Annotated in this window: 54 protein-coding genes and 1 pseudogene (1 of these 55 running past the window's edge); 32 read left to right on the top strand and 23 right to left on the bottom strand. The window is 75.2% G+C overall.

The genetic code is table 11. From position 1 onward, the window contains the following. Together FMM08_RS24195 and FMM08_RS21665 are read left to right on the top strand one after the other, a co-directional pair. Positions 1 to 140 (top strand): annotated as a pseudogene (locus FMM08_RS24195) (IS110 family transposase); the annotation flags it as partial. A gap of 111 nt (positions 141 to 251) precedes the next feature. Continuing rightward, positions 252 to 1001, top strand: coding sequence for an SAM-dependent methyltransferase (locus FMM08_RS21665; protein WP_147928435.1), 750 nt, complete (start codon positions 252 to 254; stop codon positions 999 to 1001). Positions 1002 to 1041: 40 nt separating this feature from the next. Here FMM08_RS21665 and FMM08_RS21670 read toward each other — a convergent pair whose 3' ends face one another. Then, complete coding sequence (locus tag FMM08_RS21670) at positions 1042 to 1569, bottom strand: MarR family winged helix-turn-helix transcriptional regulator (RefSeq protein WP_147928436.1); 528 nt, start codon at positions 1567 to 1569, stop codon at positions 1042 to 1044. 108 nt (positions 1570 to 1677) lie between these two features. Between FMM08_RS21670 and FMM08_RS21675 the strand changes: the two genes are divergently transcribed. Next, a complete protein-coding gene (locus FMM08_RS21675) occupies positions 1678 to 2670 on the top strand; it encodes an NADP-dependent oxidoreductase (RefSeq protein WP_147928437.1) in 993 nt (330 codons plus the stop codon). 47 nt (positions 2671 to 2717) lie between these two features. Here the strand turns inward: FMM08_RS21675 and FMM08_RS21680 are convergent, their stop codons facing one another. Then, positions 2718 to 3725 carry a zinc-dependent alcohol dehydrogenase gene (locus FMM08_RS21680; RefSeq protein WP_222711069.1) on the bottom strand — a complete coding sequence of 336 codons (1008 nt, stop codon included), beginning with the start codon at positions 3723 to 3725 and terminating at the stop codon, positions 2718 to 2720. 73 nt (positions 3726 to 3798) lie between these two features. Here FMM08_RS21680 and FMM08_RS21685 point away from each other — a divergent pair, with 73 nt between their 5' ends. From FMM08_RS21685 to FMM08_RS21695, 3 genes are all read left to right on the top strand, one after another. After that, positions 3799 to 5511 carry an IlvD/Edd family dehydratase gene (locus FMM08_RS21685; protein WP_147928439.1) on the top strand — a complete coding sequence of 571 codons (1713 nt, stop codon included), beginning with the start codon at positions 3799 to 3801 and terminating at the stop codon, positions 5509 to 5511. Between the two features lie 86 nt (positions 5512 to 5597). Further along, positions 5598 to 6086, top strand: coding sequence for a hypothetical protein (locus FMM08_RS21690; protein WP_222711070.1), 489 nt, complete (start codon positions 5598 to 5600; stop codon positions 6084 to 6086). Between the two features lie 124 nt (positions 6087 to 6210). Further along, a complete protein-coding gene (locus tag FMM08_RS21695; RefSeq protein ID WP_147928441.1) occupies positions 6211 to 6843 on the top strand; it encodes a hypothetical protein in 633 nt (210 codons plus the stop codon). Between the two features lie 34 nt (positions 6844 to 6877). Here the strand turns inward: FMM08_RS21695 and FMM08_RS21700 are convergent, their stop codons facing one another. Further along, entirely contained in the window at positions 6878 to 7828 is a 951-nt protein-coding gene (locus FMM08_RS21700) for an aminoglycoside phosphotransferase family protein (protein ID WP_147928442.1), read from the bottom strand. Positions 7829 to 8325: 497 nt separating this feature from the next. On the opposite strand from FMM08_RS21700, the gene FMM08_RS21705 reads away from it, so the two are divergent. After that, positions 8326 to 9072: a GH25 family lysozyme gene (locus FMM08_RS21705; RefSeq protein ID WP_147928443.1), complete on the top strand. Its 747-nt coding sequence runs from the start codon at positions 8326 to 8328 to the stop codon at positions 9070 to 9072. A gap of 53 nt (positions 9073 to 9125) precedes the next feature. Continuing rightward, positions 9126 to 9686, top strand: a complete 561-nt coding sequence (locus FMM08_RS21710; protein WP_147928444.1) for a dihydrofolate reductase family protein — start codon at positions 9126 to 9128, stop codon at positions 9684 to 9686. On the opposite strand, the gene FMM08_RS21715 is transcribed toward FMM08_RS21710, so the two are convergent. After that, complete coding sequence (locus tag FMM08_RS21715; protein WP_147928445.1) at positions 9668 to 9937, bottom strand: hypothetical protein; 270 nt, start codon at positions 9935 to 9937, stop codon at positions 9668 to 9670. The genes FMM08_RS21710 and FMM08_RS21715 overlap by 19 nt on opposite strands. Positions 9938 to 10069: 132 nt before the next feature. Between FMM08_RS21715 and FMM08_RS21720 the strand changes: the two genes are divergently transcribed. Next, a complete protein-coding gene (locus FMM08_RS21720) occupies positions 10070 to 11980 on the top strand; it encodes an HNH endonuclease signature motif containing protein (RefSeq protein ID WP_147928446.1) in 1911 nt (636 codons plus the stop codon). Positions 11981 to 12104: 124 nt separating this feature from the next. Continuing rightward, the gene (gene lepB / locus FMM08_RS21725) at positions 12105 to 12944 is read left to right on the top strand and encodes a signal peptidase I (RefSeq protein WP_255472682.1); all 840 of its coding nucleotides are present in this window, start codon (positions 12105 to 12107) and stop codon (positions 12942 to 12944) included. A 26-nt stretch (positions 12945 to 12970) separates the two neighbouring features. Here the strand turns inward: lepB and FMM08_RS21730 are convergent, their stop codons facing one another. Together FMM08_RS21730 and FMM08_RS21735 are read right to left on the bottom strand one after the other, a co-directional pair. After that, the gene (locus FMM08_RS21730; protein ID WP_147928447.1) at positions 12971 to 14200 is read right to left on the bottom strand and encodes an aromatic amino acid transaminase; all 1230 of its coding nucleotides are present in this window, start codon (positions 14198 to 14200) and stop codon (positions 12971 to 12973) included. After that, positions 14130 to 15155 carry a DMT family transporter gene (locus tag FMM08_RS21735; RefSeq protein ID WP_147928448.1) on the bottom strand — a complete coding sequence of 342 codons (1026 nt, stop codon included), beginning with the start codon at positions 15153 to 15155 and terminating at the stop codon, positions 14130 to 14132. Before FMM08_RS21735 ends, FMM08_RS21730 begins: the two co-directional genes overlap by 71 nt. A 74-nt stretch (positions 15156 to 15229) precedes the next feature. Between FMM08_RS21735 and FMM08_RS21740 the strand changes: the two genes are divergently transcribed. Further along, complete coding sequence (locus FMM08_RS21740; protein ID WP_147928487.1) at positions 15230 to 15694, top strand: Lrp/AsnC family transcriptional regulator; 465 nt, start codon at positions 15230 to 15232, stop codon at positions 15692 to 15694. 44 nt (positions 15695 to 15738) lie between these two features. Further along, positions 15739 to 16281, top strand: coding sequence for a hypothetical protein (locus FMM08_RS21745; RefSeq protein ID WP_147928449.1), 543 nt, complete (start codon positions 15739 to 15741; stop codon positions 16279 to 16281). Here the strand turns inward: FMM08_RS21745 and FMM08_RS21750 are convergent. After that, complete coding sequence (locus tag FMM08_RS21750; RefSeq protein WP_147928450.1) at positions 16267 to 16479, bottom strand: hypothetical protein; 213 nt, start codon at positions 16477 to 16479, stop codon at positions 16267 to 16269. The genes FMM08_RS21745 and FMM08_RS21750 overlap by 15 nt on opposite strands. A 101-nt stretch (positions 16480 to 16580) precedes the next feature. On the opposite strand from FMM08_RS21750, the gene FMM08_RS21755 reads away from it, so the two are divergent. Both FMM08_RS21755 and FMM08_RS21760 read left to right on the top strand, forming a co-directional pair. Next, complete coding sequence (locus tag FMM08_RS21755) at positions 16581 to 17651, top strand: hypothetical protein (RefSeq protein ID WP_147928451.1); 1071 nt, start codon at positions 16581 to 16583, stop codon at positions 17649 to 17651. 32 nt (positions 17652 to 17683) lie between these two features. Beyond that, complete coding sequence (locus tag FMM08_RS21760) at positions 17684 to 18361, top strand: M15 family metallopeptidase (RefSeq protein WP_147928452.1); 678 nt, start codon at positions 17684 to 17686, stop codon at positions 18359 to 18361. Here the strand turns inward: FMM08_RS21760 and FMM08_RS21765 are convergent. From FMM08_RS21765 to FMM08_RS21780, 4 genes are all read right to left on the bottom strand, one after another. Beyond that, positions 18330 to 19379 (bottom strand): GNAT family N-acetyltransferase, encoded by a 1050-nt coding sequence (locus FMM08_RS21765; protein ID WP_147928453.1) that lies wholly within the window; start codon positions 19377 to 19379, stop codon positions 18330 to 18332. The two genes, FMM08_RS21760 and FMM08_RS21765, sit on opposite strands and share 32 nt — an antisense overlap. Positions 19380 to 19459: 80 nt before the next feature. After that, positions 19460 to 21025 (bottom strand): GGDEF domain-containing protein, encoded by a 1566-nt coding sequence (locus FMM08_RS21770; RefSeq protein WP_147928454.1) that lies wholly within the window; start codon positions 21023 to 21025, stop codon positions 19460 to 19462. 109 nt (positions 21026 to 21134) lie between these two features. After that, positions 21135 to 22022: a HEAT repeat domain-containing protein gene (locus tag FMM08_RS21775; protein WP_147928455.1), complete on the bottom strand. Its 888-nt coding sequence runs from the start codon at positions 22020 to 22022 to the stop codon at positions 21135 to 21137. Positions 22023 to 22254: 232 nt separating this feature from the next. Further along, positions 22255 to 23010 carry a TetR/AcrR family transcriptional regulator gene (locus FMM08_RS21780; protein ID WP_147928456.1) on the bottom strand — a complete coding sequence of 252 codons (756 nt, stop codon included), beginning with the start codon at positions 23008 to 23010 and terminating at the stop codon, positions 22255 to 22257. A gap of 105 nt (positions 23011 to 23115) precedes the next feature. On the opposite strand from FMM08_RS21780, the gene FMM08_RS21785 reads away from it, so the two are divergent. After that, positions 23116 to 24654 carry an MFS transporter gene (locus FMM08_RS21785; protein ID WP_147928457.1) on the top strand — a complete coding sequence of 513 codons (1539 nt, stop codon included), beginning with the start codon at positions 23116 to 23118 and terminating at the stop codon, positions 24652 to 24654. Here the strand turns inward: FMM08_RS21785 and FMM08_RS21790 are convergent. Beyond that, entirely contained in the window at positions 24638 to 25486 is an 849-nt protein-coding gene (locus FMM08_RS21790) for a TIGR03620 family F420-dependent LLM class oxidoreductase (protein WP_147928458.1), read from the bottom strand. The genes FMM08_RS21785 and FMM08_RS21790 overlap by 17 nt on opposite strands. Before the next feature lie 107 nt (positions 25487 to 25593). On the opposite strand from FMM08_RS21790, the gene FMM08_RS21795 reads away from it, so the two are divergent. Further along, on the top strand, positions 25594 to 25818 hold the full coding sequence (locus FMM08_RS21795) for a hypothetical protein (RefSeq protein ID WP_147928459.1): 225 nt from the start codon (positions 25594 to 25596) through the stop codon (positions 25816 to 25818). Here FMM08_RS21795 and FMM08_RS23900 read toward each other — a convergent pair. Both FMM08_RS23900 and trpS read right to left on the bottom strand, forming a co-directional pair. Beyond that, positions 25808 to 26959, bottom strand: a complete 1152-nt coding sequence (locus FMM08_RS23900) for a GNAT family N-acetyltransferase (protein WP_147928460.1) — start codon at positions 26957 to 26959, stop codon at positions 25808 to 25810. The genes FMM08_RS21795 and FMM08_RS23900 overlap by 11 nt on opposite strands. Positions 26960 to 27016: 57 nt before the next feature. Then, complete coding sequence (gene trpS, locus FMM08_RS21805; RefSeq protein WP_147928461.1) at positions 27017 to 28117, bottom strand: tryptophan--tRNA ligase; 1101 nt, start codon at positions 28115 to 28117, stop codon at positions 27017 to 27019. A gap of 186 nt (positions 28118 to 28303) precedes the next feature. Here trpS and FMM08_RS21810 point away from each other — a divergent pair, with 186 nt between their 5' ends. Continuing rightward, positions 28304 to 28816 carry a DinB family protein gene (locus FMM08_RS21810; protein WP_222711072.1) on the top strand — a complete coding sequence of 171 codons (513 nt, stop codon included), beginning with the start codon at positions 28304 to 28306 and terminating at the stop codon, positions 28814 to 28816. Positions 28817 to 28881: 65 nt separating this feature from the next. Here the strand turns inward: FMM08_RS21810 and FMM08_RS21815 are convergent, their stop codons facing one another. Next, positions 28882 to 30348, bottom strand: coding sequence for an MFS transporter (locus tag FMM08_RS21815; RefSeq protein WP_147928462.1), 1467 nt, complete (start codon positions 30346 to 30348; stop codon positions 28882 to 28884). A 119-nt stretch (positions 30349 to 30467) separates the two neighbouring features. On the opposite strand from FMM08_RS21815, the gene FMM08_RS21820 reads away from it, so the two are divergent. Both FMM08_RS21820 and FMM08_RS21825 read left to right on the top strand, forming a co-directional pair. Then, positions 30468 to 31112 (top strand): TetR/AcrR family transcriptional regulator, encoded by a 645-nt coding sequence (locus FMM08_RS21820; protein WP_222711073.1) that lies wholly within the window; start codon positions 30468 to 30470, stop codon positions 31110 to 31112. A gap of 88 nt (positions 31113 to 31200) precedes the next feature. Then, a complete protein-coding gene (locus FMM08_RS21825) occupies positions 31201 to 33012 on the top strand; it encodes a putative bifunctional diguanylate cyclase/phosphodiesterase (RefSeq protein ID WP_147928463.1) in 1812 nt (603 codons plus the stop codon). A 50-nt stretch (positions 33013 to 33062) separates the two neighbouring features. On the opposite strand, the gene FMM08_RS21830 is transcribed toward FMM08_RS21825, so the two are convergent. From FMM08_RS21830 to FMM08_RS21840, 3 genes are all read right to left on the bottom strand, one after another. Beyond that, positions 33063 to 33572: a hypothetical protein gene (locus FMM08_RS21830; RefSeq protein WP_147928464.1), complete on the bottom strand. Its 510-nt coding sequence runs from the start codon at positions 33570 to 33572 to the stop codon at positions 33063 to 33065. A 112-nt stretch (positions 33573 to 33684) separates the two neighbouring features. Further along, positions 33685 to 34410 carry an HD domain-containing protein gene (locus FMM08_RS21835; protein ID WP_147928465.1) on the bottom strand — a complete coding sequence of 242 codons (726 nt, stop codon included), beginning with the start codon at positions 34408 to 34410 and terminating at the stop codon, positions 33685 to 33687. 144 nt (positions 34411 to 34554) lie between these two features. Continuing rightward, positions 34555 to 36051: a helix-turn-helix transcriptional regulator gene (locus tag FMM08_RS21840; RefSeq protein ID WP_255472684.1), complete on the bottom strand. Its 1497-nt coding sequence runs from the start codon at positions 36049 to 36051 to the stop codon at positions 34555 to 34557. 230 nt (positions 36052 to 36281) lie between these two features. Between FMM08_RS21840 and aceA the strand changes: the two genes are divergently transcribed. From aceA to FMM08_RS21860, 4 genes are all read left to right on the top strand, one after another. Then, positions 36282 to 37664 carry an isocitrate lyase gene (gene aceA / locus FMM08_RS21845; protein ID WP_147928466.1) on the top strand — a complete coding sequence of 461 codons (1383 nt, stop codon included), beginning with the start codon at positions 36282 to 36284 and terminating at the stop codon, positions 37662 to 37664. 179 nt (positions 37665 to 37843) lie between these two features. Next, positions 37844 to 39472 (top strand): malate synthase A, encoded by a 1629-nt coding sequence (gene aceB / locus FMM08_RS21850; protein WP_439653579.1) that lies wholly within the window; start codon positions 37844 to 37846, stop codon positions 39470 to 39472. A gap of 102 nt (positions 39473 to 39574) precedes the next feature. Then, positions 39575 to 40105, top strand: coding sequence for a GAF domain-containing protein (locus tag FMM08_RS21855; protein ID WP_187279925.1), 531 nt, complete (start codon positions 39575 to 39577; stop codon positions 40103 to 40105). Positions 40106 to 40298: 193 nt separating this feature from the next. Next, positions 40299 to 40706, top strand: a complete 408-nt coding sequence (locus tag FMM08_RS21860) for a pyridoxamine 5'-phosphate oxidase family protein (RefSeq protein WP_187279926.1) — start codon at positions 40299 to 40301, stop codon at positions 40704 to 40706. Positions 40707 to 40713: 7 nt separating this feature from the next. Here the strand turns inward: FMM08_RS21860 and FMM08_RS21865 are convergent, their stop codons facing one another. Continuing rightward, the gene (locus FMM08_RS21865; protein WP_255472686.1) at positions 40714 to 41385 is read right to left on the bottom strand and encodes a response regulator; all 672 of its coding nucleotides are present in this window, start codon (positions 41383 to 41385) and stop codon (positions 40714 to 40716) included. A gap of 91 nt (positions 41386 to 41476) precedes the next feature. Here FMM08_RS21865 and FMM08_RS21870 point away from each other — a divergent pair, with 91 nt between their 5' ends. The 7 genes from FMM08_RS21870 to FMM08_RS21900 all read left to right on the top strand — a co-directional run bounded on the left by FMM08_RS21870 (position 41477) and on the right by FMM08_RS21900 (position 50883). After that, positions 41477 to 42625: a GAF domain-containing sensor histidine kinase gene (locus FMM08_RS21870; RefSeq protein ID WP_187279927.1), complete on the top strand. Its 1149-nt coding sequence runs from the start codon at positions 41477 to 41479 to the stop codon at positions 42623 to 42625. A gap of 431 nt (positions 42626 to 43056) precedes the next feature. Then, positions 43057 to 44448, top strand: a complete 1392-nt coding sequence (locus tag FMM08_RS21875) for a nucleotide sugar dehydrogenase (RefSeq protein WP_147928472.1) — start codon at positions 43057 to 43059, stop codon at positions 44446 to 44448. Positions 44449 to 44492: 44 nt separating this feature from the next. Next, positions 44493 to 45482: an NAD-dependent epimerase/dehydratase family protein gene (locus FMM08_RS21880; RefSeq protein WP_147928473.1), complete on the top strand. Its 990-nt coding sequence runs from the start codon at positions 44493 to 44495 to the stop codon at positions 45480 to 45482. Positions 45483 to 45570: 88 nt separating this feature from the next. After that, positions 45571 to 46845: a glycosyl hydrolase family 18 protein gene (locus tag FMM08_RS21885; protein ID WP_147928474.1), complete on the top strand. Its 1275-nt coding sequence runs from the start codon at positions 45571 to 45573 to the stop codon at positions 46843 to 46845. After that, the gene (locus FMM08_RS21890; RefSeq protein ID WP_222711074.1) at positions 46842 to 48281 is read left to right on the top strand and encodes a glycosyltransferase family 2 protein; all 1440 of its coding nucleotides are present in this window, start codon (positions 46842 to 46844) and stop codon (positions 48279 to 48281) included. Before FMM08_RS21885 ends, FMM08_RS21890 begins: the two co-directional genes overlap by 4 nt. Further along, a complete protein-coding gene (locus FMM08_RS21895) occupies positions 48278 to 49984 on the top strand; it encodes a polysaccharide deacetylase family protein (RefSeq protein WP_147928475.1) in 1707 nt (568 codons plus the stop codon). Before FMM08_RS21890 ends, FMM08_RS21895 begins: the two co-directional genes overlap by 4 nt. Then, complete coding sequence (locus FMM08_RS21900; RefSeq protein ID WP_147928476.1) at positions 49981 to 50883, top strand: hypothetical protein; 903 nt, start codon at positions 49981 to 49983, stop codon at positions 50881 to 50883. The genes FMM08_RS21895 and FMM08_RS21900 overlap by 4 nt, the downstream gene beginning before the upstream one ends. A 9-nt stretch (positions 50884 to 50892) precedes the next feature. On the opposite strand, the gene FMM08_RS21905 is transcribed toward FMM08_RS21900, so the two are convergent. After that, on the bottom strand, positions 50893 to 51156 hold the full coding sequence (locus FMM08_RS21905; protein WP_147928477.1) for a hypothetical protein: 264 nt from the start codon (positions 51154 to 51156) through the stop codon (positions 50893 to 50895). A gap of 111 nt (positions 51157 to 51267) precedes the next feature. On the opposite strand from FMM08_RS21905, the gene FMM08_RS21910 reads away from it, so the two are divergent. After that, entirely contained in the window at positions 51268 to 52029 is a 762-nt protein-coding gene (locus tag FMM08_RS21910) for an ABC transporter permease (RefSeq protein WP_147928478.1), read from the top strand. A 183-nt stretch (positions 52030 to 52212) separates the two neighbouring features. Further along, positions 52213 to 53244 (top strand): undecaprenyl-diphosphate phosphatase, encoded by a 1032-nt coding sequence (locus tag FMM08_RS21915; RefSeq protein WP_222711075.1) that lies wholly within the window; start codon positions 52213 to 52215, stop codon positions 53242 to 53244. 92 nt (positions 53245 to 53336) lie between these two features. Here the strand turns inward: FMM08_RS21915 and katG are convergent, their stop codons facing one another. The 3 genes from katG to FMM08_RS21930 form a co-directional block, all read right to left on the bottom strand. Next, positions 53337 to 55685: a catalase/peroxidase HPI gene (gene katG / locus FMM08_RS21920; RefSeq protein WP_147928479.1), complete on the bottom strand. Its 2349-nt coding sequence runs from the start codon at positions 55683 to 55685 to the stop codon at positions 53337 to 53339. Positions 55686 to 55939: 254 nt separating this feature from the next. Continuing rightward, positions 55940 to 56662 (bottom strand): VIT1/CCC1 transporter family protein, encoded by a 723-nt coding sequence (locus FMM08_RS21925; protein ID WP_187279928.1) that lies wholly within the window; start codon positions 56660 to 56662, stop codon positions 55940 to 55942. Between the two features lie 141 nt (positions 56663 to 56803). Continuing rightward, positions 56804 to 56987, bottom strand: partial view of a heavy metal translocating P-type ATPase gene (locus FMM08_RS21930; protein ID WP_304654003.1) — the end only. 1793 nt of this gene lie beyond the right edge of the window; 184 of the gene's 1977 nt are visible here — the last part of the coding sequence; its start codon lies off the right edge, out of view; its stop codon occupies positions 56804 to 56806.

A 56987-nucleotide genomic window follows, 5' to 3' on the forward strand; every position in this document is an offset into this window, starting at 1 on the left:
CCGAGGGACGCCGCCACAACGCCGCCCTGATCTGCCTGTCCCGCCGTCGCATCGACGTCATGTTCGCGATGCTGCGCGACCGCCAGCCCTACCGCCCGCGGCCCTTCAGCACGAGCGGCGAGGTAACCCTGGCGGCTTGACAACGACATAGGGACACCCCCCGCTCCGGCCGACCGGTGGTCATCCTGGGGCACGTGACGGGTCCGGCGGCGAGCACCCACCGGATCGTTGGGCTGGAGGGCTGACGCGCTGTGGACCGGAACCTCATCGGCGACCTCGCGCACGCCGACCACCCCGTCGCGGCCCCGCTGGCCGACGACACCGTCGACGCCCTGCTGCGCCACGCGCTCGACGGGCAGCGCTCCGTGCTCGACCTGGGCTGCGGTGACGGGACCTGGCTGCTGCGGGCGCTCCGCCTGCAGCCGGGGCTGCACGCGGTCGGCGTCGACCTCTCGGGGGCGGGCTTCGAGCGCACGCGGACCGCCGCTGACGCGGAGGGCCTGGGCGACCGGCTGGCGCTGCACGTCGCCGACGCCGCGACGTGGTCCTCGGACGAGCGCTTCGACGTCGTCCTGAGCATCGGGGCCACCCACGCGTTCGGCGGGCTCGTCCCGACGGTGGAGGCTGCCGCGTCGCACCTGGGCCCGAGTGGGCGCCTGCTCGTGGGTGGGTGCTTCTGGGAGCAGCCACCCGGCGCCCGGGCGCTGGAGGCGCTGGGCGCCGCGGCTGGCGACTACCGCGACCTCGCCAGCACCGTCGAGGCCGTCCGCGCGGTCGGGTGGGAGCCTCTGGACGGCCACGTGAGCAGCCTGGCGGAGTGGGACGCCTACGAGTGGTCGTGGACCGGGTCGCTGACGCGCTGGGCGGTCGAGCACCCCGAGCACCCGTCGAGCGCCGAGGTGCTGGAGGTCGCGGCGCAGCACCGCACCGCGTGGCTCGGCGGCTACCGCGGGACGCTGGGCTTCGTCACCCTCCTCCTGGTTCAGCGCCCCGTGCACTGACCCCGCGCCCTGACGCCGGGGCGGTCTCGCCGCCGAGCGGTCAGCGGGCGGCCCTGCGGCGGCGGGCCGCCGAGCGCGGCGGGGCGGTCCGGATGTGCTCGCGCACCGGGCCGAGCAGCTCGGCGAGCGCGCGCACACCGTCTCGCCCGCCACCGTCGTCGTCAGGACCACCAGCCAGCGGCGCGAGCAGCAGCTGCTGCACCACCTCGACGTGCCCGGGGAAGACGGCCGCGAGTCGTTCGCGCCCCGCGTCGGTGAGGGTGACGGTGGTGCCGCGGTCGTCCTCGGGAGACGGGGCGCGCGTGACGAGACCGGCCTTCTCGAGCAGGTCCGCCTGGTAGGTGAGGCCGCTGCGGCTGTAGACGACGCCGTCGGCCAGCTCGGTCATGCGATGACTGCCGGTGGGTGAGTCACCGAGGCGCGCGAGCAGCTGGAACTGCACGTAGCTGAGGTCACCGGCGTCCTTGAGCTGCTGCTCCACGGCGTGCCGCAGCAGGCTCGCGACGTCCATGAGCGCGAAGTAGGCCCCGAGCTGCTGGGCGTCGAGCGAGGGCGGCTTCTCGGACACGACTCGATCCTACTTGCTTCAGATTCGAAGCACGTCTACTGTCGTCGACAGATGCTTCGAATCCGAAGCACATGGTCCTGCTCCACCACCTGAGACGAGGGTCGACCCATGAAGGCTGTCCGCTACTCCCAGTTCGGCAGCGCCGACGTCCTGCACCTCGAGGACGTCGCCGTCCCCGTCCCCACTGACGGCCAGGTGCGCGTGCGCGTCGCCGCCACCTCCTTCAACCCCGTCGACGCGAGCATCCGCGCCGGCGGCATGCAGGGCCCCGTCCCCGTGACGCTCCCCCACACCCCGGGCATCGACGTGGCCGGCACGGTCGACGCCCTCGCTCCCGGCGCCGACCACGCCGACCACGCCGACCACGCCGACGACGGCGAGGGTCGCGGCCGGCTGGCGGTCGGAGAGGCCGTCATCGGGTTCCTCCCCCTGACGGCGCCCGGCGCATCGGCCGAGTTCGCGCTGGCTCCCGCCGACGCGCTCGTCGCGGCTCCCACCAGCGTGGACCTGGCCGACGCGGCCGCCCTGCCGATCGTCGGACTGACGGCGTGGCAGGCGCTCTTCGAGCACGGCGCCCTGCAGGCCGGGCAGCGCGTGCTCGTCAACGGCGCCGGCGGTGCGGTGGGGCTGTACGCGGTGCAGCTGGCCGTGGCGGCGGGCGCTCACGTCGTCGGCGTCGCCGGGCCGCGCAGCGCCGAGCGGGTGCGGGACGCCGGGGCGCACGTGGTGGTCGACAGGAGCTCGCTGGGCTCCTCCGACGAGCTGGCCGAGGCGGTCGGGGGCCCCGTCGACCTGGCGCTCAACCTCGCCCCGGTCGAGGCCGGGCAGCTGGACGCCCTCGTGGCCCTCGTGGTCGACGGCGGCACGCTCGTCAACACCACCGTCTGGATGCCCGCACCCAGCGACGAAGCCCGCGGGGTGCGGGGCGTGGACGTGTTCGTGCGGAGCGACGCCGGCCAGCTGACCGAGCTGGTGCGCCGGGTCGACGCCGGCGAGCTGCGCATCAGCGTGGGCGAGCGCATCGGGCTCGCCGACCTGCCGGCACTGCACGCGCGCGCAGCGGCGGGCGAGGTGTCGGGGAAGGTCGTCGTCGTCCTCTGATGCCGCGGGGTGGCCGTTCGTCCGTGATCACGGACAGAGGAGCGGGATCAGGGGCGGACGTGCACCTTCGGGCCGGGGCCGGCCCCGGGCGGGCGGCGGCCGGCCAGGACGTCGAGGACGTCCTCCAGGTTGACCGTCGCCGCCACGAGCGGGCGCGGGTCCACCGCACCCGAGGCGTACGCCGCGATGGTCTCCCCCAGCCCCGGGGAGGCCGACAGCACGCCGACCGCGGTGAGGTCGGCCAGCAGCAGGTCGCGGGTGTCCAGCGGCGTGGGCTCGTGCGCGATGCCGATGAACACGAGCCTGCCCCCCGGCTCCACCAGCGACAGGGCGAGCGCCGGCGCCGTCGTCCCCGTGGAGCAGTCGACGACGGCGTCGAAGGGCAGCGGCGGCAGCTGGTCCTGCGTCCACGCGTCCTCGAAGCCGAGAGAACGCGCGAACTCCAGCGCAGCCCCAGGCAGCCCGAGCAGGTGCACCTCCGCGCCGGCCGCCCGCAGGAACATCGCGACGAGGCAGCCGATGGTGCCGGGACCGATGACGAGCGCGCGGTCACCGGCCCCGGCACCAGCCGCCTGAGCGGCGCGCAGGGCGTTCCCGCCGGGCTCGACGAGGGCTCCGAGCACCGGGTCGACGGCGTCGGGCAGGGCGTGCAGGGACGTCACCGGCACCGCGAGCTGCTCCGCGAGGGCACCGTTCCGCCCGCCGCGGATGCCGACCTCCTGGCGCTGACCGCACACGTGCTGGTGGCCGCGGCGGCAGCGGCGGCAGGTGCCGCAGCCGAGCATGGTGTCGCCCATGACGCGGCGTCCCACCCATGCCTCGTCGACACCAGCGCCGACCGCCGCGACGGTCCCGCACCACTCGTGGCCGAGCACCACGGGGTAGCTGGCGTGCCCGGAGTGCAGGTACGTCATGGCGCCGGTGAAGAACTCCGCGTCGGTGCCGCACACCCCGGCGCGCTCGACGTCGACCACCACCTCCCCAGGGCCCGCATCCGGCGCGGGGAGGTCCTGCACGCCGCCCTCGCCAGGACCGGTCAGCACGAACGCCCGCACGAGCACACCCCCGTCGTCGTCGACACGACGAGCAGTAGAGCATCGTGGGCAGCGGAAGAAGGAGGGGCTCGGCGTGGAGCTCAGGAGTTCGCACTGGTACGCGGGCACGGACCGCAACGCCTCCATCCACCGGGCGTGGATGCGCCGCGGGGTGCCCGGCTCGGCGTTCGAGGGGCGGCCGCAGATCGCCATCGCCAACACCGCCTCCGACCTCACGCCGTGCAACCGGCACCTGAGCGAGGTGGCGCAGTCGGTGCGCGACGGGGTCTACGAGGCCGGTGGCATCCCGCTGGAGATGCCCGTGGTCTCCCTCGGGGAGACCAACGTCCGGCCCACCGCCATGCTCTGGCGCAACATGGCCGCGATGGCCACCGAGGAGCTGCTCCGGGCCAACCCCGTCGACGGCGTGGTGCTGCTCGGGGGCTGCGACAAGACCATCCCGGCCTTGCTCATGGCCGCGGCCAGCGTGGACCTGCCCGCCGTCGTCGTCCCCGGAGGGCCCATGCTCACCGGCACCTTCCGCGGGCAGCCGCTCGGCTGCGGCACCGACACGTGGCGCCTGAGCGAGGAGGTCCGCGCGGGCACCATGAGCCAGGCCGCCTTCCTCGACTCCGAGCGGGCGATGATCCGCAGCCGCGGGCACTGCAACACCATGGGCACCGCCTCGACCATGGGGCTGCTCGCCGAGGCCCTCGGGACGACCGTCCCCGGCGTCGCCGGCACCCCCGCCCCTGACAGCCGCCTGCTGGAGGCCGCGCACACCACCGGGATGCTCGCGGTGGAGCTGGTCGAGACCGACCGCCGGCCCAGCACGCTGCTGACCCGGGCGTCCTTCCACAACGCGGTGGTGGCGCTCGCGGCGATCGGCGGGTCGACCAACGCCGTGGTGCACCTGCTGGCCATCGCCGGGCGGCTCGGCGTGGAGCTGACGCTGGACGACGTCGACGCCATCGGGTCGAGGGTCCCGGCGCTGGTGGACCTGCAGCCCGCGGGGCGGTTCCTCATGGAGGACCTGCACCGCGCGGGCGGGTTCCTCGCGGTGCTGCGCGAGGTGGAGGACCTGCTCGACCCGACGGCGCGCACCGTGCTGGGCACGCGCCTCGTCGAGCACCTGCGCGGTGCCGAGGTCCACGACCGCGAGGTCATCCGCACGCGCTCGGCGCCGCTGCTGGCCGAGGGCGGCATCGCGGTGCTGAGGGGCAACCTCGCCCCCGACGGCGCGATCATCAAGCCCGCCGCCGCCTCACCCCACCTGCTGCGCCACCGCGGGAAGGCGGTGGTGTTCGAGTCCATCGAGGACTTCCGCGCCCGCGTCGACGACCCGGACCTGGAGGTGGACGCCGACTCGGTGATGGTGCTGCGCGGCTGCGGGCCGAAGGGCTACCCGGGCATGCCCGAGGTGGCGAACATGCCGCTGCCGACGAAGCTGCTGGAGCAGGGGGTGCGCGACGTGGTCCGCATCTGCGACGGGCGCATGAGCGGCACCGCGTACGGGACGGTGGTGCTGCACGTGGCGCCGGAGGCCGCCGCGGGCGGCCCGCTGGCCCGGGTGCGCACCGGTGACTGGGTCGAGCTGGACGTCCCCGGCCGCCGCCTGCACCTGGACGTCGACGACGACGAGCTGGCGCAGCGCGCCCCGAGCCCGGCCAGCGCGGCGGCCTACGCGGCGCCGCGGCGCGGGTGGGAGCGGCTCTACGTCGACCACGTGCAGCAGGCCGACACCGGGGCGGACCTCGACTTCCTCGTCGGGTCCAGCGGACCGGAGGTCAGCCGGGAGTCGCACTGAGCCGGTGCGACGCGCAACGCCGCCGCCGTCGACGGCATCACGGTCGACGAGGGCCCCGGCACGAGGCCGTGGCACGAGGAGAGCGCGTGGGTCGTCGCAGGTCTGGTGCGGGTGGGGCTGCGCTCCTGGTCGCCGTCGCGTCCCTCGTGCTCGCCGGGTGCACCGCGGCAGGCGCGTCGCACGGTGCCGCCCAGGACGGTGAGCCCGTGGCGCCCTGGGGAGGCTCGACCACGCAGTTCCTCACCGCGGTGCCCTTCGGCGACGACGGCCTCTTCATCATGCGCCCGCGGCCCCCGCGCAACAGCACCTCGGGCTCGGGGTCAGCGCTGGTGTCCGGCGGGCTCGGCATGCTGAGCGGCGGGTGCTTCGGCCTCCTGCCCGACACGGTCGTGGTCTGGCCGGCGGGCACCACCGCCCTGCCCGACGGCACTGGCGTCCGGCTGGCCGGCGGTGAGGAGCTGCGGCGGGGCGACTCCCTCGAGACGGGCGGCAGCTACGGCGGCGTGGCGTTCTCCGGCCCGGCCAGCTCGTGCCCCGGGACCGGCGTCGCCTACGTCAGCGCGCCGTCGTCCTGACACTGCAGCCGGCAGGGCGCTGGGCGCGGCCGACGAGGTCGTCCCGACGTCCTACCGGTGGGACGCCGGCGGTGATCGTCCCGTTGCAGCCCCGAGCGCGCCACCGGCTGGCAGGGTGCCTCCCGTGGCCGGCCTCCTCCGCAGGACTCCCCCGTCGCTCGACTTGGGGACCGTGCCGCCGGACGTGCGCGCCGCCCTTGAGGCCGCCCTGGCCGGCGCGGAGGTGCCGGTGCGCCGCGGCGGGCGCGACCTCGGCGTGCTCACCGTGCGCCCAGCCGTGCTGGAGGGCGAGGTGCTCGAGGCACCGCGGCTGCCCCCGCCGGAGGTCGAGGTGCCCGAGGGCGTGCAGGTCGTGGCGACGGCGATGCGCCTGTCCCGCGAGGTGCAGCGGAGGCTGGCGGACTCCTTCGGGCCCGGATACCTCGTGCTGGACCTGCACGACGCTCCCGCCAGCACCGACGTGCTGGTGGTCAACCCCGTCAGCGTGCAGCTGCTGGAGGTGCTGCAGGCCCGCTTCCCGCGGGCGCGGGTGGTGGTGACCGAGATCGAGGACGACGTCCTCGGCGTCGACTACGCGGGGCCTGTCGGACGGATGCTGCGCGCCGGCGTGTCGGCGTACCTGCCGCCGCGGCCGGTCGCCGCCGTCGCCGAAGGAATCCGAGCCCACTTGGAAGGCACTGGCGCGCCCGCGCTGGTCGCCGCGGCAGAGCCGCTGCAGGAGGCGCTGCCGTCCGTGGCCGACGCACCCCGTTCCTGAGGGCGTCGACCGCGTCCGACGGTCCCGCTGCGACTCAGGCGGGACCTCCCAAGACCTGCTCCGCGGTCTCGAGCAGCGGCAGGCCCGACTCGGGCGCGCCGAGGCTGGTGGCGTACAGGCCGGTCGCGACCCGCTCGAGCAGGGCCCAGTCCCAGACCGCGTCGACGGGCCGGTCGGCTGCTCCGGCCAGCGCCGTGCACCAGCTGCGCATCGTGGCCGCCGGGTCCGCACTGGCGCGCAGCGGCGCCACCCAGTCCCGCACCGCGACCCCGAGGTCGTAGGCGGGGTCGCCGACGAACGGCTGGGGGTCGCACAGCACGTACCCGTCGGGCGCGCCCTCGCGCGGCGCCAGCACGCGCAGCACGTTCGCGGCGGCGGGATCGCCGTGCAGCGCGCGACACGCACCGGGGTCGAAGGCGGCCGACCGGCGGGCCGCGCAGGCGAGCGCGGCGTCGACGACCCGCGTCGACGCGGTGCCGGGCAGCGCCCCGTCCAGGGAGGCGACGAAGGCCCCCAGGGACGCCGCCTTGTCGACCGGCGACCCGAGCGACGCCGGCGGCGGCACCCGCCACAGCCGCGCCAGCAGACGGGCGACCACCGGCAGGGTCCGCAGCGGGTCGCGTCCCTCTGCTGCGAGGTCTGCGCCGAGCGCTTCGAGGAGCAGCGCCTGGTGCCGCTCGTCCACCGCGAGGAGCCGCACGGCGCCGTCGCCAGCGGCGAGGCGCAACAGGTCAGCGCGTGCGCTGAAGTCGTCGCCGGGCACGCAGACCTTCAGGACGACGACGCGCCCCTGCGACGTCCGTGCGCGCACGACGTACGACTCGCTCGCCCCGGGCAGCGCCTCGTCGAGCGTCAGCGACCACCGGTCGCACAGCTCGCCCAGGACCCCGGGCAGTGCCGCGGCCCAGGCGCTGCCGCCGTCGCCGTCCAGGTCGGCCTTCTGCCGGACGATCTCGGGCAGGTGGATCTCGTCGTCGGCGACCACCGGCGCAGTCTCGCCCCGGGCCCTGCCGGTGGCGAAGGCTCCTCCGCCCCCGCCTCACCGCGCTGGTGCGGCCTCGTCCTGCGGGTGCCGCACCCGCGCGAGGCAGGGCGCAGGGCCCAGGGGCCTGCGCGGCTCCCGGTCCCCCGCAGGGTCGCCGCCCGCGCCCGGCGGTGGCGAGGGCGGCGGGGTGAACCCCCCGTGGTGCCACATCCACACGTGGGCGCACATGTCGACCAGCGGGACCCGGCGCCACACCTCGACCCACCACGGCAGGTTCGCCCCGCTCACACCCAGCCCGCCCGGCGGCAGCCAGTCCCACCCCGGTCTCACCCCCGGAGGCGCGGTGATACCTCCGGGCGTGACGTGGAGGTCCCTGCCGCGGTCCTCCGCGGGTGGCCACGGCTTCCGACGGGAGCGCACGGCGCCATGGTGGCGCGAGCCGGTGGCGGTGGTCGACGTCCCCGACAGGTGGCTCGTCGTTCCGTAGCCTGCTCCGTGTGGATCTCCAGCGGGACGAGGAGACGCCGAGGGCGCAGCGCCGGTACCGGTCACGTTGGGCCGCGCTCGCCGTCGTCGTCCTGGTCGTGGCGATCGGGGTGGTGGCGTTCGTCGCAGTGCCGCACCACCGGCCGTCCCTGCGCGCTGGGGAGGTGCACGGCGTGGACGTGAGCAACCACCAGGGCGCGATCGACTGGCCCGCGGTGGCGGCTGACGGCATCGACTTCGCCTACGTCAAGGCCAGCGAGGGCGGCGACTTCACCGACGACCGGTTCTCCGAGAACTGGCGAGGGGCGCAGCAGGCCGGGCTGGAGCGTGGCGCCTACCACTTCTTCACCCTGTGCCGACCCGGCGCTGACCAGGCGGAGCACTTCCTGCGGACCGTCGCGCCGGAGGCGTCGGCGCTGCCGCCCGCGGTGGACCTGGAGCTGGCCGGCAACTGCGCCGCGCGGCCAGCGCGCGAGGCGGTCTACGCCGAACTCGACACCTTCCTGGCGGCCGTGGAGGCGGAGTGGGGACGCCCCGCGGTGCTGTACGTCGGCGAGGACTGGGGGGGCCAGTACCCGGTGCTCGACCGCTCCGAGCGGCCCCGGTGGCTGGTGAGCTTCATCGGGCGGCCCGACCAGCGCTGGACGGTCTGGCAGTACGCCTGGTGGGGCCGGGTCGACGGCATGGACGGGCGGGTGGACCTCGACGTCGCCCGGCTCGCCGAGCTCACCGCCCCCGCAGGGATCCCTGCCGGATGAGGGGCGCGTGCATCCACCGATGACTCCGGGCGCCGCGCGTGGTCTGCTCTGACATGGCCCGGCTCCGCTACTGGATCAACACCTCGCTCGACGGCTTCATCGCCGACGCCGAGGGCCGCTTCGACTGGACCGAGCCCGACGCCGACCTCCACGCGTTCTTCAACGACCAGGAGCGCCAGCTCGGAACGCACCTCTACGGCCGCCGGTTGTTCGAGATGATGCGGTACTGGGAGACAGCGCTGGACATTCCCGACCGCCCCGAGGTCGAGGCCGAGTACGCGCACATCTGGCAGGCCGCCGACAAGGTCGTCTACTCCCGCACCCTCACCGAGGTGGACACCGCACGCACCGAGCTGGCCGGCGGGTTCGACGTCGACGACGTGCGACGGCGCAAGGAGGAGGCGGAGCGCGACCTCAGCATCGGCGGTGCCGACCTCGCCGCCCAGGCGCTGCGGGCCGGGGTGGTCGACGAGGTCGGGCTGGTGGTGCACCCCGTGGTGGTGGGCGGCGGCACCCCCGCCCTGCCGGCGGGGCTGCGCCTGGACCTGGCGCTCCTGGAAGAGCGGCGACTGTCCGCGGGGGTCGTGCACCTGCGCTACCGGGTGCGCCGGTAGCGCGCCCTGCTCCCCCAGTGGCGTCCTGCGAGCAGCGCCGCCAGCAGGAGGGCGAGCACCACCGCTGCGGCGCCGGTCGTCTGCTGCGCCGACAGGACCAGCGCGAACGGCGACGCGACCGGCGCCCCGACGGGCACGGGGTCGTAGGAGCCGGAGTAGACCACCACCGTCTGCACCGGAGCGCCGGTGAGCAGCAGGAGGGCTCCTGCCAGGACGAGACCCAGGGCGGCCCAGCCGACGATCCTCTGCACCCGCAGAGCATGCCGGAGGCGTCGGCGCGCACTGCTCCGATCGGGTGAACTTCGAGATGCGATGAACCGGGTCTTGTGCTGGTGCTCTGCACGCCCGTTCGACTGTCAGTGGTCGCGCCTAGCGTGATCACCATGACCTGGACGGCCACCGAGACGCCCCACGAGGGCGACCTCGACGCCGCGGGTCTGGGCGGTGGCCCCGGGCCGGGCCGCGAGTGGGTGGCTGAGCCGCTGGCCCCCGGCGCGCTCGGCGCCACCCCCGCTTCCCGCAGCGGTGGGGGCGACGACGACGAACTGCGCGCGGACCTGCCACCGCTGCCGCTCACGGGCCCGCTCGCCGAGGCATTGACCGCCGCGCGGGCCGCCGCGGACGCCGCTGCTGCAGCCGCCTGCTACCTCGCCTCCGTGGGTGCCCAGCAGCGCGTGCAGGCGCTGCGCCAGGCCGCCCGCGCCAGGGACGTGCTCGACGCGACCCTGCTGCGCCTGACAGCCAGCTTCACCCCCGAGGACCTCGACGCGGTCGGGGCGACCTCGCCGACAGACCTCCTGCTGACCCACACCGGTGCCGACGAGCGCCGCGCCTCCAGCGAGGCCCGTCTCGCCACGGCGCTCACCGCTCCCGTCGGTCCGCTGCCGGGGCCGCCCGACCCGGCCGTCGACGACGCCGTCCCTGCCTGCGGGGACGACGCCCCTGGGCGTTCCGCGGAGGAGGGCAGCGTGGCGCAGCTGGTCCGCGGCGAGGGCCTGGGCCGCGTCGGCGAGCAGCACGCCGCCGGGAACATGTCTACCGACATCGCGTCCCTGGCCCGCCGCACGCTCGAGTCCCTGCCACGGCGCATCCAGCGTGCCTTCGCCGCCGAGGCCGACCACCTGCTCGCCACCACGCTGCCCGGGCTGACGCACCCCCAGGCCAAGATCGCCTGCGAGGTGCTCGCGCACAAGCTCGACCCGTCCCGCGCGGACCGCGGCTTCGACCCCGATGCCATCGACAAGCGCTACCTCCACTACACGGTCCACGACGACGGCACCGTCGACGTGCGCGCTCACCTCGACGCCGTCACCGGCGCGGAGCTCAAGGCGGCGATCGACCACTACGCCAGGCCCGAGCCCACCGTCCGCGCACCGATCGCCGACCAGCCCCTACCCGGCCTCAGCCAGCCCGACGGCAGAGACAGCGGTGACAGCGGTGACAGCGGCCGCAGCGAGCAGGGCGCTGGTCGCGAGCGTCCGGGCGTCCCGGTGCGCGACGAGCGCACCGCCGCCCAGCGCCGCGCCGACGCGCTGGGCCTGCTCGCCCGCCTCGGACGCACCTCGGACGAGACGCGCGGCGGGGAGCCGCCGCGGATCATCATCACCGCCACCACCGACCAGGTCATGGGCGTTCCCGGCGCAGGACGGGCCACCTGCGAGACGACCCGCCGGTCCCTCAGCACCACCCAGCTGCAGCACCTGGCCTGCTCCGCGCTGCTGCACACGGTGACGCTCTCCTGCCAGGGGCCGGATGCTGCTGCGCTCGCGCTGGGTCGCACCGTCCGCCTCTTCAGTCCCGCCCAGCGCCGCGCGATGCTCGCTCGTGACGGCGGGTGCGTCATCCCCGGCTGCACCGCCCCACCCGGGTGGCTGGAGGCCCACCACACGCACGAGTGGTCCGCCGGCGGTCCCACCGACGTGGAGGTCGGGGTGCTGCTGTGCGGTCGCCACCACGTGCTCGTCACGCTGGGGATCTGGGACGTGCGGATGGTCGACGGCGCACCTCGGGTGCGGCCGCCGGCCTCCATCGACCCCCTGCAGCGCTGGCTCCTCAACCCCCGCAGAGCCCTGGAGCACTCGACCGCCCAGCGCGCCGAACAACTGCTGCTGCCCGGCACCACCGCAGACGTCGGGAGCCTCCCCAGCGCACCGATGGGTCGAGGAGCACCTCCACCGACAGCCCCACCAGTGGACACCGGGCCTGATGACGTTCATGACGGAGGTCCAGACGCCGGGCCCGATGACCGTCCGATCCCTGACATCGACTCATCGCGCGGCACGTGCGGCTGCTGACGCGAGGACGCCCCCGTCCTCGCGCTGCTGAGCCACGCGTGTCTCGTGCACGCCCACCAGCGGGGTGATGCCGCAGACCGCACACTGACCGAAAGCGCCCACCGACGGCCCGACGAGACCTAGCGTGATCTGCCTGGGCCCCATCCCGCCCGGCGTGGAGCGCGGAGGTCCGGTGGCTGGTCAGGTGTCCGAGGAGTCCGAGCGGTCCGAGCGCACCGCGGCGACCCAGGCCGCTGCCACCGAGCGCCGCGCGGGCCGTCCGCGCCGGCGCAACCGCCGCATCCGGCGACTGGTCACCGCGGTGAAGGAGGGGTTCGTGGTGGTGGCGTCAGCGCTGGCGCTGGCGCTGCTGGTGAAGACGCTGCTCCTGCAGGCCTTCTCCATCCCCTCCGAGTCGATGGAGGCCGCGCTGGTGGAGGGTGACCGCATCCTCGTCAGCAAGCTCACCCCCGAGGTCGTTCACGTCCAGCGGGGCGACGTCGTCGTCTTCGCCGACCCGGGCGGGTGGCTGGACGACGAGCCCGCACCCGAACGGGGTCCGGTCAGCGGAGCCGCCGCGCAGGCGCTGACGTTCGTCGGGCTGCTCCCCCAGGGGTCGGGGCACCTCGTGAAGCGGGTGATCGGGCTCCCCGGCGACACCGTGGCCTGCTGCGACCAGCTGGGCCGCACCACCGTCAACGGCGCCCCGCTCGACGAGGACTTCCTCGCTCCGGGCGCGGTCCCCAGCGAGTTCCCGTTCTCCGTCACGGTGCCGGCCGGATCCCTGTGGGTCGAGGGCGACAACCGGCAGCACTCGAAGGACTCCCGCCGGCACCAGGACGCACCCGGTGGAGGGGTGGTGCCGGTCGACGACGTCGTGGGGCGAGCGGTGGTCATCGCGTGGCCCCTCGACCGCGCCACCTGGCTGTCACGGCACAGCGAGGCCTTCGCCGGTGTGCCGCAGCCACCTGCCTCGGCACCGTGAGGGCGGCCTGCGCACGGCGTTCATGATCACGGACGGGTGAGGACGACGTCGTCGACGGCGACCTCGGCGACAGCAGCGGCCAGCCGGTCGACCGCCTGAGCGGGCACCCCGGCGAGGTTGATGCGCCCACCCGGCATGCCGTGCACACCGTGCTCGACGCGCAGCAGCTCCATCTGCGACGGTGCCAGCGGCAGCTGGAGGAACATGCCGCGCTGCCCGCTGACCACCTCCGCGACGCACCCGGCTCCGCGCGAGCGCAGCCCGGCCACCAGCACCTCCCGCAGCCGGGTCAGCCGGGTCTGCGCGCCGTCGAGCTCGGCGCGCCACAGGGCGCGCAGGTCGTCGTCGTCGAGGACCTCGACCACCAGCTCGGCGCCGTGCCCGGGCGGCTGGGAGTACAGCGACCGCGCGCTCGACTCCAGCACGGACCGCGCCGCAGCCGCGCCCGCTGCGCCACCGGCACCACCGGCACCGGGACCGCCGACGACGACGGCGCAGCCCGTCCGCTCGCTGTACAGCCCGAACGCCTTCGAGGCGCTGACGGCCACCAGCACCTCCGGCAGGCGGTCGACCAGCAGCCGCAGGCCGGCGAGGTCGGCGTCGAGGCCGTCACCCAGGCCGTAGTAGGCCATGTCGACGAAGGGCGTCACGCCCGCCTCCAGGCACGCCGTGGCGAGCGCGTCCCACAGGTCCAGCGACATCGACGTGCCGGTCGGGTTGTGGCAGCAGCCCTGCACCAGGTAGACGTCGCCCGGGTGCGAGGCGCGCACGGCCGCGAGCAGACCCGCCTCGTCGAGGGCGCCGTCCGGCGTGGTCCACGGGTGCGTCACCACGTCGAGCCCCGCACCGCGCAGCAGCGGCACGTGGTTGACGTAGGCGGGCACGCCGAGCACCACGCGTCGGGTCGGACTGGCAGCCGCCACGAGCTCGGCGAGGAGCCGCAGCGCCCCGGTGCCCGCGACCGTCTGCACGGTGGTGGCGCGCGCCACGCGCTCCGGAGCGCCGAGCAGCAGCGAGGTCATCGCGGCGTTGAAGCGGCCGTTCCCGGCCAGTCCCTGGTAGGCCTTGGAGCTGCGCCTGGCGGCGAGACGGTCGGTGGCGCGGGCGACGGCCTCCATGACGGGGACGCGGCCGTCGTCGTCCCGGTAGACGCCGACCGTGAGGTCGAGCGCTCCGGGGCGCCGGTCAGCGGCGGCCCGCGCGACCAGCGACCAGACCGGGTCGGGCGGGGACGGGCGCAGCTGGGAGAGGAGCATCGACGACCTCCGGTGGCTCGGGGTTGACATGGCTGGCGGGGCGTGCCGGGGTGGCTGGGCGAGCAGGACGGGCGTGGAAGGCCAGGACCCCGGCGACCACCAGCACCCCACCGACCAGCACGAGGGCGTCGACGCGCTCCCCCAGCAGCGGCGCGGCGCTCACAGCGACGAGGACGGGGCTGAGGGCGCCGAGCGTCGCCGCGCGCGGGGCGCCGAGCTCGCGGATCGCGACGGCGTAGGCCAGTCCGGCGAGGACGCCGACCCCCAGGCCCTGCACCAGCGCGAAGACCAGCAGCGTGCCGTCCACCGGAGCGCCGCGGTGGAGCTGCGACGGCAGCAGGCCGGTGGTGACGGCCAGCAGGGTGAGCGCGAACGACGGCAGGCACACCGCCACGGCCGCTGCGACCGGGTCGACCCGGGTGGCGCGCAGCCCCAGCGTGTACACGCTCCACACGAGCCCCGCGGCGAGGAGCACCGCCGTCCCCACCGCGTGCCCGCCGGCGCCCGGCGCCAGCAGGTCCGTCCCCGCGATGACGGCGATGCCGACGACGACGCCCGCGAGCGCGAGCAGCTGCCGGCGGCTCGGGCGCGTCTGCCACAGGAGGGCGGCGAGCGCGGTGACGAACAGCGGGACGGACCCGGGCACCACGAGACCGGTGAGCGTCGCCGACGACAGCGCTCCACCAGCTGCGCAGAGGAGGAAGAAGGGCAGCCCGGCGCCGACGGCGAGGGCGGCGAGCACGGCGGGGCGCTCGCCGCGCAGACGCCGCAGCGACCTCGGCAGCCACGGCGCGAGGACGAGCAGGGGCACCCCGAAGCGGAGCAGGGCGACGTCGGCGGGGGTCCAGGCGGAGGTGGCGATGGCGCGGACGCTGAGCGCGAAGGAGGCCCAGACGAGCACGGTGAGCGCCATCGCGAGGAGACCGGTGCCCAGCCGCGTCGGGAGGGAGCGCATGCCACGACGCTAGCCAGAACGGGTCAGCAGCCGATTGCGTCTTCTGCCGCGTGTCTGCAGGTCCGTGGCAGGATCTGCCAGCTGTGGACGACATCGACAAGCACATCCTCCACGAGCTGCAGGTGGACGGCAGGCTGTCCAACCAGGAGCTCGCCGACCGCGTGGGCCTGTCGCCGTCGCCCTGCCTGCGACGGGTGCGCCTGCTGGAGCAGCGCGGGCTCATCACCGGGTACACCGCCGTGGTGTCCGGGCGTGAGGTCGGGCTCCCGATCACCGCGTTCGTGAGGCTGCGGCTGGTCTCGCACGCCCCGGAGGGCGTGACGGTGTTCGAGGAGCGGGTGCGGGGGCTGGCGCACGTCATCGAGGCGTACCTGCTGGCCGGAGACCACGACTACCTGCTCAAGGTGGCGGTGGCCAGCTTCGAGGCCTACGAGCAGTTCGTGCGCACCCAGCTGCGGGCGATCCCCGGCGTGGAGTCCATCGAGACGACCTTCGCCTACGGCACGACCAAGCCTCCGAGCCCGCTGCCGCTCGGCTGACGCGGCGGGCCCGGCCGGCTCCCCGGACGCGCCAGGATCGGGGGGTGACCCGTCCCACCCGTTCCTCCACCTCCGCCAGCCGGGCCTCCGGCGTCGACCTCGAGCGCGTGCGCAGCCGCGTCAGCGCGTACGTCTACGGCAACGTGCTGGTGCTCGCCGCCGTGGTGGGCTGCTCCCCGGAGTACGTGCACGACGGGTCCGCCGTCGTCGTCGTCCTGGCGACGACGGTCACCACGTACCTCGCGCACGTGGTCGCGCACCGGACCGGTGGGGGCGTCGGCCGCCATCGCGAGGAGGCTGAGCTGCACCTGCGGGCGGAGCTGCGCGACGCCACACCGATCGTGACCTCGGGGGTGCTGCCGGCGCTGGTGCTGCTGGTCTCAGCCCTGGCGGGGTGGAGGGAGACGCCGGCGGCGCTCGCCCAGCTGGTGGCGGCCCTGGTGCCCGTGGTGCGGCTCGCGGCGACAGGGTCCGTGACCAGCAGGCACGTGCCCGGCGGCTCCTCGCGCGGGGCGTTCTGGAGCGCGGTCGGGCTGGCGGCGGCGGGGACGGTCATCGCCGCCGTCAAGGTGTCACTGACCCACTGACCCGCTGGCCGCGCAGGCGGGGGTCGCGTCCGGGGTCGTCGGTGGGGGTGCGTCCGCCCGTGGCGGCTCGTGCGCCGGACGAGCCACCGGAGGGCGCAGGAGCGCCTGCTCCGCCACCACCAGCAGCGCGATGAGCAGCGCCATGCCCACCACGGCCGCGGCGACGAGCTCGAGCGCCGTCTCGACGTCCGTGGTCACCGGCCACCTCCTACGTCCTGTGTCGTAGCCGGTAGCGACTCTCCGGGGGCGCGCCGGTGATCGCATCCCGAGAGCGGCAGGTCAGCCCTAGTGTGCGCGAGGTGGAGGGTGATCGACGCGGACCCGACTCCTGGGTCGGCTGGGCGTTCGTCGTGGCGTCCGCTGCCTGCCTCGTCGCGGCGGGGAACTGGTGGAACACCTGGCGCTCGGTGCGGGCCACGGACGCCGGCAGCCTCTACGACGACCAGGCCGAGCAGCGGATGCTGTTCTGGCTCACGTGGGCGGCCATCGCGGCTCTGGCCGCGGGGGTCGTGTGGGCGGTCCGCCGGTGGGGCCGCCGTGGCGTCGACGGCGACGCCACCACCACCAACGGCTCGGGCGCACCGGCCACGCACAGCGCTGCAGCCGCGGGGGCCGGCGTCGTCGTCGACGTCCCTCCGGCCACCCACCTGGACTGGCAGGTGCCGACCGCCCCGCGGCTGCTGCACTGGACCGACCGGCTGCGGTGGGCGCTCGGTGTGGGCTGGCTGGTGCTGCTGCTCGTCGGGGTGCTCGCCGGCACGCGGATGAGCACCTTCGACGACGCGCGTGCCGCCGTCGCGTCCGGTGCCGTGCGTGAGGTGACCGTCGCTGGCGCGCTCGAGGCAGGAGACACGGGGTGGACCACGCAGGAGGTGCTCTGGCGGGAGGGGTGGACGCGGCACCGAGCGGAGGTGAGGTGGTCCGGCGCCTCGGTCGGCTCCGACGTCGGGGACCTGGCTGAGCAGTCCTCGGGACCAGACGACGTGCCGGTGCTGGGCCGCGATGTCGCCGACGTCCTCCGTGACGCGCAGCCGGGGCTCGTGGTGCACCGCTCCGACACCTGGAGCCTCGGCTCGACGAGCTTCCTCGGCTGGTACCTGCCGGCGCCGCAGGTCTTCGGGCCGGTGCTCCTCGCCGGGGCGCTGCTGCTGCTGTTCCTCGTGCTCAACGTGCCGCCGACGTGGCGGCTGACGCGGTGGGCGTGGTTCTGGGTGGGCGTCACGCCGGTCGGGGCGGTGCTGTTCGCGCTGTTCGCCGGCCCGACACCGGGACTGCCGCGGCCTCGCCACCCGGGCGAGCGCATCGGTGGTGTCGTCGCGTTCGTCTTCTCCCTGGTGGCGGGGTCGCTGCTGCACTGGGGCCCTCGCTGACCGGAGCGGTCCGGGTGCGAGACTCCGCGGCTGTGCCCGCAGTGATCCTCATGGCCGACGCGCGAGTCGCCGCCGTGCCCGTGCGCGAGTGCGGCGAGCCGCTGCTCGACGCCGCCGCCAGCCCCCACCTGCGCGTGGACGACCGGATGGCCGACGGGCAGGGCCACTGGAGGATGCTGCGGCAGGGCGTGGTCGAGCGCCTCGAACGGGCCGCGCGGCTCCTGCCGGACGGGGTCGGGCTGCTGGTGCTCGAGGGGTACCGGACGCCGCAGCAGCAGGCCCGCGCCTTCACCCGTTACTGCGACGAGCTCCAGGAGCTGCGCCCTGAGCTCCAGGGCGCTGCCCTGCGCGAGGCGGGCAGCCGCTACATCTCACCCCCGGAGGTCGCGCCGCACCCCTCCGGAGCGGCTGTCGACCTGACGCTGTGCGACGACGACGGCACCGAGCTCGACCTCGGCTGCGCCTACGACGCCACCCCGGAGGTCAGCGGCGGTACCTGCTTCACCGACGCCCCGGGGCTGACCGGACCCGCGGCGGCGAACCGCCGACTGCTCGTCGAGGTGCTCATCGCCGCCGGCCTGGTCAACTACCCCACCGAGTGGTGGCACTGGTCGTACGGAGACCGCTACTGGGCGCTGCAGAGCGGTGAGCCGGCCGCGCTCTACGGGCCGCACGACCTCACGGCGCGTCCACGAGCAGCAGGGGCCTGAGGAGGGCCACGGGGAGGCCGTCGAGGGCGGTCTGCAGGTGCGGGTCGTCCACGTGCCCGTCGAGCTCGACCCAGCCACCGCCGTCACCGACGCCGCCGTCACCGACGCCGCCGTCACCGACGCCGCCGTCACCGGCGCCGCCGTCACCGGCGCCGCCGGCACCGAGGCGGGCGACCTCGGTGAAGGTCCTCCCCAGGGCGGCGCGCAGCAGGGCGACGCCGCTGACGCCGATCGGTACGCCGACGGCACCGACCTCCGGCACGACCGTCTCCGCCACGGCCTCCCACCCTCCGTCGGCGGGGAAGACGAGAACCGCCGCGACGAGCCGCCCCCACCACCAGACCCCCGAGCTGCGCACCCGGTCCACGTCGGCGGCGGTGGCGGCCGCTACCTCTGGGAGGGCACGGCGAGGCGGTCCCGGGGGGACGGGCGACCACGCGGAGTGGACCCAGAGGTACTGCTCGGCGAAGGCGTCGGCGACCTGCTCGACGGTGAGCTCCTCCAGACCTCCGACCGCCAGGCCGGGGGCGTCGGAGGGCGCCGCAGGAGTTCCGTGCCGGTCCGTCCACGCGAGCACGCGCAGGTCCGTCGGGTCGACCACCTGCCCTGGACACCGCTGCTTGACGCGTCCTCCGGCCGCAGCGAGGAAGCAGAGGCCCGCGGCGTTCGACGGACGCAGCTTGCTCGCCAGCGGCAGCCCTCCTGGACGGACCGCGCGCACCGCGGCGAGGAGCCGCCGCCCGATCCCGCGCCGGCGCCAGTCCGGGTGCACGTCCACCGCGCACGAGTACCGGTCCGGGTGCACCCGGTTCCGTGCGACCGTCGCCGCCCCGAGGACCCACCCGTCGGTCTCGGCGACCAGCGTGCGCCGCCAGCGCTCACCGTCTCGCGGCGGCCCGTGGAGGGCGTGGAACTGCGCCGCCCACAGCGGGTCGGCGCCGGGCTCGAGCAGGTCCGCGACGGCAGGGGCGTCGCTGGGTCCCCACGCGCGGAGCACCGGGGCGGCGGTGGCGTCCACCTCGCGATGCTCGCGCAGCCCGCCGTCCTGCGCACCGCCGACCGGGCGTGCGGCTGGGGACGTGCCCACCGGCGACGGGTCTACCTGCGTCGGCCTGGACGCGCTCCCCCGAGGCCGGCACCGAGGTGGTGCGGCACCTGCCGGGAGGCGCCGGCGCCGCGCTGCTGCCGCAGCTGGCGCTTGGCGGCGTACATGCGCTGGTCGGCCTCGCGGACCAGCGCGTCCGAGGACGTGCGGAGGTCCGTGGGGAGCTCGCTCGACGCGGCGACGCCGACGCTGGCGGAGACCGCTTCGAGCACCCGGCGAGGCTCTGCGACCCCTGCCCCGCCGGAGAAGGGCACCGCGAGGGACGCGAGGAGCCGCTGGCGCAGCTCCGCGGCGGCCTGTTCGCCTCCGGCCAGCGGCGCAGCGTCCGCGACCAGCACGGCGAACTCGTCACCGCCGAGCCGCGCGACCACGTCCTCGGCGCGCACCGCGGTCCGCACCCGCTGCGCGACCGCCACCAGGAGCGCGTCTCCCTCGGCGTGGCCGCAGGTGTCGTTGACGGCCTTGAAGCCGTCGAGGTCGCAGAACGCGACGACCACCGCGCGCCCCGACCCCTCCGCGGCGACGAGGGCGGCGTCGAGCGCCTCGGTGAACGCCGCGCGGTTGGCCAGCCCGGTGAGCTGGTCGCTGTACGCCAGAGCCGTCAGCGCGTCCGACCGCAGCTGCAGCTCACGGGCCAGCCGCCGGTTCTCCACCACCACCAGCGCCTGGCGGAGCACGAGCACGGCGGTGAGCAGCAGGGTGGCGCTCAGCTCGACCAGTCCGAGCTGGCGCTGCGTGGCAGCCACGAGCACGGTGGGCACCGCTGACGCGAACGGCACGTACGGCAGTCCGGCGAACACCCCGCCGGTGAGCTCACGGCCCCAGGGCCGTCCGGCCCCGCCCCGGGCCACGGCTGCCGCGGACGCCAGGACGAGGGACAGGGCGTTGCCGACCGCGGGCCACCCCCCGGGGACGAACTCACCGGAGCGGACGAGCAGGAGGTAGGCCAGCTGGCCCGCGGCGGCCACGAGACTGGCGGTCGCGAGGAGCTGCACCGACGCCGGGGGGCGGCACCGAGCGGCCAGCACGAGGGTCGCTGTGGTGACGGCCACGGCGGACAGGACGCTGCCCGAGGCGAGGACGACGTCGGCCCGCGTCACCGTCCCCTCGCTCAGCGCGGGCGCGACGAGGCCGAGCCAGCCCAGCAGGAAGAGGCCGCCACCGGCGAGGAGGCCGTCGAGCAGTGTGCGCAACCGCGAGGTCGACGCGTGCGCCGCTCGCACGGCCAGGACCATCGCGACCGGGATCAGCAGCGCGACCACCAGGTAGCCAGCAGAGGTGAGCGGCTCGCGCCGGGGGTCGCCGCCCAGGACCAGCTCGACCCAGGCGAAGCGCACCTGCGCGGCGCTGTAGAAGACCATCGCGGCCCCGTACGCCGCCCAGGGCGCCACCGCACGGGCGCCGCGACCCGCACGGGCGGTCAGCAGGGCACGACGGCAGAGCAGGACAGCCGCCGTGACGCTGAGGACCACGAGGAGGAGGTCGAGCACGGCCTGCGACGTCCCGCTGGGGAGCACGACCACCGCACGTCCAGGTCCCGCGACCACCACGAGCAGCACGGCGCCAGCAGCCAGCGCCAGCCCGAGCCACCGACCGGACCGATGGCTGGACCGCTGAGTGGGGACTGCGCGGTGTCGGTCGGTCACGGGTGGAGCGGGCACGCCCGGGTCATCGACCGGTGACCGATCTCCCTGGAGTCGCTCTTGGGGGGTCACCCGGCTGCCCGGGCAGCACGGACGTGCCGAGCAGCTGCGACAGCTCCGCGCGCGCCGGGTCGTCGTCGACCCACCACAGCCGGCTCGGCACCTGGTGGGCGACGGGCTCCCCCGCGCCGTCCACGTCGACGACCCGGGTGCTGGGCCAGCTGCCGTGCAGCTCGCCGTGAGGGACGCCCCGGCGGCGCGCGTCGACGGCGACCTCGCGCAGCCGCGCCTCGACGGCCGCCGCGGCGGTGGCGGCCTCGGGCCGGCAGCGGCGCAGGGCGAGGTCGACGGCGTCGGTGAACTCGTCGGCGTCGTCGGCCCAGCCGCGGGCCAGCCGCTCCAGCGGCTCCAGCGGCTCCAGCGGCTCCACCAGCGACGGATCGGCCAGCGCCGCGGCTGCTTCCAGCTGCAGCTGCGTCACCGTCACCGGCTCCGGCCCGCTCAGGGCGAGGACGAGGGCGTCCAGCGCCCGCACGTCGCCCGTGGCCGCGAGCGCCCGCAGCGCCTCGCAGCGGGTGTCGAGGTGGGGGTCGTCCAGACGGACCGCGAGAGCGTCACGCGTGGCCGGGTCGTCGGCCTCCTGCAGGCCGAGGGCGAAGCAGGCCCAGTCGCGGACGTCGGCGACGGGGTCGGCGGTCATCGGCACGAGCGCGGTGGCGCGGTCGTCGTGCGCGAACCCGAGGGCGCAGACGGTGAGGGCCAGCGCGTCGTCGTCGCCGTCGTCGTGGGTGGCGTCCAGGAGGGCAGCGAGCTCGGGCAGGGAAGCGTCGACGTTCTCCGGGTGCCCGTTGACGAGGTCGAGGAGCTCCTCCGCGCGCAGCGCGGCACCCGTGGGCGGCGTCTCGGGGTCCACCCGCCCGTGCTGTCGCGCCTGGCTCCGCGAGGTCACCCGGTTTCCCGCACCGCTGACGGGTCGTCGCGGAGGCGCCCCATCAATGCTCTTCCCGCCCCATCGACGCAGTTGACGCCCCATCGATCGCGCTGATGGGGCGTCACCTGCGGTCAAGGGGCATGAGCTGCGCCGCTCGTGCCGCCGGTGCACCTCCCGCCGCGCGAGCGAGCGCCTGAGCGCCGCACCGGTCGCGTCAGCGGCCGGCCTGCCGGCGGATGCCGTCGAGCAGCAGGTCGAGCCCGGCGATGAAGACCACCTCGTCGTCGTGGGTGGCGAACTCGTCGACGATGTGGTGGACGAAGGGGTACTCCGCCTCGGGCAGCGAGCGCCACACGTCAGCCGCCTCGTCGAGACGGGACGCGTCTTCCCTGTCGAAGGTGGCCAGGTCTTGCGCGGCGCCGTCCTGGGGATGGCGGCCGAGGTCGGACGCCACCCCGATGACGTACCCCGTGACCGCCGAGACGGCGTGGAACCGCTGGCGGGCCGTGAGGTCGAGGCGCATCGCCTGCTGACCCATGCGCTCGTAGAGGCGCAGCCCGTTGGGCTGCAGCCCTGAGTCGCGCTGGAAGTAGGAGCCCAGCCAGGGCCGCGGGGCGATGACGCGGTAGAACGCCACCGCCATCTCCCGGAGCCCCTCGACGGGGTCCTCCGCGCCGGCGGCACCCTCGGTGGCCACGAGCACGTCGGTGAGCACGTGGTCGCTGGCGCGGGCGACCAGCTCGTCCTTGCTGGAGACGTACCAGTAGATGCTGCCGACCCCGCCGCCCAGGCGGGCGGCCAGCGCGCGGAACGTCAGCGCCTGCTCCCCCGCCTCGTCGAGCAGGGCGGCGGCCTCCGAGACGACGGCCTCCAGGGAGTGCGAGGCGCGCTGGCGCGTCCCGGCCTTCCCGGGCCGCGGCTGGGGTCCCCCTGCGCGGACGGAGCGGGGGGTGGTGCGTGCATCCGCCATGCCGACATCCCACCACACGCTTGCGCACGGACCGAACGACGTTCTATGTTGACCGAACGTCGTTCGATACCGAGCGCTCACCACCACCCCGAGAGGAGGGACGCCATGAGCCCCAGCACCGCCAGCACCTCCGCCAGCCCCGCCCAGACGCCCACGACCGACCCCACCGCACCGACCACGACCCGCACGTACACGTCGCTGAAGGCGGCGTGGGTCCCGCTGCTCGCGCTGTGCCTGGCCTTCTTCGTGGAGATGGTCGACAACACGCTGCTGTCCATCGCCCTGCCGACCATCGGCCGAGACCTCGGCGGCAGCACCACCGCGCTGCAGTGGGTCACCGGCGCCTACTCCCTGACCTTCGGCGGCCTGCTGCTCACCGCCGGCTCCGCCGCAGACCGCCTCGGCCGGCGCCGCGTGCTGCTCGTGGGACTCGCCGTCTTCGGCGTCGTCAGCCTGGCCGTGGTCTTCGTGACGACGACGAGCGAGCTCATCGCCCTGCGCGCGGCCCTCGGCATCGCCGCGGCGGCGATGGCCCCCATCACCAACTCCCTCGTCTTCCGCCTCTTCGACGACGAGGCCCTGCGGATGCGGGCGATGACCGTGATGATCGTCGTCGGCATGAGCGGGTTCGTGCTCGGCCCGCTGCTCGGCGGCACCGCCCTGGCCCACGTCAGCTGGGAGTGGCTGCTGCTGGTGAACGCCCCCATCGCCCTGGTCGCCTGGGTCGGGGTGCGCCTCGGGGTGGCCGCCGACCGCCGCGAGGACCTCACCCACGACCGCCTCGACCTGCCCGGCGCCGTCCTGTCCACGGCCGCGATCGGCCTGGCCTGCTACACCCTCACCAGCGGCATCGAGCACGGCTGGCTGTCCTTCGCCACCACCGGCTCCGCGCTCGGCGCAGTGCTCGCACTGGTCGCCTTCGTCCGCCACGAGCGCCGCACCGCCCAGCCCATGCTCGACCTCGGGCTCTTCCGCGACGGCACCATCCGCGGCGCGTCGATCGCGCAGGTGGGCACGTCCATCGCGATGGCCGCGGTGATGTTCGCGCTGATCCTGCACTTCCAGTACGCCTACGGCTGGAGCCCGGTGCGCGCCGGCCTGGCCAACCTGCCGCTGATCGTCACGATGGTCCTGGCGACGCCCCTCTCCGAACAGCTCGCGCGGCGCTTCGGCCACCGCGTGGCCTGCCTCGTCGGCGCCGGCCTGCTCGCAGGGTCGCTGGCCGGCCTGGCGGTCGGCGTCGACCACGGCTACCCCGTGATCGCCGCCTGCATGGTGGTCATGACCGTCGGCCTGCGCACCGTGATGACCATCTGCGCCGTCGCCCTCGTCAGCGCCGCACCGGCGAACCGCACCTCGCTGGCGGCCTCGCTCAACGACACCGCGCAGGAGGTCGGCACGAGCATCGGCACCGCCGTGGTCGGCACCCTCATCGCTGCCCTCGTCACGGCCACGCTGCCTGCCGGCACGTGGAGCACCGAGCTCGTCAGCTCGTTCTTCCACGGCGAACGGATCGCCTTCGCGGCGCTCGCCGTCGTCGTCGGCCTCGTCGCGGGGGCAGGAGCGCTCTCGCTCACGAGCTCCCGCAGCACCGAGGAGCACCCCGCCCCGACCAGCAGCCCGGCGGTCACCCCCGCGGCGTGAGCCCCAGCGCTCCCGCGAGCGCCCCCAGCGCGCCGGCCACGTCGCTGCCCGCAGGCACCACCTGCACGCAGACGTGGTCGGCGCCGGCGTCGAGGTGGGCCCGCACTCCGGCGGCCACGGCGGCTGCACTCCCGTGGACGACGATCGAGTCGACCAGGCGGTCGCTGCCCGGCAGCGCGGTGTCGGCCCCGGTGAAGCCGCCGCGGTGCATCGTGGCGGTGTAGTTCTCCAGCTGCAGGTAGCGGGACAGGAAGTCGCGCGCGGCGGCGCGAGCGGCGTCCTCGTCGGTCTCCAGCACCACCGTCTGCTCCGGCGCCACGAGCGGCCCGTCGCCCAGGTCGGCGCGCATCTGCCCGGTCTGCGAGGGGACCGTGAGGTAGGGGTGCGTCCCCACGGCCCGTTCAGCGGACACCGCCAGCATCTTCGGTCCCAGCGCCGACAGCACCCGCGCGCCGACGGGCACCCCGTGCTCGTCGAGCACGTCGAGGTAGTGGCCCATCGCCTGCAGCGGGCGGACCCGTTGCGGGGTCGCCTCGCGGTGGCCCGAGCCGATCCCCAGCAGCAGCCGGTCGGGGAAGCGGGCCTGGACGCGGTGGTAGGCCGCGGCCAGCTCGGCGGGGTCGGTCATCCAGATGTTGGTGATCCCGGTGGCGACGACGAGGGCGTCCGTCACCTCGAGGAGCCGCTCGGCGGCCACCAGGTCGGCCGGTGGGGAACCGCCCAGCCAGACCGTGCCGTAGCCGAGGCGCTCCACCTCCGCCGCCAGCGCCGGGTCGGTGTCGGTCACGCCGCGCCAGACGCCCACGGCGCCGAGGCGGTCCTGCCAGCTCATGGTCCCCAGCCTGCGGTCGCGCCACGCGCACGGCCACCCGTCGCGCCGCCTTGGTCCCAGGGGGGGCGGTGGGGGACGATCGGGAGCCCGGCCCCGAGGAGGCGCCCGTGCTCCCGCAGTTCCCGCTCCCCGCCTGGCTCGACGGCTTCGGCAGCGCCGTCTCGCTGATGGCGCTCATCGGATGGGCCGCGTCCGCCGTCCTCGTGGTGGTCGGTGCGGTGGCCCTCGTGCGCGAGGCGCGACGTCGCCGCCGCGTGGCGCTCGCCGACGCCGTGGCCGAGGGCCGGGGGTTGGCCCGGCCTGAGCGCACCCGGCGGCGCATCAGGCGTTGAAGCGCACGAACGACCGCAACGACCCGCAGGGCTCCTCGCCGACCTGCGTGAACCCGAGCGAGGCGTAGAAGGCGCGCTGGCCCGGTTCGTCGTCGGTGAGCAGCACCTGCTGGCGCACTCCGGCGAAGGGCCGCAGGGCTTCGCGGACGAGGGCCGTCCCGACCCCGCAGCGCTGGTGGTCGGGATGCACGAGGAGGTCCTGCAGGTAGGCGATGCTCGCCCCGTCGGAGATGACGCGGGCCAGCCCGGCCAGCTGCTCACCCCGGCGGGCGACGACGACGCGGGCCGACCCCGTCAGCGCCGCCGACAGCAGGGCCGGGTCGTCGGCGTAGGCGCTCCAGCCCACGGCGCGGTACAGGGCGACGACCTCCGCGAGCCCGGTCCCCACGAGGGTGAGACCCGGTCCCCCCTCGGCGGGCACCAGGTAGGTCGCGGGCCCCCGCTCCCCGCGCTGCTCCGCCTCGTCCTCGCGGAGCACGCGGCGCTGGCTCGCGCCGTCGTCGAGGGCGGCGACCACAGCCGGGTCCTCGTCGTTCCGGAGCACCTCCACGACGTCGTCGGTGAGGTCGTCCTGGGCGGCGAGGTACCAGCGCGCCACCGGTGACCCGTGCCGCGCCACGCGCAGGGCGCGCTCGTGGTCCCAGGGCAGGCCCTCCGGTGGTGCGTCGGTCCGCTGCACCGCCAGCTGCAGCGAGCACGGCGCCGCGAGCGCCTCCAGGTGGTCGGGCAGCGGAAGGGGCGCGGGGAAGGGCGAGAGGTGGAGCGATACCTCGACGTCCGCCGTCGTCCAGCGGGGCCAGTCGAGCCGGTCCGGGTCGAGCTCGTGGTCCAGCGGTCGTCCCGTCCCGCCGGAGCCCAGGTGGCGGGCCAGACGGGTGGAGGCACCGGCGACGACCTCGTGCTCTCCGTCGGCGAAGACGCTCAGGCTCGGTGGGTGCTCGGCGGACTGCACGCTCCACCCGGGGTGGGAGGGGCAGGTCCAGCGCCCGCCGCTGCGCCCCCGCCGCCAGCCCGCCCGTTCCAGGCCAGCGGCGAGGGAGTCGGCGTCGTCGAGGAGCCCGGCGACCACGGCCTCCCGCAGGACCGCCAGCACCGGCTCTGGGACGTCGGGCGAGGTGAGCAGCGCGCGGTCTGCGGTCATCGCGCCATCGTCGTGGACGCCCCAGCGCGGCCAGCGCGGCCAGCGCGGCCAGCGCGCTCAGTAGGCCATGTCCATGACCGACCGGACCTCGGCGAGCGTCGCGTCGGCGACCTCGTTGGCCCGGGCGTTGCCGGCCCGCAGCACCTCGAGCAGCACCGTCCGGTCGGCCACCAGCTCCGCGCGGCGCGCCCGCAGCGGGCGCAGGTGCTCGTTGACCACCTCGGTGACGAGCGCCTTCAGCGCCCCTGCGCCGGCCGACCCGACGGCCTCGGCCAGGGCCTGCGGCGACCTGCCGGAGAGCAGGGACGCGAGCAGCAGGAGGTTGGCCACCTCCGGGCGGCGCTGCGGCTCGTAGGTGATGTGCCGCTCGCTGTCGGTCCTGGCGCCCCGCAGCAGCCGTGCGGTCTCGTCCTCGCTGGCGCGGAGCTCGATCGCGTTGCGGCGCGACTTGCTCATCTTCGTGCCGTCGGTCCCCAGCAGGACCGGAGCGGCGGTGAGGAGGGCGACGGGCTCGGGGAAGAACGCCTCGCCCCCCGCGTACCGCTCGTTGAACCGGCGGGCCACGGTCCGCGTGACCTCCAGGTGCGGCAGCTGGTCCCGGCCCACCGGCACCAGGCCCGCGCGGCAGAAGAGCACGTCGGCCGCCTGGTGCACGGGGTAGGTCAGCAGCAGCCCAGACAGCGGGCGCCCGCCGGTGGCCTCCGACTCCGCCTTGACGGTGGGGTTGCGGCGCAGCTCGGCGTCGGTGACCAGGCTGAGGAACGGCAGCAGCAGCTGGTTGAGCGACGGGACCGCGCTGTGCGCGAACACCGCCGTCCGCGCGGGGTCGATGCCGGCGGCCAGGTAGTCGGCCACCAGCTCGAGCACCGTGGCGGACAGCGCGCCGACGCCGTCGCGGTCGGTGATGACCTGGTAGTCGGCCACCACCAGCACCACCTCCACGCCCGCGTCCTGCAGGCGCACCCGGCTGGCCAGCGTGCCGACGTAGTGGCCCAGGTGCAGCGCCCCGGTGGGGCGGTCTCCGGTGAGCACCCGGAACCGCGACGGGTCCGCCGCCACCTCGGCCTCCAGTGCGGCGCTGCGGGCAGCGGCTGCGGCGAACGAGGAGTCCGCCGACGAGAGGGGCGCGGTGGTGAGCGCGGTGTTCGAAGGGTTCATCGCAGAGCTCCAGGGGGTGGGGGGAGCTGCCTGCGGGGTGCCGCCGTGCGGGGTGCGCGCCGGGCTGTCCTCAGACAGCCCGTGGGGTCGGGTCAGGGCCGTCGCGAGGACGGCCACCACCCGGTGCGGACGATCAGCACGCCCTGACGGTACCCACCGCCAGGTGGTGCGTGCCAGCCTGGCGCGGTGTCAGACAGCGCCCCGACGGCCGACCCGTCCTCCGTGCCGCTCGCTGACGAGCGCACCCAGCTCACCGCCTTCCTCGAGCACCACCGCGCCGCGATCGAGGCGACGCTCGACGGCCTCGACGACGAGCAGGTGCGCCGCCGCCTCGTCCCGTCGGCGACCACCCTGCTGGGTCTGGTCGAGCACGTGACCTGGATGCAGAGGATCTGGTTCGAGGAGTGCGTCGCCGGGACGCCCCGCACGCAGCTGGGTGTGGTGACGACCCCGGACGACAGCTTCCGCCTGCACGACGACGACACCACCGCCTCCGTCCTCGCGGCGCACCGCACGGCGTGCGCGACCGCCCGGGAGCTGGTGGCCGGCCGAGACCTGGACGACGTCGTCACCGGTCACCGGGCGGGGCCGCGCACCCTGCGGTGGGTGCACCTGCAGGTGCTGCGGGAGCTGGCCCACCACTGCGGGTACGCCGACGTCCTGCGCGAGCAGCTGCTCGCGCAGGACCCGCCCTCCTGAGCGCACCGCTGGGCCGCGGGGGCTGCACGACGGCTGCGGTCCGGGCGCAGGCTCCCGACGGGGGCTCAGCCCTCGGCGAGGTCGGTGACGCCCGCGCTCTCGGCGCGCACGCGGCGCTGTCGCACCGACGGTGCGAGCAGCGCACCGATCAGGGCGAGCACCCCGACACCCGTGGCCGCCCAGAAGCCGGTGTCGAAGGCGGCGTCGGTCGGCAGGCCCTGCGGTGTGCTGTGAGAGGTGATGACCGCCGCGATGACCGCGGTGCCGATGCTGCTGCCGATGGTGCGGACCACGGTGTTGGCGCTGATCGCCTCACCGGTCTGCGTGGCGGGGACCGCCTCGATGATGGCGTTGGAGCAGGCGGCCAGGGCCATGCCGATGCCCACACCGGTGAGGATCCCGGACAGCACGACCTGCCACAGGTGCGCGTGGGACGCAGCGGGCACCACGAACGCCGCGACCACGGCGACACCACCGACCACCATCGGCACCTTCGGACCGACGCGGCGCACGAGGATCCCTGCGACCGGCCCGGCGACCACCATCGCCACGACGGTGGGCAGCAGGTACAGCCCGGCCTGCGTGACGTCCTTGCCGAAGCCGTAGCCGAGCTGGGTGGGCAGCTGCAGCAGCGTCGGCACCAGCAGGAAGGTGCCGAACATCGCGAAGCCGAACGCCAGGGCGACCAGGTGCGCCGTCCAGACGCCGCGCACGGTGAACAGGCGCACGTCGACGAGCGGCTCGGCGGTGCGCAGCTCCACCAGCACGAAGGCCGCGAGGGCCACGACGCCGAGGGTGAGCAGCCCGAGCGTCGCGGCGCTGGCCCAGCCCCAGTCCTCACCCTCGCCGACGGCGAGCAGCAGCGACACGAGAGCCACCGAGAGCACCGCGGTGCCGGCGACGTCCAGGCGCCCGGGCTTGCGCACCGGCGACTCCTCCATCCCGAAGACCGCACCGAAGAGGGCCACGACGACGAGGACCGCCGGCAGCCAGAACAGCCAGTGCCAGGACAGGTGCTGCACGATCGGGCCAGCGGCGACGATGCCGACACCGGCACCGATGCCGAAGATGGCCGAGAGCAGGCCGATGGTCACGCTGACGCGCTCCTGCGGCAGCTCGTCGCGCACGATGCCGATGGACAGCGGCATCACCGCGCCCGCGGCGCCCTGCAGGACGCGTCCGACGACGAGCGCGCTGAGGTTGGGGGCGAGCGCGGCGACGACGGTCCCCACCAGCAGCAGCGCCAGGACGACGATGAGCACCCTGCGCTTGCCCACCATGTCCCCCAGGCGCCCGAGGACGGGCGTGAGCACGGCGGCGGCGAGCAGGTAGGCGGTGAGGACCCAGCTGGCAGCGCTGGTGGTGACGCCCAGGTCACGACCGATGGTGCCGAGCGCCGGGGCGACGAGGGACTGCAGGACGGCGAAGGAGAGGCCGCCCAGTGACAGGTAGAGGACGATGCCGGTGCTCTTCGGGCGGCGCCCGTCCGACAGGGCGCGCTCGGGCGCCGCCGCAGCAGCGGTGGTGGACACGGATGGTCTCCTCGCGAGAGGTCAGGGCGACCGGACTCAAGTCAACGGTCGATGACTTGACCTTAGGGCGGGGGGCGCGCTTTAGTCAACAACTGCTGACATCAAGTCGAGGGAGTGTCGTGGAAGACACCGCACGCCGCCGTGACGCAGGCCGCACACGGCGACGCCTGCTGGACGCGGCTCGCGAGCGCTTCGCCGCTGACGGCTTCTCCAGCACCACCGTGCGCCAGGTCGCCGACGACGCCGGCGTGGACGTGGCGCTCATCAAGCGCTACTTCGGCTCCAAGGAGGGCCTGTTCGAGGCGTGCCTGGCCGCGGCCGTGGACGACCTCCGGGAGCAACCCACCCCCGAGGGCGCGGACGACGTCGCCACCCGCATCGCCCACAGGCTGCTCGGTCCCTTCGACGCCGCCCCGGGCGAGCAGGGCCGCTCGGGCTCGCAGGCGCTCCTGCTCCTGCTGCGCTCGTCCGGTGACGCCGGAGTGGACGACCTGCGCCGGCGCGTGCTGCACCACCACAGCGAGGCCCTCGCTCACCGCCTGCGCGAGCAGTCCCGCACGCGGGGTGCCCGCGGAGCGGGTCTGGCCAGCACCGGCGACGAGCCGCTGAGCGAGGCGGAGCTGCTGCAGGCGCAGGTGGCGCTGGCCGCCGTCGTCGGAGTGGCGGTGCTGCGCTCCTCCCCGGGACTGGAGCCGCTGCGCTCAGCGTCACCCGACCAGCTCGCCGGCGTGCTGCGCGCCCTGCTGGGCGCAGCCCCCGTCTGACCGCCAGGTGGTCGGGCGGCCCCGCGCCACCTGCTGTTCACCGAGCAGCGGCTTCAGCAGCTGCGGTGCGCGGTCGACCCCACAGGACGTGAGCGTCGATCTGCGTGCTGCACTGGGAGGCCAGGCCTCCCCCACCGGCGACGTCGCGCACCTCGTGCGCCCGCTGCGCGTCGTGGGCGCAGCGACACCGTGCGACGAGGTCGACGCGCTCTTCCGCGCCGAGCCCGACCTGGAGTGCCTGGCGGTGCACCCGGCCGCGGACCGCGCCGGCGAGGACAGCGGAGCCAGCTGCTCCTGGGGACTGGTCTCCCGCGGCCCGTTCCTCACGGCGATGGCGGGGCGCCTGGGGTACGGACGCTCCGTGCACTCGCGCCGCCCGGTCAGCGCGCTCACCGACTGGGCACCGCTGGCGGTCTCGCCGCGCGCCACGGTCTCGCAGGCCGCACAGCGGATCCTCCAGCGCGACCGCTCCACGCGGTACGACCAGGTGCTCGTGGTGGGCGAGGACGGCGAGCCCGGCCACCTCGAGGTGGAGGACGTGCTGCGCGAGCTGGCGGCCGAGCTGGCGGAGAAGGCGCTGACCGACCCGCTGACGGGGCTGGCCAACCGGGAGCACTTCCTCGGGCGGCTCGGCGCCGCGCAGCCGCCGCTGGTGCTGGTCTACGTGGACGTCGACGACTTCAAGGCGATCAACGACGGCTACGGGCACTCCACCGGTGACCAGGTGCTGCAGCGGGTGGCCGACCGCCTGCGGGGGTGCGTGCGGCCCGGTGACGTGGCCGCCCGCCTGGGCGGCGACGAGTTCGCGCTGCTCCTGCACCCCCCTGCCGGCAGCGGGCGGGCGGTGGAGTGGGCGCAGCAGGTGGGGCAGCGGCTGCTGGCGCGGCTGACCGAGCCGGTGCAGCTCGGCGGGCGGGTGCTGCCCGGCCAGGCCAGCGTCGGCGTGGCGGTGGGCCTGGAGGCGACGTCCTTCGACGCCTCGGCCCTGCTCCACGAGGCGGACCTCGCGATGTACGGCGCCAAGGCCGCCGGCGGCTCGCGCTGCGCCGTGGTGGAGGGTGGCGCCGCGCCGTCCATCACCACCGCACACGCGCCGGACCGCACCGAGCTGCACGCCGCCGTGGCGCAGGGGCGCTTCGTGGTGCACCACCAGCCCATCGTCGACGTCCTCTCGGGGCGGCTCACCAGCACCGAGGCCCTCGTCCGCTGGGACCACCCGCACCGCGGCCTCCTGCCACCGGCGGCCTTCCTCGGAGAGGTCGCCGCGGCGGGCTTCGCCGCCGACCTCGACGAGCACGTCCTGCGCACCGCGCTCGCGCAGCAGGTCCGCTGGAGCACCGACCTCGGGACCGACGCCCCCTGCCACGTCAACGTCAACCTGTCCGTCCCCGCGCTCCTGCGCGAGGACCTCGTGCCGCTGGTGCTCGCGGAGCTGGAGCGCGCCGGGCTGCCGGCGCACGTGCTGCGCCTGGAGCTGCCCGAGATCGCCACGACGGCGCACGTGGCAGCCGCCGCCGGCTCGCTGTCAGCGCTGCGCGACGCCGGCGTCGGGGTGGCCCTCGACGACGTCGGGACGGGCGCCGCCGGTCTGGCGCACCTGCGGGACCTGCACCTGGACGGACTGAAGATCGACAGGCGCTACGTGGTGGGCATGCTCACCGACGAGCGCGATGCGGCCGTGGTGAGGATGCTCGTGGAGATGGCCCACGGCCTCGGCGCTGCCGTCACCGCCGAGGGCGTGGAGACCCCCGCGCACCTGCAGGCGCTGCGCGACCTGGCCGCGGAGCGCCCCGGCCGGCGGCTGCACGCGCAGGGCTACGCCATCAGCAGACCCCTGCCGCCGGAGCAGCTCCAGGCGACCTGGGCGGCCAGCCGGGCCCGGGCCGCCAGCCCGGGCTGACGGGTGACGACCGGCTGGGCCCCGCGCCCCCGGCACCGGGAGCAGGTCGTTCAGGCGGCGCTGACGAGCACGGGCGGACTGCTCACGCGGCTCAGGGGCAGGACCCACAGCGGGTCGTGGTCGCCCGCCGCCCCCGCCGCCGAGGCCGGGTCCCACGCAGAGCTGGCCGGGTCCTGGAGGGTCCGCAGGTAGACGTCGCCGCCGGACGTGCCGGTGAGGGCGTAGATCCAGTAGCGCTGCCCCAGGGACCCGGCGACCAGCAGGTCGGAGTGGCGCGCCCGCACGGACGGCTGGTGCTGGGAGAGCAGCTGCACCTCGATGAGGCGCTCGGGAGAGCCGTCGGCGTCGAAGCTCAGGTAGCGGCGGCGCGACCAGAAGCGGGTCCCGCCCGGGACCGGCGCGTCCCACGCGGCGCGCGCCATCACCACGGCTTCGCTGTCCATGTCCTCCCAGGCAGCCAGGGTCGCGTCGACCAGCCGACGTCCCTGCTGGGCCTCCCAGCGGCGCACCACGGCGACGGGGTCGGCGCGCTCGACGAGCGAGCCTCTCCCGGTTGCCACCCCACCATCGTGAGGGCGCCGACTGGTGAGCGCCTGCAGATCCGCTGGATGTTCACCCGCGCGAAACCTGGGGCCGCACCGCGCCCGCAGCACCGCGCCCGCGACGGGGCCCTCAGACCGCGCTGGGGCGCCCGTCGCGGGCGAGCAGCAGGCGGTCCTCGGTGGCCCGCACGGCGGCGATGAGCGCCGGACCGCGCTGCGCCTGGCAGCGGACCTGCGCGCTGTCCGGCCCGTGGCGCTCCAGCACCTCCGCGATGCGCTGGTGCACCGTGACCCGCCGACCGTCAGGGGCCGTGGTCTGGTCCGCCCACGTCAGCGCGTCGGCCACCGGGCCCGACCAGTACCCGGGCCTGCGGAAGGGCTCCAGGAGGTGGCCCACCTGGCGCACGCCCGCCACGAAGCGGGCCCCCGAGTGGTGCGCCACCAGCCCGACCAGCGCCGGCGGCCACAGGCTGCGCTGCAGGTGCACCGCGCCGTCCACGGGGTGGAAGCCGGTCTGGGCGATCGCCGGCGCGTAGCCGACGTCGTGGAGCCAGGCGGCGGCGAGCAGGAGGTTCACCTGCTCCGGCGCCACGGCGCCGGAGCCCTCGGCGGCGCGCTCGGCCACCGCCAGCGTGTGGCGCCAGCGGCGGCCGCCGTCGTCCACCGTGGACAGCAGCTGCTGGGCCAGCTCGCGGGCCTGGTCGACCAGGTCGTCGTCGAGGGCCACGGTGTGCGCCTCCGACGGTGCGCCGTGCGCGCTCGGTCCGGTCCGCCCTCCCCGGGGGTGGGGTGCGAGCAGCGGCACCGGGCGCAGGGGCGACCACGCGGTGAACGCAGAGCGTCGTCCGGACGACATGGTCGACAACGTAGTGGCTGCCGCCGGGGCTCGCGGTGCCCGACCCGGACGCGGTGCTGGCCCTCCGACGGGTGGTGACGACGACGCGTGCCCGGCCGGCGGAGCAGCCCCTCCGGCGGACCGCTGACCGGCTGACCCGCCGCGTCAGCTCCTCGGTGCGTGCGCCTGCAGGAAGTCGTAGACGTCCGGGGTGTCCACGCCGCCGAAGGAGCCCACCGGGGTGGACGCCAGCAGGCTGGCGGGGGTGCGCGGGCTCGCCCACGCCCTGCCCTCCCAGCGCGCGGCCACCTCCGGCGCCGCCTGGCGGCAGCAGCCGGGGTCCGGGCAGCGGGAGGTGGCGCGCTCCGCGGTCGCCCGCCCCCGGAACCACTTCACGTGCGCGTAGGGCACGCCGAGCGCCACCGAGTGGTCGAGGGCGTCCCCGGAGCTGCTGGGCTGGGTGCGGGCGGTGCACCAGAAGGTGCCCGCCGCGGTGTCGGTGTACTGGTGGTACGGGCTGAGCTGGTCGGCGATGTCGAAGACGGTGCGCACCGTCCAGTGCCGGCACACCGGCTGGCCCTCCACCGCTCCGAGGGCGTCGGTGGGGAAGCGGACGCCGTCGTTCTCGTACGCCTTGAGGATGCGACCGGCGCGGTCGACCTTCATGAAGTGCACCGGCAGGTCCAGGTGCACCGTCGCCAGGTTGCTCAGGCGGTGCGCGGCGGTCTCGTAGGGGACGGCGAAGGCGTCGCGCAGGTCCTCCACCGACAGCTCCCGCTCGGCCTTGGCCCGCCGCAGGAACTCCACCGCCGAGGTCTGGGGCATGAGCAGCGCCGCCGACAGGTAGTTCGACTCCACCCGCTGGCGCAGCAGCTGGGCGTAGGAGCGCGGCTCCTCGTGGCCCAGCACGATGCTCGCGAGCGCCTGCAGGAGCGTGGTGCGCGGGTCGCCGGAGCCGCCCACCCGCGCTGACGGCAGGTAGATGCGGCCGTGCTCGAGGTCGGTGACGCTGCGGGTGGTCGGTGGCAGGTCGCTGACGTAGTGCAGGGAGAGGCCCAGGTGCGCCGCGAGCGCCGCGCACCGCCCCTGGGACAGCGGCCCGCCGGTGTGCCCGACGGCGGCGAGCAGCTCCGCGGCGCGCCGCTCGAGGTCGGGCTCGTGGTTGTCGCGGGCGCGCCACTGCGCGCGCAGCTCGGCGTTGGCGCGACGGGCCTCCTCGGGGGTGGCCGAGCGCTCGGCGTGCAGGCGCAGCACCTCCTCCTGCAGCCCCACCACCAGCTCCAGGACGTCAGTGGGCAGCCCCCTGCCCACGCGCACCTCCGGCAGCCCGAGCCCGGCGAACACCGCACCCCGCTGGTGGCGCTCCAGGGTGATCTCGAGGGCGTCCCGGTGGGTCGGCGGCGCCTCCTGCAGGAGCTCCGACAGCGGACAGCCCAGCGCCGCGGCCACCGCCTGCAGCAGCGACAGCTTGGGCTCGCGCTTGCCGTTCTCCAGCACCGACACCTGGCTCGGGGCGCGCCCGACAGCCGTCGCCAGCTCCTCCAGGGTCATGCCCCGCGCGGTGCGCAGGTGCCGCACGCGCCGGCCCACGGTGAGGGCGTCCAGCCCGGCCGCGGGGGCGGTGGGACGGGCGGCGGGACGGGCTGTGGCGTCGGTGCTCACGGTCCGAGGGTGGCACACCGGCCGCTCTTCGCGGAAGCAGAAGAAGTTCGAGACTTCTGCCCGCAGGAGCCTGGCGACGACGAGAAGCAGCCCAGCAGAGTGCTCTCACGACGACGAACCGTCGTCCTGCTGGCGGGTGACCAACCTCCCACCAACCTCTCGCCCGGCGCTGCGCAGACCCGTGGAGCGCCGGGTGGGTCCCCCTCGCCGCCACCGCACAGGAGACCACCATGACCACGCTCGCCGACCGTCCGACGGCCCAGCCCCACCAGACCGCCCAGGCCCGCCCCACCGACACGGCCCGCGCACCGCTGCCGGGCGACCAGACCGAGACCGCCGAGCAGATCGCCGCCCGCTGGGCCGGCGACCCCCGCTGGGCCGGGGTCACCCGCACCCACACCGCCGCCGACGTCGTGGCGCTGCGCAGCTCCGTCGCGGTCGAGCACACCCTCGCCCGCCGCGGCGCCGAGCGCCTCTGGCGCCAGCTGCACACCCGCGAGTGGGTGCCCGCGCTCGGCGCGCTGACCGGCAACCAGGCCGTCCAGCAGGTCCGCGCCGGCCTGGAGGCCATCTACCTGTCCGGCTGGCAGGTGGCCGCGGACGCCAACACCTCCGGGCACACCTACCCCGACCAGTCGCTGTACCCGGTCGACTCCGTGCCCACCGTGGTCCGCCGCATCAACAACGCCCTCCTGCGCGCCGACCAGGTCGACAGGCTGGAGAACGGCGGCACCGCCACCCGCGACTGGCTCGCGCCGGTCGTCGCCGACGCCGAGGCCGGCTTCGGCGGACCGCTCAACGCCTACGAGCTCATGACCGCGATGATCGAGGCGGGCGCCGCCGGCGTGCACTGGGAGGACCAGCTGTCCTCCGCCAAGAAGTGCGGCCACCTGGGCGGCAAGGTGCTCGTCCCCACCTCCCAGCACCTGCGCACCCTGGCCGCGGCGCGCCTGGCCGCCGACGTCGCAGGCACCGACACGGTCATCATCGCCCGCACCGACTCCCTCGCCGCCGACCTCATCACCAGCGACGTCGACGAGCGCGACAGGCCCTTCCTCACCGGTGAGCGCACCGCGGAGGGCTTCTTCCGCACCCGCCCCGGCGAGGAGACCACCATCGTGCGCGGGCTGGCCTACGCCGAGGTCGCCGACCTGCTCTGGGTCGAGACCGGCGTGCCCGACCTGGCGCAGGCGCGCAGGTTCGCCGAGGCGGTCCACGCGAGGTTCCCCGGCAAGCTGCTCGCCTACAACTGCTCGCCGTCGTTCAACTGGAAGCGCCACCTCGACGACGCCACCATCGCGCGCTTCCAGCGCGAGCTGGCGAGCATGGGCTACGCCTTCCAGTTCATCACCCTGGCCGGCTTCCACGCCCTCAACCACTCCATGTACCAGCTGGCCCGCGGCTACCGCGAGCACGCCATGAGCGCGTACGTCGAGCTGCAGGAGGCCGAGTTCGCCGCCGAGGCCGACGGCTACACCGCCACCCGCCACCAGCGCGAGGTGGGCACGGGGTACTTCGACAGGGTCTCCACCGCCGTCGACCCGGCCAGCACCACCCTGGCCCTGCACGGCTCCACCGAGTCCGAGCAGTTCGAGGGGGGTGCTCCCCGATGAGCGCGCAGACCACCCAGACCCGGGACTTCGGCGCCCGGACCGGTTTCGCGCCCCCGCGCCGCTGGGACTCCCCCCTCGTCGTCGTCCCGTCGACCCAGCAGAGCCCTCCTGGCGACGACGACCAGCGCGGCCAGCGACGGGCGCTGCTGCCGCGCCACGGCGTCCAGGTGGTGGGGAGCATGCCCGAGCGGGCCGAGGAGGTGCTCACCGACGAGGCCCTGGCGCTGCTCGGTGAGCTGCACCGCCGGTTCGCGGGACGCCGCCACGAGCTGCTCAAGGCCCGGGCGGAGCGGCAGAGGCGCATCGACGGGGGGTTCACGCCGGGGTTCCTGCCCCAGACCGAGCAGGTGCGGCGCGACCCGTCCTGGCGGGTGGCCGGCCCCGGGCCCGGCCTGGAGGACCGCAGGGTGGAGATCACCGGTCCGTGCGAGCCGAAGATGGCCGTCAACGCCCTCAACTCCGGCGCCCGGGTGTGGCTGGCCGACCTCGAGGACGCCTCCTCCCCCACGTGGGAGAACGTCGTCACCTCCCAGCTGGTGCTGCGCGACGCCGCGCGCGGCCAGCTGCGGCACACCGCGGCCGACGGACGCACCTACCAGGTGCTCCCCGTGGGCGAGGGGGACGGCCACCGCCCTGTCGACACGACGATCGTCATGAGGCCTCGCGGGTGGCACCTCACCGAGAAGCACCTGCGCGTCGCCGACCCGCGCGACCCGTCCGGGCAGGGCTGCCCGGCGTCGGCCTCGCTGGTCGACTGGGCGCTGTTCGCCACCGGGTGCGCGCGGGAGCTGGTCGCGGCCGGCAAGGGCCCCTACGCCTACCTGCCCAAGCTGCAGAGCCACCTGGAGGCGCGGCTGTGGGACGAGGTGTTCACCGTCACCGAGGAGCACCTGGGCCTGGCCCGCGGGACCGTGCGCGCCACGGTCCTCGTGGAGACGGTGCACGCCGCCTTCGAGATGGAGGAGGTCCTCTACGAGCTGCGCGACCACTGCACCGGGCTCAACGCCGGTCGGTGGGACTACATCTTCTCGGCGATCAAGACCTTCCGGGAGCGCGGCCCGCGCTGGGTCCTGCCCGACCGCGCCGACGTGACGATGGGGGTGCCGCCGATGGCCACGTACGCGCAGCTGCTGGTCGAGACCTGCCACCGGCGCGGGGCGCAGGCGATCGGCGGGATGAGCGCCTTCATCCCGCAGCGGTCGGACCCGGCCGCCACGGAGCGGGCGCTGGAGAAGGTCCGGGCGGACAAGGACCGCGAGGCGGCGATGGGCTTCGACGGCTCCTGGGTGGCGCACCCCGGTCTGGTCGCGGTGGCGCAGGGGTCGTTCGACGCCGTCCTCGGTGACGCCGTCGACCAGCGCGACAGGCCCGTGGTGGACCCGCTCCCCTCGGACGCCACCACGGCGGCGCGGCTGCTCAACCTGGCCTCGGTGCCGGGGCGGGTCACCTCCGACGGGCTGCGCACCAACGTGTCGGCCGCGGTCCGGTACGTCGCGGCGTGGCTCGGCGGGACCGGCGCCGTGGCCATCGACGGGCTCATGGAGGACGCCGCCACGGCGGAGATCTCCCGGGCCCAGGTGTGGCAGTGGATCCGCTGGCGGGCCACCACCGCCGACGACGGCCGACCCGTCACCCGCGAGCGCGTGGAGGCGGTGCTGGACGACGTCGTGGAGTGGCTGCCGCGGCACGACGGCGACCACGTCGACGAGGCCGCGCAGGTCTTCCGCGAGGTGGCCCTCGGTGAGGGCTTCCCGCCGTTCCTCACCACGGTCGCCTACGTCGAGCACCTCGTGGAGCGGCGGGGCTGACGCGGTCGGGCGCCCGGGCGTCGAGGCGCCCGGGCGCTGACCAGCGCCGCAGCGCTGGCGGGAGTACGGTCGCGGCCACGACCGACACCTGGGGGGTGGGGCGTGGGACCTGCGACGGTGCGGGACTGGCTGACGGCCCGGGTGCGCTCGACGAAGGACTCGGGTCTCCGGACGGTGCTGCAGGAGCTCGTCGAGCAGCTGTCGCTGGCCAGCTCGGAGGCGGTGACCCTGCGCCGCCTGTCCGCGGACGGGCAGCGGTTGGCACCGGTGGCCTGGTACCACCCGGACCCCGAGGTGCGGCGGACCATCGGGGAGGTCATGCAGCGCACCACCGCCGTCGCCGACAGCGGCCTGTGGGGACCGGTGCTGCGGGAGCTCCGCCCGGCCCGCTACCACGTGCCGCTCGGCGACCCACCGGTCGGCGCAGCACCCGACCAGGCCTCCCACCTGCGCCGCTACCCGGTGCGGGCCCTGGTCGGAGCACCGGTGCTGGACCAGCGCGGCGCGCTGGTCGGCTGCGCGGCGATGCTCCGCTACGGCTACGACGCGCCGTTCACCGAGGAGGACGAGGCGCTGCTCACGCACTTCTCCGAGAGCACCGCCGACCTGCTCGCCCTGCTGGAGGTGGGCTGACCGCTCGCCCCCGAGACTGCGCTGACCTCGCCGCGCCAGAGCCGGCTCCCCGCTGCGCGGCTCCTGCCCGCCAGCGGGCAGAGCGGGACGATCGGCCCTGGCGCGGGCGCACCGCGCGCGGTGAGGTGGGCAGGTGCAGCACCCCGCACCACCTCCACCCGCAGCACCGCCCCCACCACCGGGGCGCTCCCTCGTGGCCCTCGACGAGGCGGAGTGCTGGGTGCTCCTGCGGTCCCAGCGCCTCGGGCGGCTCGTCTACACCGAGGCAGCACTGCCCGCGGTCATCCCCGTCGGGTACGCGGTGGTGGGCACCGACCTCGTCATGGCGCTGGCCTCCGGCGGGCAGGTCGCAGCGGCCGCGCGGGGGTGCGTGGTCGCCTTCGAGGTGGACCAGGCCGACCCGGTGGAGAGGACGGGGTGGTCGGTGACCGCCGTCGGTCCCGCGCAGCTGGTGGGCGACCCCCACCTGGCCGCGCGGCTGAGGGGTGAGGGCCTCGTGCCGTGGGTCCCTTCCGCGACCGCCACGTACCTGGCCGTCGCGGTCCGCGTCCTGACGGGGCGCAGGCTCGTCGACGCCGCTCCCCCGAGGACTCCCGGCTGAGCCCGGCTCAGCAGGCGGAGCGCTCGGGAGCGCGCAGCTCGGCGGCCATGACGGCCACCTGCGTGCGGCGCTCGACCCCGAGCTTGGCCAGCAGGTGCGAGACGTAGTTCTTCACCGTCTTCTCGGCGAGGTACAGCCGCTCGCCGATCTGGCGGTTCGTCAGCCCCTGCCCGATGAGCGCGAAGACCTCCCGCTCGCGCTCGCTCAGCTCCGTGAGCGGGCCGGTCGGCCCGGTGTGGCGGACGCGGTCCGCCACCAGCGCGCGGGCCCGCGGGTCGAGCGTCGACCCGCCGGCCGCCACGGTGCGCACCGCGGCGACCAGGTCCGCCCCCAGCACCTCCTTGAGGAGGTAGCCGGACGCTCCCGCCACCACCGCGTCGAGCAGGGCCTCGTCGTCGCCGTAGCTGGTGAGCAGGAGCACCCGCAGTGCCGGCAGCCGCGCCCGCAGGTCCCGGCACAGGGTGACGCCGTCGCCGTCGGGCAGCCGCAGGTCCACCACCGCCACGTCAGGTCTCAGGGCGGGCACCCGCGCCAGGGCTCCGGCCGCTGAGCCCGCTCCGCCCACGACCGCGATGCCGGGCGCGCTCGCCAGCACGTCGGCCACTCCCCGGCGGACGACCTCGTGGTCGTCCACCACCACCACGCGCACGAGCGCGCCGACAGCGACCGTGTCCCCCACGGGACGCGACGCTAGGGCCTCGCGCCCGTCACGACCAGGGGCGGAAGTCCTCGACTGCCGATCAGCGGACCGCGGTGGGATGGTGGCCGACGTGGAAGCTCGGCTCCGCAGGATGCTCGACGCCGTGGTCCGCATCAGCGACCTCGAGCTGGACGCCGTGCTCCACGGTCTGCTGGAGGCGGCGACGGACCTCGTCGGCGCGCGCTACGCCGCGCTGGGCGTCATCTCCCCCGACGGGCGCGGCCTGTCGCGGTTCGTCCACACCGGCATGGACCCCGCGGCGGTCGCCGCCGTCGGGCACCTCCCGGAGGGCCGCGGGGTGCTCGGGCGGCTCATCGCCGAACCGCGCCCGCTGCGCATCGAGGACCTCACCCGCGACGCCTCCGCCGTCGGCCTGCCCCCGGGCCACCCGGCCATGCGCAGCTTCCTCGGGGTCCCGGTGGTGGTCCGCGGCGAGGTCTTCGGCAACCTCTACCTCACCGAGAAGCGGGCCGACCGCGACGGCGGGCTCTTCACCGCCGACGACGAGGAGGTGGCGCTGGCCCTCGCGGCGATCGCGGGGACCGCGGTGGCCAACGCCGACCTGCACACCGACGCCCAGCGGCTGGCGGTCCTGGAGGACCGCGACCGCATCGCCCACGACCTCCACGACCACGTGGTGCAGCGCCTCTTCGCGGCCGGCCTGTCCCTGCGAGCGGCCACCTCCCGCCTCGACCAGGCACGGGACGCCGCGCTCACCGCGAGCCTGTCGGGGGTCGTCACGCAGCTCGACGAGGTGGTGCGCGACATCCGCACCACGATCTTCAGCCTCCACGCCGCCGCCGGGACCAGCGGCGGGCTCCGCCGCCGGCTGCTCGACCTCGCCGAGGAGGTGGCCGCGGCGACCTCGATGACGCTGCGCACCAGCGGGGCCGTGGACGTCCTGGTCGACGGCACCCTGGCCACGGACGTGCTCGCCGTGGTGCGCGAGGCCGCGAGCAACGCCGTCCGGCACGGCCGGGCCCCCCACGTCGTGGTCACCGTGGACGCGACGGCCGAGGACCCCGTGGGCGGAGGCGACGCCGTGGTGGTCCAGGTCGACGACGACGGCGACGGCCTGGACCTGCGCGCGGCCCGCAGCGGGCTCGTCGGTCTGCAGGAGAGGGCGGTGCGCCGCGGCGGCGCCCTCGAGGTGCGCCAGCGCACCGGCGGCGGCACGCGCCTGCTGTGGTGGGCCCCCCTCGACGCGCCCGCCGTCTGAGGCCGCACCCCAGCAGCCCCGGCTCCAGACCCCACCACCGCGCGCCCGATACGCCCGTTCCGTCCCGACCACAAGGGCTGACGGCCTCTGTGCCCATGACTGCGGGCGCTCCTAGCGTCAGCGCTCGCCAGCGCTGGTGACCACGGCGCTTCCGGCTCCCGGGGGGGACACAGGCGTGGGGACGACCAGAAGCCATCACGGGCCACCACCTCGCGCCACGTCGTCGTGACGCCTGCGGGCGCTCGACCGCACCCGCACCCTTCCTGACACCACCAGGACCCCTCTCGGCCGCTCCGGAGCGCTCGCCACGAGCCCCGGGCCGGCCACCGCGACGCGCCCGGCGCTCCGGCGCGCCGCGCCGCTGAGGGGGGCCGAGCACCACCCGACCCGACCCGCCGCACCTCCGCGGCGCAGGACCACAGGAGCTCGCCATGACCTCGACCATCCCGCACCAGCTGACCAGCTCCACCGACCGCGCGGCGCAGCTCCTCCCCGAGCTCGCCGTCCCGGCCGCTGCTCCGGCTGCGACGGCACCCGCAGCCACACCGGCGGGGACCCCGCAGGGGTTGACCAGCGCCGCCGTCGTCGGGCTGGGGTACGTCGGCCTCCCCACCGCGCTCGCGCTGCACCGCAGCGGTGTCGCGGTGCGCGGGGTCGACGTGAGCCAGCGCCGCCTCGACGCCGTCCGCTCCGGCCAGGTCGACCTGCTCCCCGCCGAGCTGGCCGCCCTCAGCGCCGCGCTCACCAGCGACGACTTCACCGTGGGTGACGACCCCACGGCCATCGCCGAGGTCGACGCGGTCATCATCTGCGTGCCCACCCCCGTGGACGAGCACCTCAGCCCCGACCTGGCAGCGCTGGCCGCGGCCTGTCGCGCGGTGGTCGACTGGTCCCACCCGGGGCAGCTGCTGGTGCTGACCTCCACCACGTACGTCGGCTCCACCCGCGACCTCCTCGTCGCACCGCTGGCCACCGAGCGCGGGCTCGTGGCCGGGCGCGACGTGCACGTGGCCTTCAGCCCGGAGCGCATCGACCCCGGCGTCGCCGAGCACGAGCAGGGCCGCACGCCGCGCGTCGTCGGCGGGGTCACGGCCGAGTGCACGCGGCGCGCTGTGGACCTCGTCAGCAGGCTCACCAGCTCGGTGCACGCGGTGAGCTCCGCCGAGGCCGCGGAGATGACCAAGCTGTACGAGAACACCTTCCGCGCGGTGGTGCTGGCGCTGGCCAACGAGGTGGCGGGCATCTGCAGGACCCTCGACCTCGACGCCGTGGAGGTCACCGACGCCGCGGCCACCAAGCCCTACGGCTTCCTGGCCACGTACCCGGGGCCGGGGGTCGGCGGGCACTGCATCCCCTGCGACCCGCACTACCTGCTGTGGCAGATGCGGAGCCACCGCACGCCCACCCCGCTCATCGAGCAGGCGATGACGTCGATCGCGCACCGCCCGCACGAGGTGGTGGCCCGCGCCGTGGAGGTGCTCTCCGACCTGGGGCGCGGCCTGGCCGGGGCACGGGTGCTCGTCGTCGGCGTGAGCTACAAGCCGGGCGTGCGCGACGTGCGCGAGACGCCCGCGCTGGAGATCGTGCGCGGCCTGGAGCAGCGCGGGGCGGTGGTGGCCTACCACGACCCGCTGGTCCCCGAGCTGCGCCTGCCCGACGGCAGGGTGCTCGCGTCAGCGGTCGACGCGCCGCAGGAGCCGTGGGACCTCGTGCTGCTGCACACCGTCCACCCGGGCGCGGACCTCACGTGGGTCTCGCAGCACCCCGTGGTGCTGGACGCCACCTACCGCTTCGCCGCCGCGCCGCAGCGGCACGTCGTCTGAGCCCCGGCCCCCCCACCCCCAGCCAGCAGCCAAGGAGAACGACCGTGCGCACCCTCGTCACCGGCGGAGCCGGCTTCATCGGGTCCCACCTCGTGGAGCGGCTGTGCCGCGACGGCCACGAGGTGGTGGTCCTGGACGACCTGAGCACCGGCAGCCTCGAGAACCTCGAGCACGTCGACCGCGGCCACCTGCGCGTCATCGTGGGCAGCATCACCGACACCGCCCTCGTCGACGAGCTGGTGGGCGAGGCCCACGAGGTCTACCACCTGGCCGCCGCCGTCGGCGTCCTCACCATCCAGCAGAAGACCCTCGAGAGCCTGCGGACCAACCTGCACGGCACCGAGGCGGTGGTCGACGCCGCCTCGCGGCACGGCACGCGCCTCCTGCTGGCCTCCACCAGCGAGGTGTACGGCAAGAACACCACCGAGGGGCTGCGCGAGTTCGACGACCGGGTGATGGGGTCGCCGCAGAAGAGCCGCTGGTCCTACGCCGAGGCCAAGGCCCTCGACGAGACGCTCGTGGCGCTGCACGTGCAGCACCGGGACCTGCGGGCGGTGACGGTGCGCCTGTTCAACACCGTGGGACCGCGCCAGACCGGCCGCTACGGCATGGTGGTGCCGCGCTTCGTGGCCCAGGCGCTCGCGGGCGCCGACCTCACCGTGCACGGCACGGGCACCCAGACGCGGTGCTTCTGCCACGTCGAGGACGTCGTGCCCGCGCTCGTGCGGCTCATGGCGACCCCGGAGGCCCTCGGGCACGTCTTCAACATCGGCAACCCCGAGCAGGTGTCCGTCAACGAGCTCGCCCGGCGCGTCGTCGAGCGCACCGGGTCGAGCAGCGGGGTGGTCCACCTCGACTACGAGTCGGTGTACGGGCCGGGCTACGAGGACATGGAGCGCCGCGTGCCCAACTGCGACCGGGTGGCCGGCCTCATCGGGTGGCGGCCCTGGCGCCGGCTCGACGACATCGTCGACGACGTCGCCGACCACCTGCGTCAGCAGCAGCGGGCCGGTGCCGCGCCCGCGCTGGCGTGAGCCCGTCCACCGCCGGCGGCGCGCGGACCAGCGGGCGCACCGGCGGCCGGGCCGAGCCGCAGCTCGACGCGCGGGCCGACGGACAGCGGTGAGCGGCGTGTCGACGGCGGCGGGCGTCGTGGTGCTCGCACTGGTGCTCCTGGTGCTCGCCGCTCACCCGCTGCTGCCCGACCGCGGTGACCGGGCGGAGGACGACGACGGCGCGGTGGCCGCCGGCCGACCCTCCACCGTGGTGGGGGCGTCGCTGCCGGTGTGGGGGGCTGCCTCGGGGAGCGCGACGGTCGCGGCGCACGCCGAGGCGTTCACCACCGCCTCCCCGCAGCTGTACGAGATGACCGAGGACGGTGGCGTCGCGCTGCGCAGCGGGCTGGACCCCGTCGCCGCGCGCACCGAGGTGCGGCGCCTGCGCACCGCGGGCGTCGCCGTGGTGCCCACCGTCACCAACACCCGCGACGGCTCCTGGGACACCGCGCTCGCACAGCGGGTGCTGCACGACCCCTTCCTGCGCGACCAGCACGTGGTGGCGCTGGTCGACATGGTGCTGCGCGAGGACGTCGCAGGGGTCGACGTCGACTACGAGGAGCTGACCGCCGCCGACCGGACGGCGTTCTCGGCGTTCCTCGCGCGGCTCGGCCCGGCGCTGCGGGCCCACGGCCGGCTGCTCGCCGTGGACGTCTTCGCCAAGGACGGCGACGCCGGGTACGACCAGCGCAACCTCGCCCAGGACTACGCCGCCATCGGCGCAGCCGCCGACCAGGTGCGGGTCATGGCGTACGACTGGCACTGGGAGACCTCCGCGGCCGGGCCCGTGGCCCCGCTGGACTGGGTGCGGCGCGTCGTGGAGTACGCCGTCACCCAGGTGCCGCGCGAGCGCCTCGTGCTGGGGGTGCCGACGTACGGCTACGACTGGGCGGGCCAGGCCCCAGGGCAGCACCACGGCCAGCAGCAGGCAGGGAAGCAGGGGCAGCAGGGGCAGGAGGTCCGGCGGGCGGCGCTGGCCAGCTGGGCGCAGGCCCACGTGCGCGCGGTGGACCGGGGCGTCCCCGTGCGGTGGGACGCGCAGGCGCAGAGCCCGTGGCTGGCGTACACCGACGCCGCCGGCGAGCCCCACGAGCTGTGGTTCGAGGACGGTCGCAGCACCGCCGCCAAGCTGGAGCTGGCCCGCGAGCAGCGCCTCGGCGGCGTGTTCCTGTGGCTGGTGGGAGACGTCGACCCGAGCACCTGGCCGCTGCTCGCGGCGCACCGGCGCGGCGACGCACCGGTCTGCGCTCCCCCCAGCGCCGACGACGGCGCCGACGACGGCGCCGGCGACCGGTCGCAGCGCCGCGCCCAGGCGCGCGCCCAGCGCGGGGGTGCGGCGTGAGCCCCGCCGACCTGGTGCCGGACACCGCCGTCGTCGTCCTCGTCCTGCTGGTGCTGGGTGTCAACGCCAGCCTGTGGGGCGCTCTGGGGGTGCTGCGCTGGTGCGACGAGCGCCTCCAGCGGCCGCGCCCAGCCTCTGCCGGACCCGACGGGCCCGACCTGGCCGACGGGCCCGACCTCCCCCTCCAGCGCGTCCGGGTCGGGCAGGTGGCCGTGCTCATGGCCGCGCACGACGAGGAGCTCGTCATCGAGCACTCGCTGCGGGCGCTGGAAGCGCTCCTGCCCGCCGGTGACGTGCACGTGGTCTCGGACTGGTCCACCGACCGCACCGCAGAGCTCGCCCGCGCCCGCGGCGCGAACGTGCTCGAGACGACCACCAACGTGGGCAAGGCGGAGGCGCTGGCCCTGGGGATCCGGGAGTTCGAGCTGGCCTCCCGCTACGAGGCGGTGCTCGTCCTCGACGCCGACACCCAGCTCGACCCCCGCTACCTCGAGGAGGCGCTGCCCCTGCTCGACGACCCGCGCGTCGCCGCTGTCGCCGGGTGCGCCCAGACCCGCTGGCACCCCGCGGAGCTCGGGTGGTGGGGGGCGGCTCTCGTCGCGCACCGGCAGCGGATCTACGTGCTGACCCAGCGGCTGCTCAAGTACGGGCAGACCTGGCGGGGGCTGTCAGCCACGCACATCGTGCCCGGCTTCGCGAGCATCTACCGCTCGCGCGCGCTGGAGCGCATCGACGTCTCGGCTCGGGGGCTGGTCATCGAGGACTTCAACATGACCTTCGCCCTGCACACCCAGCGGCTGGGGCGGATCGCCTTCACGCCCGCGGCCCGCGCGTACACGCAGGACCCGAGCACCTTCCGCGACTACGTCCGCCAGACCCAGCGCTGGTCGCTCGGGCTGTGGCAGACGGTGCGCCGGCACCGACCGCGCAGCGGGGTGTTCGCCGCGGCGCTGTGGCTGGTGCTCGCCGAGCTGGTCACCAGCAGCCTGCTGTTCGTCCTCCTGCCGGTGGGGCTGGTCGTGCTGGGAGGCACCGGGCTGCTCGCCCTCCTGGGCTGGCCCCCCGCGGTGCAGCTCACGGCGGCCGTCGACGTGCCGCTGGCCCTGAGCTGGGTGGTGGTGGGCGTGCTGCTGCCCGACTACGTGCTCTCGTGCGCCGTCGCGCTGGCCGAGCGCCGCCCGCAGTACCTCTGGCTCGGGCCGGCGTTCTGGCTGCTGCGCGTGGTCGACGCCGCCGTCGCGCTGCAGGCGCTGCCCCGGGCGTTCACCACGCGCTCGACCGGCTCCTGGACCAGCCCCACCCGCCGCGCCGTCATCACGCTCCCGGAGACGGAGCTGTTCTCGGTCGACACCTCACGAGGCGTCGACGCCGCGGCGGGGGCCGACCCCGCGGCACCGCCAGCACGAGACCGCAGCACCGCCGAGGAGGCGCGATGAGCACCACCGACCACCACCCCACCAGGCCCGCCAGGGGACGCCCCCCGGGACTGCCCGGCCTCCTCGCGCTCGCGGTGGCCGCGCTCCTGGTCGCGGCGCTGGTGAGCTCCGCGCTGGTGGCCGCTCCCCCGGCGCAGGCGGCCATCACCGGCCCGACCGTGGTGAGCCTGACCTTCGACGACGGTGACGCCGACCAGGCGACCGCGCAGCAGGCCATGGCGTCCAAGGGGATGGCCGGCACCTTCTACGTCACCACCGGCTTCACCGGGGCCAGCGGCTACCTGACCCGCCAGCAGCTCAGCAGCTTCGCCGCCGCCGGCAACGAGATCGGCGGGCACACCGTGACCCACGCCGACCTCACGCAGGTCGCCTCCACCGAGGCGCAGGCGCAGATCTGCAACGGCCGCAAGGTGCTCCAGGACTGGGGCTTCAAGCCGACGAGCTTCGCCTACCCCTTCTCCACCGCGAACGCCGCCGTGGAGGCGCAGGCCGCCGGGTGCGGCTACACCACCTCCCGGGGCCTCGGCGACACCCGCACCCGGTTCAGCTGCGGCAGCTGCGTGCGCGCCGAGACCCTGCCGCCCGCGGACCCGCAGTACCTGCGGGCCCCCGACCAGGTCGACTCCCGCTGGACCCTCGCCGACCTGCAGGGCACCGTCACCGGCGCGGCCAACAACGGCGGCGGCTGGGTCATCCTCACCTTCCACCGCGTGTGCGCCCCCACCGGCACCGCGAGCTGCCCCGCCGACAGGTCCATCACGCCGACGCTGTTCAGCCAGTTCACCACCTGGCTCGACACCTACCGCAAGACGACCACCAACAAGACGTCGGTGAAGACGGTCGACCAGGTGGTGCGCCAGTACAAGGGCGCCAGCTACCCCGCCTACTCCCCCGCCTCCTCGGTGCCGCCCAAGCCCGTGGCCGCAGCCGGCGCCAACGCGCTGCTGAACGACTCGCTGGAGACCACCGACGCCGCCACGACGTTCCCGCAGTGCTTCCAGCCCGGCGGGTGGGGCACCAACACGGCCGCGTGGTCGTCGGCGACGCCGGGACGCACCGGCTCGAAGGCGGAGCAGCTGGCGCTGTCCGGCTACAGCAGCGGTGACGCGAAGCTGCTGCCGACGCTCGACCTGCAGACGTGCGCACCGAGCGTCGCGCCGGGGGCGACGTACGACATCTCCACCTGGTACACCTCCACGGCGGTCTCGCAGTTCGCGCTGTACTACCGCGACGGCTCGGGGGCGTGGTTCTACTGGACCTCCAGCCCGTGGTTCGCCGCCTCGTCGACGTGGGCGCAGGCGAGGTTCACCACGCCACCCGTGCCTGCCGGTGCCACCGCCACCACCTTCGGGCTGGCGCTCATCGCCAACGGCACGCTCGTCACCGACGACTACGCGCTCTACCAGGCGGGCACCGGCCCCGCCGCCAGCGCACCGCCCACCACCAGCTCGAGCAGCTCGAGCAGCTCGACGACGGAGAGCCCGTCCGCGCGGCAGGCGCCCTCGTCCGGCGCGAGCGCTCCCGCTGCTGGTGGCCCGTCCGCGCGACCCGGAGGACCTGGCGGACCGCAGCAGCCTCCCGGCCCGCCGGTCCTCACCAAGCGGGAGCACTCCAAGGCCAAGCCGTACCTGCCCGGCGGGGAGGCGCTGCGCCCCGGGACCCAGGTGGCCGTCCCGCCGCTGCGCGCCGACGGCAAGGGGTGAGGAGGGCTCCCGGCGCCGCGCTGCTGGCCGCGCTGCTGGCCGCTGTGCTGACGAGCGCGGCGCTGGGGAGCTGCTCCGCTCCCCGGTCGCCGCGCTCGGCACCCGCCACCTCCACGGCGAGCACCGCCCCCACGGCGAGCGCCGGCTCCGCCACGAGCACCGTCCCGGCTCCGACCAGCCCCGGAGCCGCCTCGACAGGGACGGCGACGACGGTCGATGGGGCCCCGTCGTCGCCGTCCCGCACCTCTTCCACCACCGGGCGCTACCCGCTGCACACCGGAGTCGTGGCGACCACGTTCTGGGTGGGCGAGGTCTTCGACCCCGACGCACCCGACGGGAGCCAGGTGCTCTCCGCCTACGACGACCACTGGCTCGCCAGCTACGGCGGCTGCGACGGGGTGGTGGTGGACGGCGTCTGCACCACCGAGCGCCGCACCGCCGCGAACGGCTACTTCCCCACGTCCATGGCCCCGCGGCAGAACCCGTTCTACCTGGACCTGCCCTTCGACGACGTCAACGACCCCACCGCGGCCGCACAGCGCGCCGACGTCGTGCCGTGGGCCCGCGAGCCCCGGTATGCGGCGGCGCTCGCGGACCCCGGCAGGTCGCTGATGAAGGACCGGTGGGTGGCGGTGCGCAAGGACGGGCGCACCTGCTACGGCCAGGTCCAGGACGCCGGTCCCGGTGAGTACGCCGACGCCCGCTACGTCTTCGGCGACGGCGACGTCCGCCCGGCCAACCGCCGCTACAACGGGGCCGGCATGGACGTCAGCCCAGCGCTCAACGGCTGCCTGGGCTTCGCCGAGCTCGACGGTGAGGACGACGTCGTGGACTGGTGGTTCGTCGACGACGCCGACGTCCCTCCCGGCCCCTGGACCCGCCTGGTCACCCGAGGCTGAGGCGGCCCCTCAGGCGGCCCCCGGCAGCTCGGCGCGGCGGGCCGTGGCGAGCTCCACGGCCACCTCGTCGATGAGCCGACGGCGGGTGCTGTCGTGCCACTCGGCCAGGAAGTCGGCGATGAGCGCCTCGTCGTGGCCGGCGGTGCCTCGGTGCCGCCGCAGCGCTGCGGCGGTCCCCTCGGCGATGGTGATGACCCTGGCGGGGGCCAGGGCTCCGGAGTACTCGGCGACCAGCAGGCGCATCCGTTCGCGCAGGGACTCGTGAAGCTCCACGCGGCGTCCTCCTCGACATCGGGGTGTCGGAGGACATGACAGCAGGTGATCAGGCGGTCACGGAAGGGGGTTGCGCGTCATCCGGTCGGTGGTGACCGGCGATGCTGGACCGTGCCCTTCGACGACCTCGCCCGGCTGCTGGTCGGCGTCGCGGTGCTGCTGGCGGTGGCTCTGCTGGTGCTGCGGTCCGCCGGGGTGGCGGTGGGCGCGGCGCCGCTGACCGCCGTCCTGCGCGGTGGGCTGCAGCTGGCCGCGGTGGGCCTGGTGCTGGGCGGTGTGCTCGACCACGCGCCCCTGGCCTCGGCGGCCGTCCTCGCGGTGATGCTGACGACGGCGGTATGGACCGCCTCGCGGCGCCTGACCCCGCTGCAGGGGGCGGTCGCCGCTCGGCGCGCCGTCGCCGTGGCGTGCACGACGGGGGCCGTCGTCGTCCTCGCGGTGGTCTTCGCGCTCGGGGTGCTGCCGTTCTCCGCGCGGTACGTGGTGGCGCTGGGCGGCATCGTGCTCGGCGGCACCATGACGTCGGCGACCCTGGCCGGGCGCCACCTGCTGGCGGGGCTGCTCGCCCGTCGCGACGAGGTCGAGGCGTGGTTGTCGCTGGGCGCCACACCTCGCCGGGCGGTGGTCGACGTGGCGCGTGCCGCGGTCCGCGAGTCCCTCGTGCCCGTGCTCGACCAGACCCGCACCACCGGGCTGGTGACGCTCCCGGGCGCCTTCATCGGCGCGCTGCTCGGCGGGGCCAGCCCGGTGGACGCCGCGCGGTTCCAGCTCATCGTGCTGGCCGGGCTCATCTGCGCCGGGAGCGTGGTGGCCGTGCTGGTCACCACGCTGCTCGGCGCCCCGAGGGCCCTGCCCGCCCCCGCCGAGCGATGACCCCGGCCCCCGCGGGACCGCTCGGGCGCCCGCCCGCCGGTCGGACCGCTGGGTCCCGGCTGGGGGCGACCTGCTGAGTGCCTGGGCCGCGCGCCGTCGTCATCCGAGCGTCAGGCGGGGCTCCTAGCGTCGGGAGGCGGCAGCGCCGCCACCCCACGCCCACCAGCTCGAGGAGCCTCGCCCGTGCACGCCCTGCTCGCCGCCGCAGCACCAGCCGCCGCACCAGCAGCGACCCCCCACCTCAGCTGGACCGAGGCCGCCGTCGTCGGCGTCCTGCAGGGCGTCTCGGAGCTGTTCCCCGTCTCGAGCCTCGGGCACGCCGTGCTCGTCCCCGCCCTGGTCGGCGGGTCGTGGGCCCGCGACCTCGACGTCTCCGCCCCCGGCTCCCCCTACCTTGCGTTCATCGTCGGGCTGCACGTGGCGACCGCTGCGGCGCTGGTGCTCTTCTACCGCCGTGACTGGGCGCGCATCGTCACGGGGCTCGTCTCGTCCGTGCGCCACCGCCGGGTCACGGGGCCCGACGCGCGGCTCGGCTGGCTGCTCGTCGCCTCCACGGTCCCGGTCGGGCTGGTGGGGCTGGTGCTCGAGCACCCCCTGCGCACGGTGCTCGCACGCCCGGTCCCCACCGCGGTGTTCCTCGTGCTCAACGGGCTCGTGCTGCTGCTCGTGGAGCGCGGCCGCCGGCGCCAGGCGAACCCCGCCCCCTCGTCGAGCACGGTGTCCGCCGCGCGGCACCGCCAGCCCACCTCCGTGCTGTCCGCCGTCACGACGACGACGAGCGCGGCCGCGCCGGCCGTAGCGGCGTCGTCGTCCTCGGAGCTGGCGACGGACCGGCGCCTGGCCTCGCTGACCCTGCGCCGGGCGGTGCTGGTGGGGTCGGCGCAGATCGCCGCACTGGCCCCGGGCATCAGCAGGTCCGGCATCACCATGGTCGCCGGGCTGCGCGCTGGCCTGAACCACCAGGACGCGGCGCGCTTCTCGTTCCTCCTGGCCACCCCGGTGATCGCCGCGGCCGGGCTCCTGGAGCTGCCCGAGCTGTTCGGCCCGCTGGGGGACGGCATCCGCGGGCAGGTGCTGCTGGGCAGCGTCCTCGCCGGGGTGAGCTCCTACGTGGCGGTGCGCTTCCTGGACCGCTGGTTCGCGCACGGGTCCCTGCGCCCCTACGCCGTCTACTGCGTGCTCGCGGGCCTGGTGAGCCTGGCGCTGCTCGTCTGACCGCTCACCGGCCCGCTGGTCGCAGACGCACGCGGGCCGGTGAGCTCCGGGCCTCCGGACCGGCGCTGAGCGCCGGGTCCGGAGGCGGGAGGTCAGCCCGCGAGCGCCGCGGGGACCCGCGGGGTGGGGGCGGTGGACGGGTCGACGTCGTAGCGGTCGGCCATCATCAGCTTGTCCCACACCGCGACGAAGTCGCGCACGAAGCGCTCCTGCCCGTCGCGGGCGGCGTAGACCTCGGCGACGGCGCGCAGCTGGGCGTTGGACCCGAAGACCAGGTCGTTGCGGGTCGCCGTGTGCACCTGCACCCCGGTGTCGCGGTCGTCCAGGGTGAAGCGGGTCGGTCGACCAGCAGCGTCGTCGGCCGCGGCCCACTGGAGGTCCATGGTCGTCAGCGTGGTGAAGAAGTCCGTGGTCAGAGCGCCCACGCGCTCGGTGAACACGCCGTGGGCCGACCCGTCGTGGTTGCAGCCGAGCACGCGGAGCCCTCCCGTCAGCACCACCCACTCCGGGGCGGTCAGGCCGAGCAGGGACGCCTCGTCGAGGAAGAACCGCTCAGGGGCCACGTCGGTGACGCTCGCGAGGTCGGGCTGCTCGTAGTTGCGGAACCCGTCCACCACCGGCGCCAACCACTGGAACTGCGCGACGTCGGTCTGGTCCTGGGTCGCGTCGACCCGGCCGGGCGTGAAGGGCACCGAGACGGTGGAGCCCGCCGCCGCCGCGGCGTCCTCGACCGCCACGCAGCCGGCCAGGACGATGACGTCGGCCAGGCTGACCCGGGCGGCGTCGCCGACAGCGGAGGCGTTGAACGCGGCGGCGACGTCGCGCAGGGCGGCCACCACCGGCACCGTGCGGCGGTTGACCGGCCAGTCCTTCTGGGGCTCCAGCGCGATCCGGGCCCCGTTGGCGCCGCCGCGCTTGTCGGACTCGCGGTGGGTCACCGCGGAGGAGAAGGCGGTGAAGGCGAGGTCGGAGACGGACAGCCCGGTGTCGTGCACGGCCCGCTTGAGCCGGTCGACGTCCGCTGCGGAGACCACGGGGTGCTCCCGCGCCGGCAGCGGGTCCTGCCAGATGAAGTCCTCCGCAGCCACGTCCGGGCCGAGGTAGCGCGACTTCGGGCCCATGTCGCGGTGGGTGAGCTTGTGCCAGGCCTTGGCGAACTCGTCCGTGAACAGGTCGAAGTCGGCCAGGAAGCGCTGGCACACCTCGCGGTAGACCGGGTCGACCTTGAGGGCGATGTCGCTGGTCATCATCATCAGCGAGTGCTCGACGCCAGCGCGGTGGGCGTCGGGGGTCTTCGGCGCCGAGGGGTCCGACGGCGTCCACTGCAGCGCCCCGGCGGGGCTGCGGGTCTGCTCCCACTCGTACCGGAAGAGGTTCTCCAGGTAGGAGTTGTCCCACTGCGTGGGGCTCGGTGTCCAGGAGCCCTCGATGCCGTTGGTCATCGTGTGCTCGGCGTTCCCGGAGCCCACGGGGTTGTGCCAGCCCAGGCCCATCGCCTCCATGGGGGCGTTCTCCGGGGGCGCGCCGATCTGGTCCGCGGGGACCGCGCCGTGGCTCTTGCCGAAGGCGTGGCCGCCGGCGATGAGCGCGACGGTCTCGACGTCGTTCATCGCCATCCGACCGAAAGTGATGCGGATGTCGACCGCCGAGGCGGCGGGGTCGCCGTTCGCACCCGGGCCCTCGGGGTTGACGTAGATGAGCGCCTGGTGGGAGGCCGCCAGCGGCTGCTGGAGCTCGTAGCCGGGCTCGCCGGGCTCCGCCGTCCACCGGCCGCTGCGGTCGACCATGTCGTCATAGGAGCCGGGGTCGGTCATGTCGAGGTGCTCGGGGCCCCAGTAGGTGGCGTCGTCGGCCTCCCACGCGTCCCGGCGTCCCCCGCCGAAGCCGATGGTGGGGAACCCCATGACCTCCAGCGCGCAGTTGCCGGTGAGCACGATGAGGTCGGCCCAGGACAGGGCGGCGCCGTACTTCTGCTTGACCGGCCACAGCAGCCGCCGCGACTTGTCGGTGTTGCCGTTGTCCCACCAGCTGCTGATCGGCGCGAACCGCTGCATCGCCTGACCGGCGCCGCCGCGCCCGTCCGCGATGCGGTAGGTGCCGGCCGAGTGCCAGGCCATGCGGACCATCTGCGGCGCGTAGTTCCCGTAGTCCGACGGCCACCACGAGACCGACGTGGTGAGGAGCCGGGTGATGTCCGCCTTGAGCTCTTCGAGGTCGATGGTGGCGAAGGCGGCGGGGTGGTCGAGGTCGGCCAGCGGGTCGGCCGCACGACCGTCGCGGTGCAGCTGCTCGACGCGCAGCCGGTCGGGGTACCAGTCCGAGAGCGTCGGCGGTGACGTCTGCGCGCCACCGACGGTGTTCCCGCCGAAGGGGCACTTCCCCTCCAGGACGTCGTCGTAGGTGGAGTAGCCGGTGGCGTCTGCTGCGGGGTTCGCGGTCATGGCTGGGACCTCTCGGAGAGCTGGGCGGCAGGGCCTCTGCTCACGGGGTCCGGTGCACGGCGGGCCCTCCGCGGGCCGGGGACACGACCGCGTCCCGCCCCTGGAGATGCCCCGCGGCGCACCCGTCCCGTCCTCCGACGGGACTGCTCGTGGCCCCCGACCTACCACCGCCGCGATCGTAGATCGACCCCGACGGTTCCGCCGGTCGTGACGATCAACGCAGGTCAGAGCCCCGCCGCCACACCTCGGACCCGTCAGACGGCGGTGCCCACCAGCGAGCCGATGCCGTACGTCACGGCCATCGCCACCGCCCCACCGATCACCGTGCGGAGCACCGCCCGCTGGGCGCCCGCCCCGCCGAGCCGCGCGCTCACCGCACCCGTCAGCGCCAGCGCCAGCAGCACCGCCACCACCGTGGCCACCACCTGCGCGGGCGCCGGGATGAGCAGCGCGGCCAGCAGCGGCAGCAGCGCGCCGACGGTGAACGAGCCCATCGAGGCCCACGCCGCCTGCCACGGCTTGACCACCTCGTCGGGGTCGAGGTTGAGCTCGGCCTCGGCGTGGGCGCGCAGCGCGTCCTTCTCGGTCAGCGCGACGGCCACCTCACGGGCGAGCTCGGTCGGGATCCCCTTGGCCTCGTAGATGGCCGCGAGCTCGGCCAGCTCCTCCTCAGGCGTCTCCGCCAGCTCGCGCCGCTCCAGGGCGAGGAGGGCGTTCTGCGTGTCCTTCTGGGTGCTCACCGAGACGTACTCGCCCACCGCCATCGACAGCGCACCGGCCACCAGACCGGCGGTGCCCGCGGTGAACAGGACGCTGCGGTCCGTCGTGGCGCCGAGCACGCCCAGCACGATGCCGGCCACCGACACGATGCCGTCGTTGGCGCCCAGCACCCCGGCCCGCAGCCAGTTCAGCCGGTCGCCGATGCCGCGGTGCAGCGCGGGCTCGGCAGCGGGGGGTGCGACTGCGTCGTTGGTCACGGATCCCAGTCTGCCGAGGGCCTCGCCGGCCGATCTCGTGAGGCGGGCCTTGCGAAGGAGCGCCTCTCCTCACCTTCGCCCCGCCGCACGGGCCGCCTCACGGGCGCCGTCGACGGCTCACAGCCAGCAGGGACAGCAGGGTCAGGCCCCCCACGCACCGCGACGCAGCAGCCGCAGCCCGTTGAGCGCCACCACCACGGTCGAGCCCTCGTGGCCGGCGACGGCCAGCGGCAGCGGCAGAGCGCCCACGAGGTCCCAGGTCACCAGCGTGACGATGAACGCCGCCGCGATGACGAGGTTGGCCACCACCAGCCGGTGCGCCCGC

The organism is Quadrisphaera setariae, assembly GCF_008041935.1.
Taxonomy (GTDB): domain Bacteria; phylum Actinomycetota; class Actinomycetes; order Actinomycetales; family Quadrisphaeraceae; genus Quadrisphaera; species Quadrisphaera setariae.

Coding starts and splice junctions, on each gene's coding strand:
- FMM08_RS21735 (WP_147928448.1), bottom strand. CDS start 15,155: ATGCGCTCCCTCCCGACGCGGCTGGGCACCGGTCTCCTCGCGATGGCG.
- FMM08_RS21710 (WP_147928444.1), top strand. CDS start 9,126: ATGGCCCGGCTCCGCTACTGGATCAACACCTCGCTCGACGGCTTCATC.
- FMM08_RS21785 (WP_147928457.1), top strand. CDS start 23,116: ATGAGCCCCAGCACCGCCAGCACCTCCGCCAGCCCCGCCCAGACGCCC.
- katG (WP_147928479.1), bottom strand. CDS start 55,685: ATGACCGCGAACCCCGCAGCAGACGCCACCGGCTACTCCACCTACGAC.
- FMM08_RS21895 (WP_147928475.1), top strand. CDS start 48,278: ATGAGCACCACCGACCACCACCCCACCAGGCCCGCCAGGGGACGCCCC.
- FMM08_RS21730 (WP_147928447.1), bottom strand. CDS start 14,200: ATGCTCCTCTCCCAGCTGCGCCCGTCCCCGCCCGACCCGGTCTGGTCG.
- FMM08_RS21720 (WP_147928446.1), top strand. CDS start 10,070: ATGACCTGGACGGCCACCGAGACGCCCCACGAGGGCGACCTCGACGCC.
- FMM08_RS21780 (WP_147928456.1), bottom strand. CDS start 23,010: ATGGCGGATGCACGCACCACCCCCCGCTCCGTCCGCGCAGGGGGACCC.
- FMM08_RS21675 (WP_147928437.1), top strand. CDS start 1,678: ATGAAGGCTGTCCGCTACTCCCAGTTCGGCAGCGCCGACGTCCTGCAC.
- trpS (WP_147928461.1), bottom strand. CDS start 28,117: ATGAACCCTTCGAACACCGCGCTCACCACCGCGCCCCTCTCGTCGGCG.
- FMM08_RS21875 (WP_147928472.1), top strand. CDS start 43,057: ATGACCTCGACCATCCCGCACCAGCTGACCAGCTCCACCGACCGCGCG.
- FMM08_RS23900 (WP_147928460.1), bottom strand. CDS start 26,959: ATGACCGCAGACCGCGCGCTGCTCACCTCGCCCGACGTCCCAGAGCCG.
- aceB (WP_439653579.1), top strand. CDS start 37,844: ATGCCCGAGCGGGCCGAGGAGGTGCTCACCGACGAGGCCCTGGCGCTG.
- FMM08_RS21835 (WP_147928465.1), bottom strand. CDS start 34,410: ATGTCGTCCGGACGACGCTCTGCGTTCACCGCGTGGTCGCCCCTGCGC.
- FMM08_RS21790 (WP_147928458.1), bottom strand. CDS start 25,486: ATGAGCTGGCAGGACCGCCTCGGCGCCGTGGGCGTCTGGCGCGGCGTG.
- aceA (WP_147928466.1), top strand. CDS start 36,282: ATGACCACGCTCGCCGACCGTCCGACGGCCCAGCCCCACCAGACCGCC.